Here is a 55,049-nt window from a genome sequence, read left to right on the forward strand (position 1 = left end):
AAGTGAAAGAAACTTAGGCGAGCGATCTGACCAAGCTGCCAAAGTGGCTTCTTTGTCAGACTGCCAAGTGCCTACTAGCCACTCATTCGGACGCGAAAGTTTTTCCATTGGCACCTAACACCTGAGTTAAGCCGCGCCGCGAAGCGGCGTCGGCTTGGACGAATTGTTAGACCGTACCACAACCAACAAGGAAACCAATCATGTACCAAGATGCGAAACAATCCACCTACAACACCACGACCGACCCCGTGCGCGAGCAGCCGTTGTGCGAATGCGCGTTGAATCAAATCGGAGGACAGCTTGACCGGCTATCTGCGGTTGTCGAGTCCTTCCACGCGCGCCTGCGTACCGTCACCCGGATCGCTCCCGAAAATCCGCAGGCGGAAACCACGCGCGAGCAAGGGCAATCGCCGCTGCACGACACGCTAATTTCCGTGCGGGAATCCGTTGCGCACCAAGCTGACAGGCTGGAACGGCTGCGCGAGCTTCTTACGGTCTAACACCAAGTAGACCCCAAAAGCGGGGCGTAGGGGGGATAGTCGCTTTTGTGTTGTCGGTGGTCAAGTGGAAATCCTACCCTAAATCAAGGCATTAGCTGCTGGTTGACGTGCCTTGTTTGGCTGAATGCTTGCGAATATGCATTCGAATGCGGGGTCGGTATGTTGGGAAATGACAAAAATGCGGGTGTAGTCAGTGATGTGTCGGACTCGCTCAAACCTGGGCTGATCGACGTAGTTCGGTCAAGGATACGGACCAAACGCTACAGTTTACGAACCGAGCAGGCATATACCGGTTGGATTCGTCGGTTCATCTCCAGCAACGGTTGGCGGCACCCTCGGGAGATGGGGGCGGTGGAGGTGGAGTCGTTCTTGAGCAGTTTAGCGGTGGAAGGAGCGGTGGCGGCAAGTACGCAAAATCAGGCGTTATCGGCGTTGCTGTTTTTGTATCGTGAGGTGTTGAAGATCGATTTGCCGTGGATGGACGCGGTCTTTCGTGCCAAGTCTCAGCGGAGGTTGCCAACCGTGTTGTCGGTAGAGGAGGTTCGCCGGTTGTTGGCGATGATGGAGGGCCGGCCATGGGTGTTGGCGAGTCTGTTGTATGGCAGCGGCATGCGTTTGATGGAGTGTCTGCGGTTGCGGGTGAAGGATCTTGATTTTGCTCGCAACGAAATTACGGTGCGTGATGGTAAGGGGGGCAAGGATCGACGCACGATGCTGCCGCGGTCAATTGAGGAGGAGTTGCGCAGGGAGGTTGCGCGTGCGCGGGTGCTGCATCATCAGGATTTGGAGTTGGGGTTTGGTGAAACCCTGTTGCCGCACGCACTTGCGCGAAAATATTCAAATGCCGGTAGGGATTTTGGATGGCAATTTGTATTTCCTGCTGCGCGGCGCTCAATTGATCCGCGCACTGGCGGTGAGCATCGCCATCATTTTGATGATGCCGTGCTGTCACGCGCGCTTAAGAGGGCGCGGGCCGCGAGTGGAATTACCAAATCACTCAGTGCGCACACCTTGCGGCATTCATTTGCCACGCATTTGCTGGAAGCAGGGTATGACATTCGCACCATTCAAGAATTGCTGGGCCATAAGGATGTGGCGACGACCCAGATTTACACCCATGTGTTGAATCGGGGGGGGCGTGGGGTGCGTAGTCCGTTGGATGTTTAGAGCAGCAACTGGGGTGGTTCGGGCGCTATTGGCGTGCGCGTCGCAGGCCGTGAGATGCGCTTGCGTCAGGCTGTTCATCCTTGCCTCGCCTGCTTTGGAGCTACTGCGATGATTCGTCAAGAACTGGATGCTTGCCTGCGCTTTTGCGTGGTGTCGGGGGCGTTGGCGGTGCTCTTGCTCCCCGCCGCACGTGGTCACAACGTCTATCTGGGTTGGTTGCCATTGTGGTTGCTGGGGATGCCGCTGGTGGCGTGGTGGAGTTTGCGTGGCTGGCCGCTACCCAAGCTGGCTTTGCGTTTGCCGCGTCGGCGGCGGGCGCAGGCGCGGCGTGTCTGACTTCTGATACATCACCGCAGCTTGGCCTGCATGGTAGCGTTGTGGTCTGTTTTCCACCGCACGGATGTCTCATGCCGCACATTTCCAACGCCGTTCTATTGGCCGGCCTCGCCATTGCCGGCGGTGCCGCCGCACAAACCCCGCCGCAAGACGATCCGTATGCGTGGCTGGAGGATGTCAGCGGTGCAAAGTCGCTGGATTGGGTCAAGGCGCGCAATGCCAAGGCGGAGGCGGACATCGCCAGCAGCGCGCCGTTCAAGACACTGGAAGCGCAGATCCGCGCCAGCCTGGATTCCACCGCCAAGATTCCGGGTGTCGAAAAAATCGGTGCGTATTACTACAACTTCTGGAAGGACGCGCAGCACCAGCGCGGCCTGTGGCGGCGCACCACGCTGGATGAATACCGCAAGCCGGAACCGGCATGGGAAACCGTGCTGGATCTGGACGCGCTCAATACTGCCGAAGGCACGCAATGGGTCTGGCACGGGGCCAATTGCCTGCGGCCGAAGTACCAGCGCTGTCTGATCGCGCTGTCGCCGGGCGGCTCCGACGCCGATGTCACCCGCGAGTTCGACCTCACCACCAAGCAGTTCGTGCAGGACGGTTTCTTTCGCCCGGAGGCCAAGGGTGGGCTGGGCTGGATCGACGAAAATACGGTGTACGTCTTCACTGATTTCGGCGCGGGCACACTCACCAGCTCGGGCTACCCGCGCATGGTCAAACAATGGACGCGCGGCACGCCGCTGGCATCGGCCAAGCTCGTGTACGCAGGCAAGCCCGATGACATGTACATTTCGGCGCTGCATGACGACACTCCCGGCTTCGAGCGTGATTTCATCAGCCGCACCCTGGCGTTCTACAACGATGAGCTGTACCTGCGCGGCGCGAACGGTCAGCTGACCAAGGTTGATGCCCCCAATTCCGCGCAAAAGGCTGTGCACAAGGATTGGCTGCTGCTGGAACTGCGGGAGCCGTATACCGCCGGCGGCAAGACCTACGCGGCGGGCGCGTTGATCGCGACCCATTTCGACGCGTTCATGGCCGGCAAGCGTGACTTCAGCGTGCTGTTTGCGCCCACCGATCACGCGGCATTGGCGAGCTATGCATGGACCAAAGATCACCTGATCCTGAACGTGATGGACCATGTCAAGAATCGCCTGTCGGTGTTCACCCCCGGCAAACAGGGATGGGGCAGCACAGCGTTCGTGGGTGCACCTGGTATCGGCACCGTTGGCGTGTCGCCGGTCGATCCTGATGACAGCAACGCGCTGTGGCTGACCAGCACGGATTTCCTGTCACCCACCACGCTGTCGATTGTCGACGTCGGCAATGCGCCCGAAGTGTTGAAATCCAACCCGGTGTTTTTTGATGGCAGCCTGGACGTGATCGAGCAACACTTCGCCACCTCGAAGGATGGCACCCAAGTGCCGTATTTTCTGGTGCGGCCAAAGGATCTGAAGTTCGACGGCAAAACGCCAACACTGTTGTACGGCTATGGTGGGTTTGAAATTTCGCTCACGCCCAGCTACTCCGGTGCGATTGGCAAGGGCTGGCTGGAAAAGGGCGGTGTGTACGTGCTGGCCAATATCCGTGGCGGTGGCGAATACGGCCCGCGCTGGCATCAGGCGGCGCTCAAGGCCAACCGCCACAAAGCCTATGAAGACTTTGCGGCAATCGCGGATGATCTGGTGGCGCGCAAGATCACCTCACCCAAGCACCTGGGCACCATGGGGGGCAGCAACGGCGGTCTGCTGATGGGCAATATGCTCACCCAATATCCGGAAAAATTTGGCGCAATTGTGGTGCAGGTGCCGCTGCTGGACATGAAGCGCTATAACCACCTGCTGGCCGGCGCGTCGTGGATGGCCGAATACGGCAACCCGGATACCAGCGATTGGGACTTCATTCAAACCTTCTCGCCGTATCACCTGTTTGATGCCAGCAAGGACTACCCGCCAACCTTGTTCACCACCTCCACCAAGGATGACCGCGTGCACCCGGCGCATGCACGCAAGATGATGGCGAAGATGGAAGCGGCCGGTAAAAACGTGCGCTATTACGAGAACATCGAGGGTGGCCACGGTGGTGCCGCCAACAACGCACAGGCCGCACACATGAGTGCGCTGGCGTACACCTTCCTGTGGCAGCAATTGACCAAGTGATGCGCTGACGATGACGCTTCCCATCCCGCCCCGCGCTGCCCGGCACCCGCACACCGTCACCGCCCCGCACGGCGCGCAGCGGCAAGACCCGTATTACTGGCTGCGCGATGACGAACGCAGCAGTCCCGACGTGCTGGCCTACTTGCACGCCGAAAACGCTTACGCAGACGCCATGTTGGCCGCCAGTAAGCCGGTGCAGGATGCGCTGTATTCGGAAATCGTGGCGCGCATCCAGCAAGACGACGCCAGCGTGCCGTTCCGCAAGCGCGGCTACTGGTACTACGCCCGCTTTGAAACCGGCAAGGACTATCCCATCCATGCACGCCGCCAGGATGCTGAAGGTGTCGATGCGGCGTCCATCCTGCACGCCAATGCCGCTGGTGATTTCAGCGGCGAACAGGTGCTGCTGGACGTCAATCTGCTGGCGGCCGGCAAGGATTACTACAGCGTGGGCGTGTATGAAGTCAGCCGCGACAACCGCATGCTGGCCTATGCCGATGATGGCAACGGCCGTCGCCAATACAGCATTCACTTCATCGATCTTGCGACCGGGCAACCCCTGCCCGATGTGATCGAAGGGGTGGCACCGGATTTGGTATGGGCCGACGATAACCGCACGCTGTTCTACATCGAAAACGACCCCGACACACTGCTCACCGTGCGTGTGAAAAAACACGTGCTGGGCAGCGATGCCAGCCATGACCCCATCGTCTATGAAGAGGCCGATGACAGCTTCTACATAGGCATCGAGCGCACCCGCGATGATCGCTATATCCTCATCGGCGTGAGCAGCACGGTGTCGGATGAGCTGCGTTATGCGCCGGCGTCCGATCCGCAGGAGTTCCGCATCCTGGCCCCACGCAGGCGCGAGGTGGAATACGACGCCGACCATTACGGCGGGCGTTGGGTGATCCGTACCAATGCCGGTGGTGCCACCAATTTCAAATTGGTGACGGCCAGTGATGACGCGACCACCCACTGGCAGGACTGGGTGGCGCATCGTGATGATGTGTTGATTGAAGGATTTGAATTGTTTGACAGTTTCACCGCGATTGCCGAACGCAGTGGCGGGCTGGAGCGTGTGTGCATCCTCAAGCACGATGACAGCCAGGCGCATGTGGAGGCCAACGAATCGGCCTATTCGATGGGGCTGGACGTCAACAGCGAAGCGGCCAGTGAATGGCTGCGCTACAGCTACACCTCGCTGACCACACCGCTTACCACCTATGCACACAATGTGCGCACCGGCGAGCGCCAATTGCTCAAGCGCCAGCCGGTGCCGGGTGGCTATGACCCCGCGCAGTACGTCACCGAACGCCTGTGGGCGACCGCCCGCGACGGCACGCAAATCCCGGTATCCATCGTCTATAAAACAGGCTTTCGGAAAAACGGCACCGCCGCGCTGTTGCAATATGCGTATGGCAGTTATGGCTTGTCGATGGATCCCGGTTTTTCACCCACGATTGTCAGCCTGCTCGACCGCGGCATGGCCTATGCGATTGCGCATGTTCGCGGCGGCCAGGAAATGGGCCGTGCGTGGTATGAAGCCGGCAAGCTGCTGCACAAGCAAAACACCTTCACCGACTTTATCGATGTGACCGATTTTCTGGTGCAACAAGGCTATGCCGCATCCGGTCGCGTGGCTGCGCATGGAGGCAGCGCCGGCGGCTTGCTGATGGGGGCAATCGCCAACATGGCACCCGAAAAATATCGGGTGATCCTCTCGCAAGTCCCCTTTGTGGATGTGGTGACCACCATGCTGGACCCCAGCATTCCGTTGACCACCAACGAATACGACGAATGGGGCAACCCGGAAGACAAGCCGTTCTACGCGTACATCCTTGCGTATTCGCCGTATGACAATTTGCACACGCAAGCCTATCCGGCAATGTTCATCGGCACCGGCCTGTGGGATTCGCAGGTGCAATATTGGGAGCCGGCCAAGTATGTGGCGCGCCTGCGCGATGTGAACACGTCCAGCCACCCGCTGGTGTTTCGCACCAATATGGAGGCCGGCCACGGCGGCAAATCCGGCCGTTTCCGCCGCTACCGCGAGCAGGCGGAGCTGTATGCCTTCATGTTGGAGCAGTTGGGGGTTGGCCCCGCCACATGACCCGTTTCCTCTGGGCACTGCTGGCGTGGGTCAGCCTGATCCTGGGCATCATTGGCGCAGTGCTGCCGGTGATGCCCACGGTGCCGTTCATCCTGCTGTCGGCATTTGCCGCCACCCGTGGCTCGGATCGTCTGCGCGGCTGGCTGGTGGCGCACCCCACCTTTGGCGGCGCCATCCTGGATTGGGAACAGAACGGGGCCGTTACCCGCAAAGCCAAATGGATCGCCAGCGCGATGATGTCGATCTCCTCACTGTCCATGGCCTACTTTGCACCACGCCCGTGGATGGCCGCCATCGGCATCGGCTGCATGGCTCTGGTGACCCTGTGGCTGTGGTGCAGACCGGAGCCGCGACAGCCGCCGGAGCCACCGTTACACTGCACGGATGACTAAGCGCATCGTACTTCTCGCCCTGTTGTTCACCGCCCTTACTGCCTGCGGCAATAAAGGCCCCTTGGTGATGCCCGATAAAAAACCGGCAGCCACGCCTGTCGCACCCCAAGACACCCCGCCCACAGACACGCGCCCAGCGGCACCGCAATCGGGTGCGCACACCGCGCAAGAGTGAGCGCAGCAGCCATGCGGTTCAGCAAAATGCACGGCGCTGGCAATGATTTTGTCGTGCTGGATTTGCGCAGTGGCTCGGCCGCGCCATCGGCTGCATTGTGCGCACGCATGGCGGACCGGCATATCGGTGTGGGTTGCGATCAAATTCTGACTATCGAATCCGCATCCCATCCCAATGTCATCGCCAACTATCGCATCTGGAATGCCGACGGCTCGGTCTCTGGCCAATGCGGCAATGGCGCGCGCTGCGTGGCAGCGTGGTTGGTGCGTGATGGCGCAGCCCCGGCACAGGGCAGCTTCATTATCGAAAGCCCTGCTGGCAGGCACACAGTCGAGCACGATGGCCACGGTGGGTTTGTGATCGACATGGGCCCGGCGCGGTTTGCGCCTGCGGAGATTCCGCTGAACGGGTTCGAAGCAAGCAGCCTCTACACGCTGCACCTTGGCGCCGAGATAGTACAGTTCGGTGCGGTGTCGATGGGCAACCCGCATGCGGTGATCGAAGTGGACGATGTGGCGAGCGCTGACGTGCTGCGTATCGGCCCACTGTTGCAAGCGAGCGCCGCATTTCCACAGTCGGCCAATATCGGGTTTGCGCAGGTGCTTTCGCCCACCCGGATACGCTTGCGCGTGTTCGAGCGCGGGGTGGGTGAAACCCTGGCCTGCGGCAGTGGTGCGTGTGCGGCGGTGGCGGTGCTGGCCCGGCGTGGACGTGTGCAGCACGATGCGCAAGTGGCCGTGCAGCTGCCGGGTGGATGTTTGCAAATCTGTTCCGATACACAAGCCGATACGATGCGCATGGCCGGCCCGGCCTCATTTGTGTTTGAAGGGGAATGGTTGTGACGATGGAATTTGACGGTATTACCGAGAAGCTGCGCGCGCACGAAGTGGCCACTTGGTTGCGTCGGCATCCGGCTTTTTTGCAGCAATTCCCGGATCTGGCACAAAGCTTGGTGGTGCCACGCGAAAGCGGGGCCACGGCGTCGCTGGCCAGCTATCAACTGGAAATCCTGCGCGAAAAAAATCGCGAGTTGAATCAGCGCCTGCATGAATTATTCGCCACCGCACAGGACAATGAACGGTTGGCGGTGCGCGCCCATCAACTGACCTTGGCGTTGATGAAGCAAACCAGCGCCGCCGATACCCTGCGGGCGATGGCGGCTGCACTGGTCGAAGATTTTCACGGTGACTTGGTGCGGTTTGTGCTGTTTCATCCGGTGGCAGCGATTGACGATGCCGACTGGTTGCAAGTAATTGCCGCCGACAGCCCGCGGCTGGCCAGCTTCCGCGACATCATGGGCAACCCCGAGCCGATTTGCGGTCGCCTGCATCCCGACAAGAACACGCTGTTGTACGGTATGCGCGCCGATGATGTGCAGAGCACTGCCTTGCTGGTATTGCCCGGGGTTGGTTTGGTGGCCGTCGGCAGCTGCGATGGCAATCGTTTTTACCCTGGCATGGGCACCCTGTTTTTACGCATGATGGGTGAAGCCTTGGCGGCGGCGTTGCAGCGGTTTCAGTGACCCGCTTGCCTGCGCAAGCGGAAGCAGGCAGCGAAGATGACGCTGACTCCGGACATCGGTGACTTCCTCGCCTTTCTTGCAGTTGAGCGGCAGAGCTCTGCGCACACACTTGATGCCTATCGCCGCGATTTGGCGGCATTGGTGGCGTGGGCGCAAGGCTGCGATCTGCTGAGCTTGCGTGGCGAGGATCTGCGTGCCTTTATCGCCAGCGAGCATCGGCGCAAACTATCGCCAAAATCCTTGCAGCGGCGGCTCTCGGCCTGCCGCAGCCTGTATCGCTGGCTACTCAAGCAAGGCCGCATTGCAGCGGATCCCTGCGCCGGCGTGCGTGCACCCAAAGCCGCGCGCGCATTGCCGCAAGTGTTGGATGTGGATGAAGCTGTGCAGTTGGTGGAACTGCCCACCGATGCGCCATTGGGTCTGCGTGATCGCGCCTTGTTGGAGTTGTTCTATTCCTCCGGACTGCGCCTGTCCGAAGTCTGCGGCCTGCGCTGGCGAGATCTGGATTTCGATCAGGGCTTGGTCAGTGTGCTGGGCAAGGGCAGCAAGCAGCGCATCGTGCCGGTGGGCTCGCATGCACGCAGCGCGTTGCAGGCATGGCAACAAGCATCCCGCGGTGAGTCTGCGTACTTCGTGTTCCCTGGGCGCGCCGGCAAGCAAATTTCAGCGCGTGCGATTCAATTGCGCATCAAGCAATTAGCCCTCCGGCAAGGCGTGTACAAGCGTATCCACCCGCACTTGTTGCGACACAGTTTTGCCAGCCATGTGCTGGAGTCATCGGGTGATCTGCGCGGCGTGCAAGAATTACTGGGGCATGCCGATATTTCCACCACCCAGATCTATACCCATCTGGATTTCCAGCATCTGGCCAAGGTGTATGACGCCGCGCATCCGCGTGCCAAGCGCAAGCGCTGATGCGACCTCAGGGCAGGCCACGGATGCCGCCGAATGGGCGATTGGATTGCAAGACATGCCAACTGTCGATTTCCAGCGCGCAGTCATAGCGCGCATCCAACCCTCGGTGGTGCGCATCGGCGACAAAGGCGCGATAGCGCTCCTCGACCTGTTCCGCCCAATTGCGTGTGGGTGATGCGGTGGCGGCATCGAAGGGTGGCGACTGGCGCAGGCACTGCTCGGTTTCCGGGTCGCCTGCGCCGAAGACGCTTGCCGTTTCGGGGGCCGCCGTTGCCGGCTTCGGCCGAAACTGGTGGCGCACGCGCAGGCCCAGCGAGAGCACATGGCTGCGATCCAGCCCGCGCCGCTGCAATGCGCGTTGCGCGGCGGCATAGCTGGCCTGCACCTGGCGCAGGCGGCTACTCTGTGAGATCGAACCATGCCGAATGCGGTAGCGATACAGCGGTTGCGGAAGATGCCCAATGCTGCAAGTTTCAGACAAGCGCAAGCACAGGTCGTAATCTTCCGCATAGGCGGCCATTGGATTGAAGCCGCCCACCGCCAGATAGGCATCGCGGCGGATCAGGCGGAACTGATAGGTCATGAAGTGCACCAGCAACTGGCGTGCGGAGTAGGGCGTGTTGCAGCGCGTGCCCGGCCCCAGCAAAGCGCCGTTCTCGTTGATTTCGACGTATTGCGAATACGCCATCCCAAGCTGTGGATGTGCGCGCAGGAACGCGTGCATTGAAGAAAGTGCGATCGGCTCCAGAATGTCGTCGCTGTCCAGCACACCCAGGAATCCACCACGCGCCTGCGTCAATGCTGCCGCAAGCGCTGCTGGGTTGCCGCGGTTGCAACCTTCGCCCAGCACTCGAAACCGCGCATCACGCGCGGCGTAGGCCGCAGCAATCTGGCCACTGCCATCGCTGGAGCCGTCATCCCACAGCAGCCCTTCCCAATGCGGATAGTCTTGCGCCAACAAGCTGTCCAGCGCCGCCGGCAGGTAGCGGGCGGTGTTGTAAATGGGTACGGCAATACTGATCAATGGCGCGTGCATGGCTGAATCTTCGGGCAATGAGGGCGCTTGAAGCCGGGATGGCCGTCCCCACATTGTCTTCTCAACGGAGAAAACGATGGACCCCAGCCAGAACCCCACGGTATTTCATGCCACCACGATTGTCTCGGTACGCCGAGGCGGGCAAGTGGTGATTGCCGGTGATGGTCAGGTGACGCTTGGCCACACAGTGATGAAGGCCAATGCGCGCAAGGTACGCCGGCTAGGCAAAGAGGGCCGCGTATTGGCTGGGTTTGCCGGTGCGGCAGCGGATGCGTTCACCTTGTTCGAATTGTTCGAGGCCAAGCTGGAAAAGCACGGCCAATTGACCCGTGCCGCGGTGGAAATGGCCAAGGATTGGCGCACCGAGCGTCGCTTTGGCAAGCTCGAAGCCTTGCTGGCGGTGGCCGATGCCGACACCTCGCTGATCATCAGCGGCACCGGCGATGTGATTGAACCGGAAGATGGGCTGATTGCGATTGGTTCGGGTGGCATGTACGCACTGTCTGCCGCACGCGCGCTGCTGGCGCATACCGAACTCGAGGCCAAGGCCATTGCCACTGAGGCGCTGAAGATTGCCGGCGATATTTGCATCTACACCAATCAGAACATCGTGGTCGAGCAGCTGTAAGCCCGCCCTGCGACGCATCGGGGCGACTCGATCAACCAAGCGAGTATCGGGGAGCGACTTGATCGGGTCGCCCCGATGCGTCGCTGCCAAGGACCCATCACCATGACTGACTCTTCCTCCATGACCCCACGCGAGATCGTTGCCGAACTCGACCGCCACATCGTCGGCCAGCATGCGGCCAAGCGCGCGGTGGCGATCGCCCTGCGCAACCGCTGGCGGCGGGCGCAGCTTGCGCCTGAACTGCGCAACGAAGTGATGCCGAAAAACATCTTGATGATCGGCCCCACCGGCGTGGGCAAAACCGAAATCGCACGTCGTTTGGCCACGCTGGCCAATGCGCCGTTTGTGAAGGTGGAAGCCACGCGGTTTACCGAAGTGGGTTATGTCGGCAAGGACGTCGAGCAAATCATCCGCGACCTTGCCGATACCGCCGTCAAGCTTTATCGCGCACAGGCCCGTGCCAAGGTGCGCACGCAGGCCGAAGAGCGCGCCGAAGACCGCATTCTGGACGCCCTGCTGCCCAAGCGGGAAACTGCGCCGGGCTTTGGCTTCAATGCTGCCACCACCACCACGGTGGATATTGGTGCAGAGCCGTCTTCGCAAGAATCGGCCACCCGCCAGAAACTGCGCAAGCAATTGCGCGCCGGTGAGCTGGATGAGCGTGAAGTGGAATTTGATATCGCGATGAATATCGGCGTGGACATCATGACCCCGCCGGGCATGGAAGACATGGGCCAGCAATTGCGGCAAATGTTTTCGCAGGTGTCGGGCAGCAAGACCCACAAGAAAGCCCTGACCATCAAAGCCGCACGGCCGATGTTGATCGAGGAAGAAGCCGGCAAATTGATCAACGAAGACGAGGTGCGTGAAGCTGCAATCGAAGCCTGCGAGCAGCACGGCATCGTGTTTATCGACGAGATCGACAAAGTGGCCAAGCGCAGCGAAGGCATGGGTGCCGATGTCTCACGCGAAGGCGTGCAGCGCGACCTGCTGCCGTTGGTGGAAGGCAGTACCGTGAGCACCAAGTACGGCGCGGTGAACACCGATCATATTTTGTTTATTGCCAGCGGTGCGTTTCATTTGGCCAAACCGTCGGATTTGATTCCGGAGATGCAGGGCCGTTTCCCGATCCGGGTGGAATTGGGCGCACTGGGCAAAGACGATTTTGTGCGCATCCTGACCGAGCCCAAGGCCGCATTGACCAAGCAATACGTGGAGTTGATGGGCACCGAAGGCGTCAGCCTTGTGTTCGCGCCGGAAGCGGTGGAGCGGTTGGCCGAAATTGCGGCACATGTGAACGAGCGCCAGGAAAATATCGGTGCCAGGCGCTTGCACACGGTGCTGGAACGCCTGCTGGAATCGCTGAGTTTTGATGCACCCGACAAGGGCGGCAACGTCCATATCGACCGCGCCTATGTGGATGCGCAACTGGGCGAGCTGGCGCAGGACCCGGATTTGAGCCGCTATATCTTGTGAGGCGGCGCAGGGAGGCGTGCTTGTCTTTTCCTTCTCCCCGCTAGGCGGGGAGAAGGTGCCAAAGGCGGATGCGGGAGTTCTTCAACTATTGAGGCTGTAAGTGGCGTAGATCGCCGCCTCGTCCAAGACATGCCCGCGCATGGCACGCAACACATCGGCGGCGGTAAATGCGGTCGGCAATGACAGCGCGGCCACATCCAGCGCAAAGATGCGGAAAAAATAGCGATGCGTACGCAGGTCGTGCGGCGGTGGATACGGGCCGTCGTAGCCAAAATACTGCCCAGCCATCGCCGCATCGCCGGCAAACCAGCCGGTGTAGTCGTTCAGGCCGGTGAGGCCGCCGGCGTCATGACCCTGTGGTTTGCCGTTGGCGGTCAGGCCGTGGCTGCAACTGCCCGCCGCGATTTCGTGCACGTCTGCGGGAATATTGGCCACCACCCAGTGCACAAAATCCCCGCGTGGATGCGCCACTGGAATGGGGGTGGCGCTATCGGCCACCAAGCCGCCATCGGTGGGTGCATCGGTGTCGATGCACAGCAAGGCAAACGATTGGGTGGCCGCCGGCGCAGCGTCCCACGCCAGATGCGGATTGCGATTGCCGCCAACGTTTTGCCCATGCTCGGCACCCAGGGCGAATTCGGCGGCGAGAGTGTGCCGGTGCTCAAAACTGTTGCTGTGGATGTGCATGCGCGTCTCCATGTGGACGATGCGTGCAGTGTGGGCGCGGTTGTTGCCGGCATCAAGCCAGCGCGGCCAGCAACGTTTGCGCCACCCAGCGTTCGGCGTAACCATCGAGGGATGCGCCTTCGATGAACCCGCAATGGCCGCCGTGGTGGGCCAGTTCCACGCTGACCATGGGCAAGGTCGCGATGCGATGAAACTGCGCCAGCGGAATCACCGGGTCATCTTCGGCCATCAGCACATGGGCCGGCAGTTGCAATGCCTGCAAGCGATCCCCGGCGATGCAATAGCCGTTGAAATATGCCTCCAAATCGGCGAAGTCGGTGTTGTTGTGCACCATCCACGCGGTCAACGCGCGCATCGGCAGCTGCAATACGTCGTTGCCGAAGGTGTGAACTTGCGGAAACAGCGCGCGTTTGCGGGCCAGTGATTGCCGCCATTTGCGTTCGAAATAGCGCAGATAGAATGCAGGCCCGGCCTCCATCTGATCCATCGCCCCGGCGGGATCCAGCAGTGGGCATACCGCTGCCACGCGCTGCAGCGGCAGGCCAGCCGCCGGTGCGCGCAGGGCGAGCCGGAGTGCGAAATTGCCGCCCAGCGAATAGCCGGCGGCGACCAATGGCAGGTCTGGCCACAGTTTGGCCACCGTGCCGGCGGCTGCCAGCACTTCATCGAGCCGATTGGAATGGAACACGCCTTCGTTGAGGTGATGGCTGTTACCGTGATCGCGGAAATTCAGCCGGAATACGGCCAACCCCGCGTGCAGCAATTGGGCGGCAGTCAGGCGCATATAGCTGGACTCGGCACTGCCTTCCCAGCCATGCAGCAACAGCGCCATCGCACGCGGCGGTTGTGCGGCAGGCAGGCTGGCAATGCCGTGCAGGCGCACGCCGCTACCCACTTCCAACACCATCGGTTGATGGGTAGCGGCGGCCTGCTGCAGACGCACGCGGCCGCGCGCGCTGCGCATGGGGCTGGAGGCCAGCAGTGATTGCGCGTGCCGATTACGCAGCCAACGAGGCGCCAGAAAGGGCGAGGCAGTCAGGCTCACGGGATGCTCAGGCTTGCGCCATCGCCTGTTCGATCTGGCTGCGCGCAGTCTGTGCAATCCCGCGGCGGCCGCTGTGTGCGTCGGGTTCAATCGGCGTCAGAAAGCACACCCGTACCTGACGTACCGGTTCACCCAACAGCCGCAACAGATTGCCGACGAAATGCTCACCCGGTGCGAATGCAATCACGGCTTGTGCATTACACTGCGGGCCATAACACAGCGCCACCGGTTGCACCGGTGCAGCCGCCTCCACTGCAGCGGCAAAGATGCGCGCATGAAACGGCCCCAGGGCTTCGCCGTCACGGGTGCCGCCTTCGGGAAAGGCCGCGACCGCTCGCCCATCGCGCAGGCGCTGGGCCATTTCGGTCATCACCAATCCCAGCGAATCGCCGTTGCCACGTTGCAGGAAGATGGTTTCCGCCTGCGCCACCACCCAGCCGAGCAGCGGCCATGCGCGGATTTCGGATTTGGCAATAAAGCCCATCATGTGCTGTGAATCCAGCAGCATGATGTCGATCCAGCTGACATGGTTGGCCACAAACAAGGTGCCACCTGCCAGTGGTGTGCCTACGCGTTGCAGGCGCATGCCGAAGATCCACAGCAAGTTGCGCGCGAACCAACGCACCGCCGCATGTGACAGCGGCCCGCCGCGGCCCAGCGCGATCAGCAGCATGACCACCGGCAGACCGATCAAGGCGTGCCACAGCAGCAGCGGTGTGCGCCAGACATAGCGCAGCACACGCAACGGGCGGGCGTCGGTGGGGGGGCGGGTGGTCATGCGGGGGGAGACATCCGAAGCTGCGACGGAAACCACGGGCGGCATTATCCGCCAGCGGCAGGCGGTTGCGGTAACACCGCCAAGGTAATCCGGCTGATGCACACCGGCTTGCCGTCTTGATCGTCGATCTCGATCGCCCATACCTGGGTGCTGCGGCCAATATGGATGGGGCGTGCAGTGCCAATCACCACACCATGGCGCACTGCACGCAAGTGGTTGGCGTTGATTTCCAGGCCCACCACGGCATTGCCGCCGGCCAGCAACATGCCGGCGCTGCTGCCCAGGGTTTCCGCCAGCGCCACCGATGCACCACCGTGCAACAAACCATAAGGCTGATGGGTGCGTGCATCCACCGGCATGCGCGCGCGCAGATAGCCATCGCCCAACTCGATGAACTCGATCCCCAGCGCCTCCATCAACGTGCCGCGGTTGCGGGCGTTGAGGAGGTTGAGGGTGATGCCTTCAGGCCATGCGTGGGGGGCAGTGGACAAGGCTTGGCTCAGCCAATCCGGAACGAGCTTGGACGCCAGCTGCGGATATAGGAATCGTTGCCACGGCCGCCGTAACCGCTGCTGCGGCCATAGCCAAAGCCGGCCTCACGCTCGCGGCGCACGTGCATGCGCTCCACCAATTCTTCACGACGGCCATCCAGCCAATCGGTACGGCCCAAGCTGGCCGGATCCACGCCGCGATGCTTGGCTTCGCGTGCACGGTAATCGCAAAAATCATCGTAGGCGTCGAGTTCGTGGGCCAGCTCACGCACCGACAATTCGATCATCACCGCATCGTCGAGGAAGCCCAGCACCGCAACGTTGTCGGGGATGATGTCATTCGGGTCGGCGAAATAAGCCAGTGCGCCCAGCACGCGCTGGCGGTCGGCTTCGTCCAGCGCCCACGCCTGATCGCGCACCATTGCAATCATGTCGTCCAGCCGCAGCAGGCGCTGACGAATGAAATCCGGTACTTCCGATTGTTGCGCACCGGCCAGCATGGCCACGGCGGCGTCGATGACCTCGTCCGCTGACTTGCCTTCGACCGCCTTGCGGGAGCGCTCTGCGGCCTCCTGGAATCGGGCAAGATCCTGGTCGTTGAGCTCGAAATTCAGGCTAAGGGGCATAACAGTGTCCACGGCGCGGAATGAAGACTCGCAGACTAGTGCGGCGCGGCGGTTGCCGTCAATCCGGAAATGCGATGACACGAAGGTTTTGCGATGGTGATGGCCTACAAAATGGGCGAAAGCCCCGAGCCGAAGGCGGTGAACACGCGTACACCCAGCCACTTCAGGCCCAGATCGACGTCCGGGAAGTCACCCACCGGCCGATTGCAGCGCCGAAAGTCGGGGGCAAACGGCGACACCGGCTGTGTCGTCTGCGGGCAGTCTGGGCCGGGCGTGTAGTCGTAGCTGGTGGCGTATTTGATCGGCCACAGGTCGAAGATCGGCATGCGCTCGGAAATGCGCGCCAAGGTGTGCTCTACACCCGGCAGGATCGGCGAGGAATCACGGCGGCCAATCGTCCACGCATTGGCCGGCTGCATGTCGCGCTGGATACTGGCGGCCAGTGCCTGGGCGAAGTGCGGGTCATCGATGACCACTGCATTTTCGGTGTTCCACGTGTCGCCACGGGGGTCGAAATTATGCGTGCCAACCACGCCGATGCGGTCATCGATCACCATCGACTTGGCGTGCAGGCCCATACGCAGGCCGGCGGTTTTCAAGCGCACCGGCAGACCGCCAGAGGATGCGAAGGGGGAGGGCCGCCCAGCCTCACTACTGGGCTCACTGCGCAGACCGCGCTTGGCCAGCCGCCGTGTCAGCCGGTTGGGCTTGATGGCGGGAATCGCCGCATCAATGTGGGGCTCGGCATCCACATCGGTTGTGGTATCCGGGCCGGCGTCCATGTCGGCATCGAGATCAGCATCGGCATCCAGCCACAAGCCGGCACCGGTTGCGCCCAGCTCAAAGGGTGCATCGGCCGGGAATGGTTTGAATTCGTGGATTTGAAAGCCGAAGTCGCGCAGGTAGCGGCGTTTGTATTTGTACGACACGGCATACGCCAGGAAGGCGTCGGTGGCGGCCAAACTATTGGTGGAAATCTGCACGCGCGGTGGCGAGGGTTGTTGGTGCAGGTTGCGGAACAGGTGTTGCGCGGGTTTGGATAACACCAGATACGGGGTTTGCAGCAGCACGTCGTGTTGCGCCCCTGCAATCAGTTGCATCAGGTTCTGACTGGCGAACCCGGCCGGGGTATCGGCATCGGCTTGCAGCAAATCCTTGCGATGCTTCACCGGCAGATCAGCCACAAAGCTGACATGCAGCACCGGCATGGCTGGGGCCACGAAGCGTGCTTGCACCACGGCGTCATCATCCACGCTGGCCAAAAGTGCGCGGACCCGCTTCGGGTTGCGGAATGGGTGGTGCGGTGCGGGTGGCGGGCCATGTTGCTGCAAGTAGCGGGCAACGTCGCCCAGGTGGGCCACCGCCACGCTGCGTGGCGACTGCCAGAAGGCATCGAAATTGGCGGTCATGTCATGCACGACCGGGCCGACCACCATGATGTCGCGGTCGCGGAAGTTGTAGTCCTCGCCCCAGTCGTAATAGTCGTTTTGGTAATTGCGGCCACCGGTGATGCCCACCTGGTCATCCACCACCAACAGCTTGTTGTGCATGCGTTGATTGAGTTGGTGCCAGCAGCATGCGGCTGCCACGGCATACATCGGCAGCGACAGCCGGGCGCGATCGAGCACCGGGTTGTACACCCGCAACTCCAGGTTGGCGTGCAGTGACGCCAGAGCGGCAAAGGTTTCCACCTTGCGCAGCGCCGCTAGTTGATCGACCAGCACGCGTACTTTCACCCCACGAAATGCGGCCGCCTGCAATTCATCCAGAATCAGCTGCGCGGCGTCGTCTTCGTCGAAGATGTAGGTCTGCAAGTCAATGCTGTGCTGCGCGCTGCGGATCAGATGCACCCGCAGCAGCAGCGCGTTGGGCGCATCATCCAGCAGCAGTGCGCGGTGCTGCGGCGCTTTGGGGGTTGAGGCGGCCAAGGTGGCCTGTGCCATCTGCAACACCGGTGAGGCCAGCGCGCAGGCATCGCTGCGGGTGCAGTCCACTTGCGTGCTGCGGGCTGCTTGCGCGATGTGTTCGGCGTGGCTGCGTTGTTGTGGCGATAGGCTGGCGCAACTGGCAAGCAGCAGCGCCAGCAGCCCGGTCAGGCATCGACCGAGGAGGTGCTCAGGCATCGCTTCACGGCCACCAGAACTGCGACAGGCGTGCGGCTCCGGGCTCGACTGCGGCATCGGCAGGAAACTCGAGTACCGCGACGCCGGAGGGAGGCATCCCGCGGTAGTCGCCGGTTTGCCCGCTGTGCAGCAGCGCCGCCAATTGTTCCAGCCCGGGGTTATGGCCGACGATCATCAGCCGCTCGGCATCCCGGTGCGCATCGGCCAGCGCCGCCAAGGTGCCGGGATCGGCTTCGTAGATACTGGGTTCTTCACGGACATCATCGCAGCCCAGCGCGCCCAGCGCAGCCAAGGTCTGGCTGGCACGCACCGCAGGCGAGCACAACACCCGGCCAGGTAACAGGCCGTGTTCGCGTAACCACTGCCCGGCTGCGGTGGCCTCGGCCAGGCCGACGGCAGACAACGGACGCTGGGCATCGGCCTGCCCCGGCGCGGGAGGTTCGGCGTGGGCGTGGCGGAGCAGGATCAAGTCGCGCATGAGACGTTCCTGTGACTGGGGCTTGCAGCGTACATGGCTGCGCGAATTTGCGCAGCTTGTGCTGTTTGATCCCATCAAGAACAAGCCCAGGCTGCTGGATTACACCACCACCCAGCAACGCACCACCTTGGTGTACGACACCGGCGGTTTCCTCAGCCAGCGCAAAGGCGAGCACGGGCAAGCCTTGACCTACCACTACAACGCCAATGGCGATGTGGATCAAATCAAGGATGCGTTGAATAACAGCACCACCTACAGCTACGACCGCCAGCGCCGTGTCACCAGCACCACCGATGCGGCGGGCACCACGCAGCTCACCTACAACGCCTTGGGCTTGACCACGCAGGTGCGCGATGCCCGCAACAACGCCACCAGCTACAGCTACGACGGCCTGGGCAATCTGCTGGCGCAAACCAGCCCGGACACCGGCAGCACCAGCTTCAGCTACAACGCCGTGGGCCAGCGCACCCAGCAGCAACGTGCCGATGGCAGCACCTTGGCCTATACCTATGACGCCCTGGGCCGCCTGAAAACCCAAGCCGGCGGCGGCCAAACCCGCACGCTCACCTACGACACCTGCACCAACGGCAAAGGCCAACTGTGCAGCGCCGCCAAGACCGGCGGCACAGCCACCACCGACAACTTCAGCTACACCGCGTGGGGCCAGTTGGCCACCCGGCAGGATGTGCTGGGTGCCGCCACCGACACCACCAGCTACAGCTACGACGGCATGGGTCGCTTGGCCGGCATCGGCTACCCCAGCGGCGTGAGTGCGGGCTACAGCTACACCCAAGGGCGCTTGGACAAGATCACCGCCACGGTGAACGGGGCCACCAGCACCGTGGCCAGCTTCGACGGCTACCGGGTGTTGTCGGCCTGCCGGCCTACCCCGCGTGCCGTGTGTACGCTTGCAGTTGTGCGACGGCGTCGTGCAGGCGGTCGGTCAGCGTGGCGACAGCGTCCCAGTGGCCGCTGCGACCGGCGGTTTCCAGTGCGGCGGCGGCTTCGCCCAAGTGGTGTGCGCCCACCAGCCGCGCTGCGCCTTTGATTTTGTGGGCCTGCCGGGTCAGTTCAGGCAAATTGTTGGCAGTGTGCAGCCGGTCGAGTTCGGCCAGGTCGGCATCGGTGCTGGCCAGAAAGTCGGTTAGTAGCGCGCCGGCTTCAGCGGGATCGCCACCGGTCAGTTCCGTCAATATGCTGCGATCCAGGATATTCGTATCTGCGATGTTGGATGCAGTGGAGGCTTGGGTGTTGTTTTCGGTTTGGATGCGCAGACTGTCGGCGTGACTGGCATCGGCATCGCCTCGCGTATGCGGTAGCCAGCGTTGCAAACAGACGCCCAGCGTGGCGATGCCCACCGGTTTGGCTAGGTAGTCGTCCATGCCGGCCTCCAGGCAGCGCTCGGCTTCACCTTTCAGGGCCGAGGCGGTGAGTGCAATCACCGGCGTGCGTGGCAACCCGCGTTGGGATTCCTCGCTGCGGATCTGGCGCGCCATTTGATAGCCATCCATGTGTGGCATGTGCACATCCGACAACACCAAGGCATAGCGGCCAGTCCGCCAGGCATCCAAGCCTTGAACACCATCTTCGGCTACTTCCGAGGCATAGCCGGCCAAGGCCAATTGCCGTTGGATGACTTGCCGGTTGGTGGCGTGGTCGTCCACCAGCAAAACCAAACTGCGTTCTTGCTCGGCAATGGACACACTGGGAAGTTTGCGCGGCGCAAAGCCGGCCACTTGTTTGCCGGGCAGTATCATGTCCGGTAATTCGTCGGCGGGCGCACGTTGCAAGCTGACCTGCAAGCGCATGCTGGTGCCCTTGCCGAGGGTCGACTCCATGGTAATGGTGCCGCCCATCAATTCGGCAATGCGGCGGCAAATCGCAAGTCCCAGGCCCGTGCCACCAAAGCGGCGTGTGGTGTCGGCTTCGGCCTGTGCGAATGGCTGAAACAAGCGGGCCTGTGCCTGTTGGCTGATGCCGATGCCGGTGTCGGTCACGCGGAACACGATGGCATCACTGCCCATTGCGCCCGCTTTGGGCTCATGCCCTGCGCATTCTGCGGCAATGGTAATCCGGCCGCGCTCGGTGAACTTGAGTGCGTTGGACAAAAAATTACTGAGCACCTGACGCAGCCGCACCGGGTCAACATAGTGCGCGGGTGCGATAGTGGGGTCGATCTCGCACAGCAGCAGCAAGCCCTTGCTGGAGGCTGTGCCTGAGTAGTTGGCGGCCACGCTGTTGAGTAAATCGGGCAGCGAAGTCGGCAACGGTTCCAGCTCCATCTTGCCGGCTTCGATTTTGGAAAAATCCAGAATGTCGCCAATGATGCGCAGCAGCGATTCAGCGGAGCTGGAAATGACCCTGAGCGAGCGCCGTTGTTCGGTATCCAGATGGGTATGGCCAAGCACTTCGATCATGCCGGTAATCCCGATCATCGGGGTGCGAATTTCATGGCTCATCGCCGCAAGGAAGGCACTCTTGGCGTGATTTGCATCGCGTGCGCGCATCTCGCTATCACGCAGGGCGCGTTCCAGACGTTTTTGCATGGTCAGGTCGGTGGCCACGGCCAACAAGCCCACCATGGTGCCGGTGTCGTCGCGCATTGCCGAGAGTGCCAACAATACCGGCAAGGTACGACCGCGTTGATGGCGCAGTGCAAATTCGCGTGGCGGTTCGCGGTGCCGGGCCAGCTCGTGCAGTGCCGTCCAATTGGCTGGAATCGTCTTGCCATAGGCTTCACTGAGCGAGCGTGCCAGCGCACCCAGGGCGTCCGGATCTAGCACCACATCCAGTGTTTCGCGGCCAAGCAAACTGCCCGCCGGCCAGCCCAGCAAGCGTTCCGCAAATGGATTGATCTGCGAAAATACGCCATCTTCATCGACCGCAAAAATTGCAGTAGGTGCAGCCTCCAGCAGCAGGCGTTGGAATTGCTCGCGGCGTTCCAGTGCAATCCGCACACGTTCGGTATTGCCCAATTGCTCGATGAGCTGGGCTTCGATCCTGCGCACGTGGTTGCGCATGCCCAGGAAACTGTCCATCACTTCACCCAGCTCGCCGCGCGGCATATAGCGAGGTTGCATGGTGTAGTCATTCAGGGTCATTGCGCGCGCCAGTTCAGTCAGGCTTTCCACCCCGCGATAGCCGTTGCGCAAAATGCGCCGGCCCAACACCGCGACCAAGCCAAGGCATAGCAACGACAGCCCCACCCGCACCCGCCCCAACCATTGCGCACGGGCCTGCTCGGCGGCGACCAGCGCGGCAGCGCGTGCTTGTACGAGACTATCGAGACGCTCCAGCCGTTGCACCAGTGGATCGGCGGCAGGAAACAAATCATGATCGGCAAATTGGCCCAGCGCCAAAATATCTTGCTGGTGCAAGATGGTTTGCAACTTCTCGAAGGCGGCATCGGCCTGTGGCCGCTCCAGTTGCGCCTGCGTCAGTAAAGCCGCCGCTTCGCTATCCAAGGGCATGGCTTGCAGTGCCTGCCATTGGGTTTCGGAATTGGCCTTGGCCTGATTGATCGCAGACTCCGCCTGCTGCCAGTTGATCAGATAATTGCGGGTGCGAAAGGTGGTGTCGATCAGGCCTTGCTCGTAGGCGTTGGAGAGCTTGCGGATGCGATGCATGCCGGTCAGCACATCGTCCTGCATCGCCGTCATCGAGCGCTGCATGAAGTACTGGCCGGATTGATCCAGCAGCAGCACCAATGCGCCGGTAATCAGGAACAGCCCGAACAAACCCAATAATTGGTGGCGAATTCCGGCCTTGGAAGGGTCAAGCAACATCAGGCGTTAGTTGCCAGGACGCCGCCAGCGTGCCACCGCTGCCTGCAGTTCGCTGCCTGGCACGGGCCTGCCAATCAGCCAACCTTGGGCGATATCACAACCCAGTTCGGCCAGCATCTGCCAGTCCTCAATGGTTTCCACGCCTTCGGCCACGGTGACCAAATTCAATTTGCGCGCCAAATCCAGGCTGGCTTCAACCATCGCGCGTTTGCGGGGTTGTGCATGCGAGCCGAACACGAATTCTTTGTCGATTTTCAGTTCGGTGAACGGCACCTGTGCCAATTGCGCCAAGGAGGAGTAGCCAGTACCGAAATCATCAATCGACAGTCCAAACCCCTTCAATCGCAGCCGTGCCAACAAGCCCAACCCGCGAGCGGCATCGGACATGACAGAGCTTTCGGTGATCTCGAGCACCACGTCTTCGGGCAGGATGCCGTAATTTTCGGCAATTGCCTGATAGCGATCGGCCGCCGTCGAGTCTGCTAGCGCCAACGGCGACACATTGACCGACAATTTCAAGCGCATGCCGCTTTGATGCCAACGCTGCAGCCATTGGCAGCCCTGTTCCAGCATGCAGTCAGTGAGCAGGTTGGCATAACCCTCACGTTCCAGTACCGGTACAAACAGCACCGGGCCGACCACGCTGCCATCGGGGCGTTCCCAGCGTGCCAAGGCTTCAACCCCCACCACCTTGCCGTTGCCGAACTCCACTTGCGGTTGGAACCACGGCACGATTTGGCCCTGCTGCAATGCAGCTACCAAATCCGGCACGCTGAAGTCGGCTTTGCTTTCGTCCTTGGCTTCGCCGACATGGTCGTCAAACCGCGCCAATAACACTTCCAGTTTTTCGCGGGTCAGCGGCTTTTCCACGCTGCCCAGCACGCGCAGTCCATAGGCGCGCGCCATGCTTTGCACGGTATGCAGGAGTGCAGGATCCAGTGCACTGACTACCGCCACCGAGCGCGCAAGGCGCTCATGTGCGATCAGCCCAATACATTCGACGCCATCCATGCCGGGCATATCCAAGTCCACCAGCACCACATCGGGCAGGGTGCTTTGCTGACGCAACACGTTCAGTGCATGCAGGCCATCGGCACCCTCCAGCGTGCGTTCAACTCCCAACTCATTGAGCAGGCGCAAGGCGATGCGGCGCTGAAAGCCGTGGTCTTCCACCACCATCACCTGCAGTTCCGACCAGCTCATGCAACCTCCCCGAAGCACGTGGCGAGCGGCAAGCCTACCCCAGCAGGGGGCAGGATGGGAGATTCGCAGTGGATTGGGTCATGTATGGGGCAGTACGGGCCGCTACACTCATGGCGCAATGGCCAGAGGAGCCGGTCTTGAACGCGTTGTTTGAGTTGTCTGCACCGTGCTGGCATTTTGTGCTGCGTGCCAGCGTGATCTACGTTCTGGTGATGGTATTGATGCGCGTGTCCGGCAAACGTGCGGTCGGGCAGTTCACTCCGTTCGATCTGATCTTGTTGATCCTGATCGGCAATGCCGTGCAAAACGGCATCAATGGCGGCGATAACTCACTGACCGGCGCCTTGATCATGGCCAGCACCTTGATCGTCCTGAATTACGCGGTGGCATGGGGGTCGGCGCGGCATGCCGGGTTTCGTCGCTTGGTGGAAGGTGCGCCGGTGATGTTGGCGCACGCCGGGCGGGTGGATCACGCCATGCTGCGCAAACAATTGGTGAGCACCGCCGATTTCGAAACCGCCATGCGGCAGGCCGGCTGCGCCGATGTGGCTGACATCCAGCGCGCCATACTTGAGACCAATGGCCACATCAGCATTGAGCTGCGCGACAAAAAGTCGGGTTAGCGCAACTCGCGCAGCCAATCGCGCGGGCGCAGGTAGTGGGCAAGGCGTGCTTCGGCACTGCCGGCCGCAGGCGTGTAGCCGTATTCCCAACGCACCAGTGGCGGCAGGCTCATCAGAATGCTTTCGCTGCGCCCACCCGATTGCAGGCCGAACAGCGTGCCGCGATCGAACACCAGATTGAACTCGACATAACGCCCGCGCCGGTACAGCTGGAACTGGCGTTCACGCTCGCCAAAGGGTGTGTGTTTGCGGCGTTCGACAATCGGCAGATACGCGTCCAGAAAGCCATCGCCCACTGCGCGCAAATAGGCAAAGTCGGTGTCGAAGTCAGTATGCAGATCATCGAAAAACAGGCCGCCCACGCCACGGGTTTCGTTGCGATGCTTGAGCAGGAAGTACTCGTCGCACCAGCGTTTGTGCGCGTCGTAGCGCTGGTCGCCGCCGAATGGTTCGCATAACGCGCGTGCGGCCCGGTGCCAATGCAGCACGTCCGCATCAAACGGATAGAACGGGGTCAAATCAAAGCCGCCACCAAACCACCACGCCACCGTGTCATCGCCGCGCATGGCGCGAAAATGGCGCACATTGGCGTGGGTGGTGGGCAGATACGGATTGCGTGGATGGAAGACCAGCGACACCCCCACCGCCCGCCACGAGGTGCCCGCCAGTTCCGGCCGCGCCACGCTCGCCGACGGCGGCAAGGTGTTGCCGGAGACATCGGAAAACCCGATCCCCGCCTGCTCGAATACTGCACCATCACGCAGGATCCGGGTGCGCCCACCACCACCTTCGGCGCGTTGCCAGTGGTCTTCGTGGAAGGTGGCACTGCCATCGGCCGCTGCAATGTCCGCGCAGATGCGGTCTTGCAGGCCGGTGAGGTAGGCGCGGATGGTGTCGATGGCAGGAATGGCCGGGTTCATGCCGACATTGTAGTGAGCATCGCCATCATCAGTGCCCGTGGCTGTGGGCTGCTGGCAATCACCACCTTGTTGAACCCCGCGTCGCGTGCGGTGATTGCCAAACGTTCACTGGCGGCAAGCACATGCATGCCTTGCAATCCAGGCAGCAAAGACGCTGGTATTTGGGCCAGCAGTGCGTGCAGCGCTTCGGCGCTCGTTAGCGCCAAGCCTATGCGTTGTGGCGTTTGCAACACAGCGGCCAGCAACCGCCAGCGACGCTCTGGAATCGACACGGTGCTGCGCGCATACACATCGACACGGATGACCTGCGCGCCACGTGCTTCCAGTGCTGGTTGCAAAACGCCGCGCCCACCTTGCCCGGTAATCAGACCGATGCGCTTGCCTTGCACTTGCGCCAGTGCCGGGAGTGCCAACAGTCCTTCGCTATCCATCCGCGCCGGTGCGATGGCGTCGATACCCGCACGCACCAATGCGCGCCGGGTGCCTGCGCCCACCGCAATCCAGCGTTGCTGGCGGCGCATGCCCGGTGATGTCAGTGTGATGGCGGTACGCGCTGCGTTGGGGCTGGTGAATAGCACCACATCGGCTTTCAGTGCCGTGGCCAATGCGCCGCGTGTTTGCGCATCATCCTGTGCGGTGATGGCGATCGGTGAAATGGCCAGCACGCGTGCGCCCAAGCGCGCTGCCGCGGCACGCAGGCTGGCGTGTTGTCTGCGCGGACGCAGCGACAATACGGTGCAGTCTTGAAGTGGAAGTGCTTGATCGATAAGGCGCGGCATGCGCCAAGCTTGGCACAGCAAGCACGGATGCGGCAGGCTAGTGGCATGGACGCACACGTGAACCCCGCAGCGCTGGATGCTCTGGCCGTACATTTCAATGGCATGCCGCCGGTGGCCTGCATGCAACCGCGGATTCTGGATTGGCACGCAGGCACGCTGCGCCTGCGGGCACCGCTGGCGGCCAATATCAACGACAAGGGCTGCGCATTTGGTGGCAGCCTGGTATCACTGATGACGATTGGCGCGTGGGGCTTGATTTCGCTGGAGGTGGAAAGCGCCGGCCTGCATGCCGATATTTTTGTCGCTGATTCACGGGTGCGCTACCTCAAGCCGGTGTTTGAAGACATCGTGGTGGAGGCGGTGTTCGATGATGCCAGCGAGCATGCGCAGTTGGTGGACAGGTTGCGCAAACAGGGGCGGGTGAGTATCCGGTTGCAGGCCAATACCCTGTTGCAGGATGGGGGAGTGGCGGCAACCTTTGTGGGTCGTTACGTCGCGATTGCCAAGGCATGAGGGCAGTACCTGCAAGGCCGCGCCATAAACCTGCGGCATAAACCAGCTAGGATGCGGGCTTCCCCCGCTGGAGAGTCTGCAATGTTCAAACTGGCACTGCGCTGTGTGTTGATCGCTTGCTTGGCGATGTTGGCGGGTTGCCCGAAGTCTGCCAGCAAGGGCACCGCACTGGATGAAATTCAGTACACCTGGTCGGCAGCGATTCGCTGGGGCGACTTCGAGGGCGCATGGGGTCTGGTCGATCCCAAGGTGCGCGAAGCCCACCCGATGACCGATCTGGATTTTTCCCGTTTCAAACAAGTCCAGATTTCGACCTATCGCGATACCGGCAGCAGCATCGTGGGGGGGGATGTGGTGCGCGACATCGAAATTGGCGTCATCAATCGCAACACCTTGGCCGAACGCAGCGTGCGCTACCGCGAGCGCTGGCGCTATGACGAGGCTGCCAAAACCTGGTGGCTGACCTCGGGAATGCCGGATTTGTGGCAGGGTGAGTAAGCTGCGCCCGCAAAGTTGGCGCGTGCAGACGGGGCGGCAGGTACAATTGCCGCCCCGTGATTCGTGGTAGTTGCCGTGACCTTTGCCGACCTGGCCGCCTTTGCTGGCCGTAATCCCGTGTTGTCGCTGGCTTTGGTGGGCCTGACGGTAGCCATCATCGTCAATGAAATCCTTGGCCTGCTGAGCGGCGTGCGGCGCATCGGCCCGGCGCAACTGACCGCCTTGGTCAATCGCGATAACGCCTTGGTCGTGGATTTGCGCGCGATCGGTGATTTCGAAAAAGGCCATATTGCCGGTGCCAAGAACGTGCAGATGAGCCAGTTCGATCCTGAAAACAAGGCACTGGCCCCCGCCAAATCACTGCCTGTCGTGTTGGTGTGCCAGGTTGGCCAGACTGCTACGACTGCAGCCAAACGCCTGCGCAAGGCGGGCTTCGCACAGGTGGCGGTATTGGAGGGTGGCATCCAGGCGTGGCAGTCGGCCGACTTGCCGCTGGTCAAGGGGCGCTAAGCCGCCTGCAAGCTTCGGCGGGGGATCGGTTGCCCTTGTGAATGGCGCGGGTCACCCCATGTCCTAGGTTATCGCCCGCCAACGGTGCGATAATTCCCTTTTACTTGTGCGCCTTGTGCACATTCATACGCATACCTTGGAGTTGTCCATGTCCGATGAAACCCTGAACGGTGCCGCTCCGGTTGCCGATGCCCAGCCGCAAGGCCCTCTCTTCACTGTCGAGAAGTTGTATGTGAAGGATCTGTCCTTCGAGGCGCCGAACGCACCGCAGGTGTTCAACGAACAAGGCCAGCCGGACTTGCAGATGAAGTTGAACCAGAAAGTGCAGCGTCTGGCCGACACCGCATTCGAAGTCAGCCTGGGCATCACCCTGACCTGCACCTTGAATGGCAAGACCGCTTATCTGGCCGAAGTGGAGCAGTGTGGCGTGTTTGGTTTGGGCGGCATGGAAGACCATATTCTGGACGCGATGCTGGGTATCCAGTGCCCGAACATCCTGTACCCCTACGCCAGTGCCGCCGTCGGCCAGCTGATCACCGCGGGTGGCTTCCCGCCGTTCCCGATGCAGCCGATCAACTTCGATGCACTGTACGGAGAAACCCTGCGCCAGCGTAGCGAACAGCAAGCTGGCGGCGAATTGGCCAACGCTGAAATTGCCGGCAACGCCTGAGCGACTCGGTTGCATGATGCCGTCCGCTAAACCGGCGGTTGCCGTACTTGGCGCGGGCTCTTGGGGCACCGCGCTGGCCGCCTTGATTGCCCGTCATGGTCACCCCACCGTGTTGTGGGGCCGCGATGTGGCCACCGTGGCGACAATCGATGGGGGCGGCGAAAATCCGCGTTATCTGCCGGGCATTGCGTTGCCCGGCAACCTGCGTGCCACCACCTCCTTGCACGAGGCGCTGGTCGATGCCGCTTTGGTGCTGGTGGTGGTGCCCTCGCATGCGTTCGCTGAAACCTTGCGCGCGCTCGCCCCATTGCGCCCGCCGCAGGCCGGGGTGGCGTGGGCGACCAAGGGCTTCGAGCCGGGCAGTGGCCGCTTTCTGCATGAAGTTGCTGCCGAAGTATTGGGTGATGACGTGCCGTTGGCGGTGGTGACTGGGCCGTCGTTTGCCAAGGAAGTGGCGCAAGGGTTGCCCACCGCACTGACCGTGCATTCGGACGATGCCGTGTTTTGCCGGCAGGTGGCCGATGTGCTGCACGGCCCGGCGTTTCGTGCCTATACCGGCAACGACATGCGCGGCGCCGAGCTGGGCGGGGCGATGAAAAACGTGCTGGCGGTGGCCACCGGCGTGGCCGATGGCATGGGGCTGGGGTTGAACGCCCGCGCCGGGCTGATTACCCGTGGCCTGAATGAAATGCTGCGGCTGAATATCGCCCTGGGCGGCCGTCCGGAAACCCTGATGGGCTTGGCCGGCTTGGGTGACTTGGTGCTGACCAGTACCGGCGATTTGTCACGCAACCGTCGGCTGGGCTTGGCGCTGGGGCGCGGCTCCTCGATCGAGGATGCGGTGCGCGAAATTGGTCAAGTAGTGGAATCGATCCAAACCGCCGATGAAGTGATGCGGCTGGCCACCCTGCACGGTATCGAACTGCCGATTGCAGAGGGCGTGCGCGACGTCCTGCATGGAAGTGTGACTCCCGCAGAAGGATTGGCGCGATTGATGGCGCGCGAACAGAAAGCCGAGTACCCGCAGGACTTGTTCGGTTGAGCGTCTGCGTTTGAGCACACCCAGGTAAGCCAACTGAAAACGCCCGGCATTGCCGGGCGTTCGGGTGTTGCACGGTGTTGCCCGGTTTACCAGCTGAAGCGCGGGCCCACGAACCACTGGGTATCGCCGCCGTTGACGACGCGCACGTCGGCATTGACGCCCCAGTTCTGATTGAACTTGGCAGTGGCGCCCAAGCGGCCATAGGCCTCGCCTTTGACGTGGTTGCCATCCATATACCCGAGCATGGCGTAGCCTTCGATGTTTGGCGTCAACGCACTGCGCACACCGCCTTCGATGCTGTAGCCATCGGCCGTGATGCCAGCGCCGGCGTCCAGCTTCTCATAGGCCACATTGGCCACGAAGTCGGTGTTCTTGCCAATCTGCGTGTTGTAGCCGCCACCCACGCGCCACTGGTCGAAATCAACGCTGGTGTGCTTGATCTTCTGGTTGGAATAGTCAGCGAACAGATGGAAATTCGGATGTACGGCAACCGAGCCGTTCAGGCCCCAGCCGTCGGCATCCGGGCCGTTGGTGTTGGTGGCGACATAGCCGCCCTGCACGTAGTTGTAGTTGATGCCGTCGGCCGCAGAGGCAGCAAAGGGCAGGGTGGCAATCAGGGCAAGGGCAATGGCATAACGCTTCATGAGGGAGACCTCCATGTTGTTGTTGTGGGTGCCTCACCAGGCGGCGGGCACGGGTGCAATTTCGATGATTGCGTCACAACACTGGCTGAATCCAAAACTGATTGGTACAGGAATTGTTCAATATGTAAGCAGTAGAAGCACGCACCTTACGCTTGGCCCTGAAAGCGGTACCTTTGGCCAGGTGTTGTCCGCTTTAGCGCCAGCCCGGCGTACAGATGTCTAAAAGCACCAAAGGAAAGCCAGCACGATGATGGGCACGCACCAATCCCTGCTCCGCCATTTAGTGTTCATTGCATGCGCAGCGCTGCTGGCCGCGTGTTCGCACATCGGCCGCCAAGTGCCGACGGTGTTCCAAGGCAAGTTCAGCCCCAGCGGCAAGTACTACGCGTACATCTACCAGAGCGTGTTCATCTTTTCCTATCAACGCACCGGCGGTCGTTCCGTCAGCAATGGGTCGCTCACCTATTACCTGCAAGTCGTCGATTCGAGCACCGGTCAGAAACTGCTGGCCAAACCGCTGAAGCCGCGGGAGTTCGATTGCACGTATCCGCAGCTCGGTGCTGTGAGTGAGGCGCATGTACTGATCGCATGTTCCAATAGCAAGGGTCAAGCGCAGGCTCCGTTCGTGTTCTCGATCGCTACACAGCAAGTCACCCTGACGGGCAAGGCCATTGCCGAGCGTAACCCGGCGCTGGGCGGCGTCCACGGTACCGATTTCTATCGTAGCCGCGAGCAGCTGAGTGCCTTCATCATGGAAGCCAGCGATGGGCGCAAATACCAGCTGAACCCGGACAGTGGCACCGCGCAGCCGGTCACTGGTGACTTCGAACGGCTGGATATCGACGATCCGCTTCGCGGTGAATTGCCCAAGAGTCTGCGCGAAGCCGGGGACGGGCGACGCTACATTGAGGTGGCAGCGCGCGGGCAGTCACGGCGGTCGACGGAAGATTTTCTCAGGCCCAAGTATTTGATGCTTGGCCATGACACCGAGGATCACTTCTCGCCGGCAACGCAAGTGGATGGTGGTTTTCTGGTGTTGTCCAACACCGTGAAAGACAGCGGCCAGCACAAGCTGCTGTCGCTGGTGGATGCCGCCACGTTGGCCACCCGCTGGAGCACGCCGCTGCCGCAGCAGCGCGGCGACTGGGCCAACGGGTTCGATAACGAGCAGTTTGTGCAGCAGGGCAATCAACTGTTGGTGGCGAACTCGTCGCAACTGCTGCGGATGGATCTGCTGACTGGCCAGATCACGCGCAATGTGGATTTGGTGGATTAAAGACGGATGCGGCGCGGCTTGGCGTCAGGCGCAGCCATCAAAACCCTGCTGTCGCCACGCTTCAAACACCATCACCGCCACCGTATTGGACAGGTTGAGGCTGCGGTTATTGGGCCGCATCGGCAGGCGCAGGCGTTGACTTGCCGGGATGTCGTCCAACACATCGGCGGGTAAGCCGGCGGTTTCGCTGCCGAACAAAAACACATCGCCAACGCGGTAGGTGGGGCTGTCGTAGCGCACCCGGCCACGGGTGGACAGTGCGAACACGCGCGGCGCGCTGCTTTGGCTGGCTGCAATGGCGGTCAGTGCGGCGGCCAAGTCGTCGTGCACCTGCATCGGAGCATATTCGTGGTAGTCCAGCCCGGCGCGGCGCAGCTGTTTGTCGTCGATGTCGAAGCCGAGCGGGCGCACCAGGTGCAGTTGCGCGCCGGTATTGGCGCACAGGCGGATCACATTGCCGGTATTGGGCGGGATTTCCGGGCGATGCAGGATGACGTGAATCATGCACGCATTGTAGGGCGTGGGCGCTGGCGTGACTTCTGTCTACTGCAGGCAATCAAGGATGGCAGCTATCATTACAGGTTAACGGCGTCGTTCGTGACGCCCATCACAGGAGTTGCCGATGTCCATGCTTCGTCCCGCCGCGCTGGCGTTTGCCCTTGCCACCGCGCTGTCAGCCGGAACCTATGCCCCCGCCGTACAAGCAGCCAACGCGCCGGCGGTGGATATCAAATACGAAAGTTTCACGCTTCCCAACGGCTTGCGCGTAGTGGTGCACACCGACCGCAAGGCCCCGATCGTGGCGGTCAACGTGTGGTACCACGTGGGCAGCAAAGACGAGCCGGCCGGCCGCACCGGCTTTGCCCATTTGTTCGAGCACCTGATGTTCAACGGCAGCGAAAACGCGCCCGGCGAGTTCTTTGCCCCGTTCAAGGACATCGGTGCCACCAACCAGAACGGCACCACCAATTCCGACCGCACCAACTATTTTGAAAACGTGCCGACCACCGCGCTGGATACTGCGCTGTGGATGGAGTCCGACCGCATGGGCCACCTGCTGGGTGCGATCGACCAGAAGACCTTGGACGAGCAGCGCGGCGTGGTGCAAAACGAGAAGCGTCAGGGCGAAAACCAACCCTACGGGCAAGTGTGGGACGAGCTGGGCAAGATCATGTACCCGGCTGGTCACCCTTACCACCACAGCACCATTGGCTCGATGAACGACCTCAACGCGGCCTCGCTGGAGGATGTGAAGACTTGGTTCAAGACCTGGTACGGCCCGAATAACGCGGTGCTGGTGCTGGCCGGTGACATCGATCTGGCCACCGCCAAGGAAAAGGTGAGCAAGTTCTTTGGTGATATTCCCGCAACACCCACTATGACCCAGCCGAAGGTGGATGTGGCCGCGCACACCAGCAATTCGCGCAGTGAAATGACCGACACGGTGCCGCAGTCGCGCATCTACCGGGTATGGAATGTGGCGCAGTACGGCACCCCGGATCTGGACCGCTTGCAATTGCTGGCGCAAATTCTGGGCGGCGGCAAATCGTCGCGCTTGGAGAGGCGTCTGGTACATCAAGACAAACTGGTGGACAGCGTCAGCGCCGGTGCCTACGGCTCGCAGTTGAGCAGCACCTTCATGATCACTGCTGCCGTCAAGCAGGGCGTGGACGTGGCCAAGGTCGAGGCGGTCATCGACGAAGAATTGAATAAATTGTTGAAAGACGGTCCCAGTGCCGACGAAGTGACGCGCAATCGCACCGCCACCGAAGCCGGTTGGATCCGTGGCGTGGAGCGCATTGGCGGGTTTGGCGGCAAGGCCGATGCGCTGGCCGAATGCGCGGTGTTCATGGGCAATCCTGGCTGCTTCCGCGACAGTCTGAAAACGCTGGCCGAAGCCACCCCGGAAAACCTGCGTGCCAGCGGCAATGCCTGGTTGGGCGCGGGCAAGGGTAGCCACACCTTGGTGGTGAACCCGGGCAAGCGCGTGGCGATTACCGAGGAGGCCACGGTCAAGCCGACCCCGTTCAATACGCCCAAAGTGGATGCCAAGTACAAGACCACTGCATCCACGGTGAACCGCAGCAAGGGCGTGCCGATGCCGACCAGCTTCCCGAAGTTGGTGTTCCCGGCGCAGCAGCACGCTACCTTGCGCAACGGCACCAAGGTCATTTTGGCCGAGCGCCATGACATCCCGGTGGTGCAGATGAGCTATGACTTCCGTGGGGGCGCTGCAGTGGATCCGGCCGACAAGCCGGGCATGGCCAATTTCAGCATTGGCCTGCTGGATGAAGGCGCTGGTGATTTGGATGCACTGGCATTTGCCGATCGCGCGCAGGCGCTGGGTGCCACGGTGGGGGCCAGCGCTGGCCTTGACAGCAGCAGTATCTATTTGTCAGCGTTGAAGCAGAATCTGGAGCCGTCGATGGCGCTGTATGCCGATATGCTGCGCAAGCCGCGTTTCGAGCAGGCCGACATCGACCGCGTGCGCGGCCAATGGATTGCCGGCATCAAGCAAGAAAAAGCCAATCCCAATGGTTTGGTGCGGCGCGTCCTGCCGGGCTTGGTGTATGGCGCGGGACATCCGTATGCCAACCCAAGCAATGGCACCGAGGCGGCGATTGCAGGGCTGACTCGCGCCGACATCCAAACCTGGCATGACACCGCCCTGCGCCCGCAGGACGCCACCTTGGTGGTGGTGGGTGACACCACGTTGAAGGAAATCCTGCCATTGCTGGAAAAGCAGTTTGGCGATTGGCAAGCGGCCGGCAAACGCAGTGCTGCAGCAGCGATCCCGATGGCGGCGGCACAGCCCAAGGCACGTGTCTTCATGATCGACCAGCCCGGCGCCGTGCAGGCCAATATCGTGGCCGCAGAAACCCTGCCGTCCAGCAACGATGCCAAGTCGGTGCAGTACGACATGGCCAATATGGTGATCGGTGGCGACTTCACCGCACGTTTGAACATGAATCTGCGTGAAGACAAGCACTGGTCATACGGTGCCGGTAGTGGTGCCGGTAGTGCGGTGGGGCAGCGCTTGTGGCGGGCCAGCGCACCGGTGCAAATCGACAAGACCGGTGAGGCGATGGCGGAAATGCAGCGCGAACTCGGCGATTACACCAGTGGCAAGCGTCCGGCCAGTGCCGAGGAAGTGGCCGGCATGAAGAAGGTGCTGACCTTGACGTTGCCGGGTGCCTACGAAACGGCTTCGGCGGTGATGAATACCATTTCCAGTAATGCCCTGTATGGCCGTCCGGATGATTACGTGTTCAAGCGCAGCGCCGAGATCGAGGCCATGACCCCGGAACAGGTGAACGCTGCGGCCAAGGTGTTGGCCAGCCAAGCACTGACGTGGCTGGTGGTCGGTGACTTGTCCAAGACCCAAGGCCCGGTGGAGGCACTGAAGCTGGGTGAAGTCACCGTGCTGGATGCCGATGGCAAACCGGTGGTGAAGAAGTAAGCATGCCTTGAAGTAGACATGCCGTTCATCCTGTTGCACCGAAAGCCCGCCACACTTGGCGGGCTTTCTTTTGCCGATGCCGAGACAATCCGATGCCCGTGATGCGAGTGATCCTGCTGTCCTGTGCCGTACTGGCGTTGCCCGCATGTACCTTCGTCAAACTAGCGCCGGGGGCCAAGCAGGTACAGGTGTTGAGCCGTGCCCCCAGTGCGTGCGAAAGCCGTGGCGAGGTCGCGGTATCGATCACTCATAAAGTTGGTTTCTACGAGCGCAATGACACCCAGGTGCGTGATGAATTGGAAACCTTGGCTCGCAACGAGGCCCCCGGGTTGGCGGCCAACCGCATCAGCCCGCTCGGTCCGCCACGGGATGGTGAGCAGCGCTGGGCGATGTGGCGCTGCAGCTGAGGCAGCCGGGGCCAACGTTGATGGGCCGCACAAAATTTCAATACGTAAGCGTATGGTCGTGAAACGCGCTATCCTGTGCGGTTCCGGCACCGCGTTGGTGCCTGTGCGAGTGTCTGCCCATGCTGTTTCAACGTGTTGCCATTGCCGGTTTGGCCCATATCGACGCCCCGCGTCGCTTGAGTTCGGATGAGATCAACCTGCGCCTGAAGCCCACGCTGGATCGGCTGGGGATCAAGATCGACGTGCTCGGTGATATTGCCGGCATCCACGCCCGTCGCCTATGGGATGGGGAAGTGCTGGCCTCGGATGCAGCCACCTTGGCCGGTGTGAAGGCGCTGGGTGATGCCGGTATCGACCCGGACAAAGTAGGGCTGCTGGTCAATACCTCGGTCAGCCGTGATTATCTGGAGCCATCAACGGCATCCATTGTCAGCGGCAACCTCGGTCTGCCCGACACCTGCCAGAATTTCGATGTCGCCAATGCGTGCCTGGCCTTCATCAATGGCATGGATATTGCCAGCCGCATGATCGAGCGTGGCGAAATTGACTACGCACTGATCGTGGATGGTGAAACCGCCAATCTTGCCTATGAAAAAACGCTGGAGCGCATGATGCGCGACGACGTCACCGAAGATGATTTCCGCAACGAGCTGGCCACCCTCACCCTGGGTTCCGGTGCTGCCGCCATGGTCTTGGCACGCGCCGAATTGGCTCCCGGCGCACCCCGCTACAAGGGCGGCGTGACGCGCGCGGCCACCGAGTGGAACAAGCTCTGCCGTGGCAATCTCGACGGCATGATCACCGATACCCGCATGCTGTTGATCGAAGGCGTGAAGCTGGCCACCAAAACGTTTGATGTGGCCAAGCAGAAGCTGGGCTGGGTGGCCTCCGAGCTGGACGAATACGTCATCCATCAGGTCAGCAAAGTGCACACCGCCGCGTTTACCAAGGCAATGGGCATTGACCCCAAGAAAGTCATGACGATCTTTGGTGAACACGGCAACATCGGCCCGGCCAGCGTGCCGATTGTGCTGAGCAAGTTGCGTGAAATGGGCCGCCTGAAAAAAGGCAGCCGCATTGCCCTGCTGGGAATTGGCTCCGGCCTGAACTGTTCGATGGCGGAAGTGGAGTGGTGAGGGGGCGCTAGATCTGCACAACACACTGCGGGGCAAAATGAATTCGGGGATCAGTTTCAACGACAGCCAAGTGCAGGAGCACAAACATTCCGGGCTGGGGGTGGCGGCATTTGTCATCAGCCTGTGTGTGGGTTTGTTGCAATTCATTTTGATCGTCACGGCGGGTGTGATAGAGGCCGCGTCCGAAAGCGGGATGGATGAGAATTCGCCCGAGGCACTGGTATTAGGGGCCGGGATCATCGGTTTACTGCTGGTGGATGTATTGGCCATCGGGCTGGGTATTGGTGGCGTGGTGCAGTCCAACCGCAAAAAAATCTTCGCGGTGCTGGGTATTGTGTTTGCGGCAATCACTATCGTGCTGACGGTCGTGTTGATGGTCATTGGCAATTTGATGTAGGGCCGGCATTGCCCGCGGCAGCCATTTTTTCACGGTGTGGTACGCAGATACATCTGTTTTGCGGGGATCGGGCGCGGCGCTATTTTGCGTGACCACACTGCGGCCTGACTTGTTTGATGCAGCGCCACGTTGCGCATGGTGCGGCCTGATCGCAACAGCCCAGTACAATATGCGCATGCAATTTCCAGATTATCCATTTACGCCGCAGCGCTTTGCCGCGCGCCCCGGCATCAGCATGTCCTTCCTTGATGAGGGGCCGCGGGATGGCGAGGTTATCGTCATGCTGCACGGCAATCCGTCGTGGAGTTATTACTGGCGGCATCTGGTGTTGGGGCTGCGCGACAGCTACCGCTGCATCGTGCCCGACCACGTCGGCATGGGCCTGAGTGACAAGCCCGATGACGCACCTTCAGCATCGCCGCAGTACGACTACACCTTGCAGTCGCGGATTGAGGATGTGGATGCATTGCTCGCGCATCTGGGCATCACCGGGCCGGTGACGCTTGCGGTGCACGACTGGGGCGGGATGATCGGGTTTGGCTGGGCGCTGCGTGACCCGATGCGGATCAAGCGGCTGGTGATCACCAATACCGCTGCCTTCCCGTTGCCCGGCAGCAAGCGGTTTCCGCTGCGGCTGGCGATGGGGCGCGACTCGCGTTTGGGCGGCTGGCTGATTCGCCGCTTCAACTTGTTTGCACGCGGCGCGGCGCGCTTCGGCACGGTGCGGGCGCTGCCCAAGGACGTGCGTGCAGCGTATGCCGATGTGTACAACGGCTGGGACAAGGCGATTTCCACCCTGCGCTTCATGCAAGACATTCCCCTGCACGCGGGGGATCGCGCCATGCCTGTGGTGCAGGCCAGCGCGCAGGCGCTGGCAAGCTATGCCGATCGCCCGGTATTCATCGGTTGGGGGCTGCGGGATTTTGTGTTCGACAAACATTTTTTGGCCGGCTTCCGGCGTGCGCTACCGCGTGCACTGGTGCGTGAGTTCGACGATGCCGGTCATTATGTGATGGAGGACAAACACGAAGTCCTGGTGCCAGCGATTCGGCGCTTTTTGGACGCCAATCCATTGTGAATGAAGCACGCTGAGTCAAGGCTGCGGCAGCGGATTTTTATCGGCCTCACTCACATCAATCCAGTCGTCTGCTGCCAACACCGGCAAACCATGTGCCACGCGTGCTTTGTCGCACTGCGCACTGCTGGCACCAAACTCCCAGCTGGCTGGCACCAAGGCGCAAACCGATGGTCGCCGGTCGTGGATCGTGCAGCGGCTATAGCGGCCGATGTCGGCATCCAGTGCGATGCAGCGCGGTTGCACTTGCGAAGTACCACGCATCACGCGCTCGTGGGTACGCAGAGTCTCGGTCAGCTCCGGCGGCACTACCCCCCCCAGGGCAGGGTCGGCTTCGGACCAATGAAAGCTGACCCGGAAATAGGCACAACAAGCGCCACAGCTGAGGCAGGGATGCATGGAAAGCCGAGCCTTGTACGGCCAGTGACGGGAACAGGGTGCGATTTTTTGCCGAACACGCGTCGCATGCAAGTGTTTTCGACGTAATTGGGCGACAATCTGCAGCGATCATGCAACCATGCTGCCAATGCAGTCCTCCGTCACACGTAATATCGCCGCTGCGCTGCCGCGCTTGGCATTGGCCACGCCAGAGCAAGCGGCAATGCGCACGCCGGGGCGTTTGGGGCGCTATTCCAAAGCTCTGAGTTACGCCCAGCTGGATGCACGCAGCGATGCCATTGCCGCAGGGCTGGGCAAGCGCGGCATCGCGCGCGGCAGCCGGGTGGTGGTGATGGTGCGGCCCACCCCGGAGTTTTTCCTGCTGATGTTTGCGCTATTCAAGCGCGGCGCAGTACCGGTGTTGGTGGATCCGGGGATTGCCAAGCGCGCGTTGAAGCAATGTTTGGATGAAGCACAGCCGCAGGCATTTATCGGCATTCCCTTGGCGATGTTGGCCAAAAAATTATTGGGCTGGGCCAGCTCTGCGCATGTGCGAATTACCACCGGGCGCAATGCATGGTGGGCCGATGCCACCTTGGCGCAGGTGGAGGCCGAAGGTGCGGGTGCAGGCCCGCAGTTGGCCGCCACTGGCGGCGATGAGGTGGCGGCGATCCTGTTCACCAGCGGCAGCACCGGTGTGCCCAAGGGCGTGGTGTATCGGCATCGGCATTTCATCGCACAAATTGAAATGCTGGGGAGGGCATTCGGGATTGAGGCCGGTGGTATTGATCTGCCCACCTTCCCTCCATTTGCCTTGTTCGATCCCGCACTGGGCCTGACCAGCATCATTCCCGACATGGATCCCACGCGTCCTGCCAAAGCCAACCCACGCAAGCTGCACAAGGCGATCACCCGGTTTGGTGTCACCCAGTTGTTTGGCTCGCCGGCCTTGATGCGGGTGCTGGCCGAATATGGCGAATCCCTGCCCAGTATCCGGCGTGTCACCAGTGCCGGCGCGCCGGTGCCGCCGCAGGTGGTGCAGCGCATGTTGGAGCTGTTGCCGAAGGATGCCCAATTCTGGACACCCTACGGTGCCACCGAATGCCTGCCGGTCGCGGTGATCGAAGGCCGTGAATTGCTGGCCCTGCGCAGCCGCACCGAAACCGGTGCCGGCACCTGCGTGGGACGACCGGTAGCACCCAATGAGGTGCGCATCATCCGCATCAGCGATACCGCGATTGCACATTGGGACAACAGCTTGCAAGTGGGCGCCGGCCAAGTGGGCGAAATTACAGTGGCCGGGCCCAGTGCGACCGACAGTTATTACAATCGTGATGCGCAGACAGCGTTGGCCAAAATCCAGGAGACCTTGAGCGATGGCAGCACCCGTATCGTGCATCGCATGGGGGACTTGGGTTGGTTCGATGCAGACGGCCGGCTCTGGTTCTGCGGGCGTAAATCACAACGCGTGGTGATGGACGAGGTGACCACCCTGTGCACGGAACAGGTCGAACCGTATTTCAACACCCGCCCGGATGTTGCGCGCACCGCACTGGTGGGCGTAGGCGAAGCCGGCAAGCAGACACCCGTGCTGTTGTTCGAGCTCAACACGGGTAGCCGTGCAAATCCCGTCGAAGTGGCCGATGAACTGCGCTATATCGCCAATGGCTTGGTGCACACCGCCAAGATCAGCCACTTCCTGCATTACCCCAAACCGTTCCCGGTGGATATCCGTCACAACGCCAAAATCAGCCGCGAGAAATTGGCGGTGTGGGCGGCGAAAAAATTGCGAATCAAACAAGCACAATGAAGGTACTTGTTACTGGTGGCGGTGGATTTCTTGGCCAAGCCCTGTGCCGCGGCTTGCTGGCGCAAGGTCACGCTGTGGCCAGTTTCAGCCGCAGCCGGCATGCAGGGTTGGATGTGCTGGGGGTGCGCCAGTTGCAGGGCGATTTGGCAGACCCTGACGCCGTGCAGCAGGCCTTTGCCGAAGGTTTCGATGCCGTGCTGCATAACGCTGCCAAGGCCGGGACCTGGGGCAGTTATGCCAGCTATTTCAGCGCCAATGTGCTGGGCACGCGGCATGTGATTGCCGCGTGCCGCACGCATGGCATCGGCAAGTTGGTACACACCTCCACGCCTAGCGTGGTGCATCGCGCCACCCATCCGGTGGAAGGCTTGGGTGCCGATGCGGTGCCCTATGGCGAAGGCGTGAAGGCGCATTACGCCGCCAGCAAAATCATTGCCGAGCGCGAAGTACTGGCCGCCAACGATGCGCAACTGGCCACGATTGCACTGCGTCCGCGCTTGATCTGGGGGCCGGGTGACACCCAGATTCTGCCGAAGCTGGTGGCGCGCGCACGCAGTGGGCGGCTGCGCTTGGTGGGCGATGGCAATAATTTGGTGGATACCACCTACATCGACAACGCGGCGCAGGCGCATCTGGATGCGCTGGCGGCCTTGCAGCCGGGTGCGGCTTGCGCCGGCAACGCCTACTTCATCAGCAATGGCGAACCATGGCCGTTGCGTGAGGTCTTGAATGGCTTGCTGCGCGCCGCCGATGCGCCGCAAGTGCATGCCACGCTGCCATTTCGCTTGGCGTATGCACTGGGTGCGTTTTGCGAAGGGGCGTGGACGTTGCTGCCCCTGCGCGGTGAACCGCCGATGACGCGCTTTCTGGCCGAACAACTGAGTACCGCACATTGGTATGCCATGGCGCCGGCCACCCGCGATTTTGGCTATGTGCCGCAGGTGAGCATGAATGAAGGCTTGGCGCGGCTGCGGGCCGCCTTGGTCGCGGGCAAGGCGTAGCGCGTTCCCACCGCTACAATGCCGGCATGACTGGATTGCCCTTCAATTGGAAACAGCCAGCCGGCAAAGCGCTGGAAATCGCGCTGAATCACACGCTGGCGTTGGATACGGATACCTGCGCAGGCCTTGCGGCACTGGATGGGCAGCGGGTGGCACTGACGCTGACCGCGCCTCCGCTTGCGCTGCAAATCACGGTGGCCGGTGATGCTCTGCGCGTAGGCCCGGTGGATGCCGATGCCGAGCCGGATCTGGGCGTGCGCAGCAGCTTGGGCGGCCTGCTCCGGCAATTGCCGATGTTGCGCAGCAATCACGCGCCGCCGGTGGGCAAACTGCGTATCGAAGGGGATGCTGAACTGGCGCGCCGCCTGCAGAAGTTGGCGCAAGGGTTTGACCCCGATTGGCAATTGCCCTTCGTCAATCTGTTTGGCGAGGTGCTGGGCGTGCAAATTGCCAAGGCGGTGCGCGCTGCGCTCAAGCAGGCACAGGTGGCGGGCCGCAATCTGGCAGAAACCACGGCTGAGTATTTGACCGAAGAAAGCCGCGACGTGGTGCCACGCGCTGAACTGGATGCGTTCCATGATGATGTGGACGCACTGCGCGATGACGCAGAACGGATTGCCGCAAAAATCGCACGCCTGCGCCGCGAGCGAGGATTGCCCGCATGAAGGCTGCGCTGCGGGCCTGGCGCATTGGTCGCGTGTTGTTGCGCTATCGGTTGGATGATTTGCTGGATGACACGCCCGCAGAGCGTTGGCTGAAGTTGATGCGGCCGTTTGTACCGCGTGCATCGCGTGAGGTGGCGGCGATGTCGCGGGGCGCTCGCTTGCGCTTGGCCTTGCAGGAATTGGGGCCGATCTTCGTCAAGTTCGGGCAGATTCTTTCCACACGCCGGGATTTGGTGCCGCCCGATATCGCCGATGAATTGACCCAATTGCAAGACCGGGTGGCACCGTTCGATGGTAGGCAAGCGCGGATCTTGGTGGAAGCCGCATTGGGCCGCAGCATTACCGATGCGTATGCCAGCTTCGACACCACCCCGCTGGCCTCGGCCAGCATCGCGCAGGTGCATGCCGCCACCCTGCACGAGGGGCGCGAGGTGGTGGTCAAGGTGCTGCGCCCTGGCATCGAAAAACAAATCGCGGCGGATATCGCTCTGCTGAACAACGTTGCCGCAGTGGTGGAGCGCGCCCACCCCAGCGCCGACAAAATCCGCCCGCGTGAAATCGTGGCCGAGATACAGAACACGCTGGCCGCTGAACTCGACCTGCAACGCGAAGCCGGCAACGCCAGCCTGCTGCGCCGCAATTGGCAAGACTCGGCGGACTTGTACGTACCGGAAATCATCTGGTCGCATACGGCCGAGCGCGCAATGACGATGGAGCGCGTGCGCGGCATCCCATCCGATGACGTGAAGGCGCTGGACGCCGCCGGCATCGACCGCAAAGCCTTGGCGGCCAAAGGCGTGCGGGTGTTTTATCAACAAGTGTTCCGCGATAATTTTTTCCATGCCGATGCGCACGCCGGCAACATCTGGGTGGATGCCACGCGCAAAAGCGATCCGCGTTTCATCGCGCTGGATTTCGGCATCATGGGCCAGCTCTCCAGCGAGGATCAGTACTACCTTGCGGAAAATTTCATGGCGATCTTCAATCGCGACTATCGCCGCATCGCCGAGTTGCATGTGCAGGCCGGCTGGATGCCGGCACATATCCGCATTGATGAGCTGGAGGCCGCCGCGCGTGCGGTGTGCGAGCCGTACTTCACCCGGCCGCTGAGTGAAATTTCATTGGCCGAAGTGCTGGTGAAATTGTTCCGCACTGCGCAGCGCTACGAATTGACGCTGCAACCGCAGCTGATCCTGTTGCAAAAAACCTTGCTCAATATCGAAGGCGTGGGCCGCCAGTTGGACCCGAACATCGACATTTGGGCGGTGGCAAAACCCGTTCTGGAAACCATCCTGCGCGAGCGCTACAGCCGCAAGCGCCTGCTGGGTGAATTGCGCAAGCGGATGCCGGAGTTGATCACCCGCGCCCCCGACATGCCGCGCCTGTTGCATGCGTGGTTGCAGCAGCAAGTGGATGGCAGTCATCGGCTGGGCATGCACTCGGCCGATGTGCGTGAAATCGCACAGGTGTTGAAGGCGATGCAACGCCGCATCGTGTCCTCGATCCTCGGGATGGGCCTGCTGATCGTGGCGGTGGTGTTGTACGCGATGGATGCCGGCGGGCCGAAGGTGCTGGCGCTGCCGGTATCGACGTGGATTGCGGGCCTGGGTGGGCTGTGGGCGCTGTTGGCGGCGTGGCCACGGCGATGAAATTGTGTACGGCCTGCGGCATCGTTAAGGTGCCGCAGCCAGCCACCACGAATCATCCCCATGGGCACCGCGCATTCGCACCGCCACAACAATCACGACGACCGCGCTGCGTCTCACGGCCACGCGCACGCGCATGATCACGGCGCGCCTGGGCACAGCCATGTGCCGGCGGTGATCAAGCATGAAAAACCCTTGTGGATTGCCTTCGGGCTGACCTTCCTCGTCTTGCTGGTGGAGGTCGCCGGTGGCCTGCTGGCCAACAGTCTGGCGCTGCTCTCGGATGCGGCGCACATGATGACCGACGTGGCCGCGCTGGGGGTGTCGTTGTTTGCCGTGCGCATGAGCCGGCGACCGGCCGATGCGCGTCGCAGTTATGGCTATGCGCGGATGGAGGCGATTGGTGCGTTGATCAATTCCAGCCTGTTGTTTTTGGTCGCCGGCTACATTTTGTGGGAGGCGATCGGGCGCTTTCGCAATCCGCAAGAGGTGGCCTCCGCCAGCATGTTGATCGTGGCGGTGGTGGGGTTGCTGGCGAACCTTATGTCGATGAAATTGCTGGCCGCCGGAGCCGGCGAAAACCTGAATATGCAAGGCGCGTACCTGGAAGTGTGGAGCGACATGCTGGGCTCATTGGGTGTGATCGCCGGTGCCGTGGTGATCCATTTCACCGGTTGGACCGTGGTGGACCCGATCGTGGCGGTGTTGCTGGGGTTATGGGTATTGCCGCGCACCTGGGTACTGTTGAAGCAAGCCGCGCATGTGTTGATGCAGGGTGTGCCTGCGGGGTTGGACATTGATGTGTTGCGTGATGCCATGCAGGCGGTGCCGGGCGTGGCGACGGTGCATGATTTGCATGTGTGGGCGTTGGGCTCGAAAGAACCCATCCTGACTGCGCATGTGTTGCTGCAAGATGGCAGTGTCGATGCCGATGGCGTGCGTGCAAACGTGGCTGACGTCTTGCAGGAAGCGTTCAATATCGAACACGCCACCTTGCAGATGGAAGTCAGCCATTGCGGCGGCGGGAAATTGCACAACTGAGGGCCCCAGGCACCGCTGCAAATGGCAGTTAACCGGCGTATCGTGCGGATTCCTTTCTTTGCCTTGCGGTGATGCCATGACCACCCACGCATTCGGGGCCCATGCGGCCGACCAACCCATCGTTGCGATTGATATCGAGCGCCGCGCACCGGGGCCGCAGGATGTGCAGATCGACATCGCCTATTGCGGCGTTTGCCATTCCGATTTGCACACGGTGCGCAGCGAATGGCCGGGCACCGTGTACCCGTGCGTGCCGGGGCACGAAATCGTGGGGCATGTCAGCGCGGTGGGCGCGGACGTCACTGCGTTCAAGGCGGGCGATACGGTGGGCGTGGGCTGCCTGGTGGACAGCTGCCGCACCTGTGCTTCCTGCGAGGAGGGACTGGAGCAGTATTGCAGCAAAGGCATTATCGGCACCTACAACAGCCCCACCGCCGATGCGCCCGGCCACACGCTGGGTGGCTATTCGCAGCGGATCGTGGTGGATCAGCGTTTCGTATTGCATGTGCGTCACCCAGGCGAACAACTCGCCGCGGTCGCGCCGCTGCTTTGTGCGGGCATCACCACCTACTCGCCCTTGCGGCACTGGGGTGCGGGGCCGGGCAAGAAGGTCGGTATCGTGGGTATCGGCGGGTTGGGACATATGGGCGTCAAGATCGCGCATGCGATGGGCGCACAGGTGGTGGCGTTTACCACCAGCGAATCCAAGCGTGCCGAGGCGCATCGCTTGGGCGCCGATGCCGTGGTGAACTCGCGTGATGAGGCGCAGATGCAAGCGCACGCCGGCAGTTTCGATTTCATTCTCAATACCGTGGCCGCGCCGCATGTGCTGGATGGCTTTATCCATCTGCTCAAGCGCGACGGCACGATGTGCCTGGTCGGTGCACCGGCCTCGCCGCACCCCAGCCCGAATGTGATGGGTCTGGTATTTGGCCGCAAAGCCATTGCCGGGTCGTTGATTGGCGGCTTGCCGGAAACCCAGGAGATGCTGGATTTCTGCGCCCGGCACGGCATCGTGGCCGATATCGAAATAATCGACGCGCAAGCCATCGACGTCGCGTACGAGCGTATGCTCAAGAGCGATGTGAAATACCGCTTCGTGATCGACTGCGCCACGATGGGCGCATGAGTGAAGCAGCCCTGTTCACGCCAGCCGCCGCGGCACACGCACTGCCGCTGGACGTGTTGTATGCCGATGCGTTTTTGGCAGTGGTGAACAAGCCGGCTGGCTTGATGGTGCATGACAGTGCGTTGGCGCGCGGCGAAACCGACTTCGCCGCGGATCGTTTGCGCAAGCAATTCGGCAAGCCTGTTTTTTTGGTGCACCGGCTGGACCGCGCAACCAGCGGTTGCCTGCTGCTGGCGTTTGATCGCGACACCGCCTCTGCGCTGGGCAAGACGCTGATGGCGCATGATGTGGAAAAAGACTATTGGGCGATCTGCCGGGGCTGGCCGGCCGAATCTGCATTCACGGTGGATTACCCGTTGGATGGCGGTCCCGGCAAGCCGCACAAGAAACCTGCGGTTACCCGGTTCTCGGTGTTGGCACGCTGCGAGCTACCGCTGCCTTCGGCGGGCTTTACGACTTCGCGCTATGCGTGGCTGCGGGCCGCGCCGCAGACCGGACGCTTTCGGCAAATTCGCCGTCACCTCAAACACATGTTCCATCACCTGATTGGCGATTCCAGCCACGGCGATGGCCGCCACAATCGCAATTTCCGCATGCAGGGGATGCACCGCATGTTGTTGCATGCGCAGCGCTTGGCGTTTACCCATCCCCACACGGGTGCGTACGTGGAAGTATTTGCGCCGGTGGACGCCGAATTTGGCAAGGCGCTGGCGCTGTTTGCGGCCGCGCCCGCGGCGTGAGCTTGCCCCTACAATGGCCGCATGCAGATTGGCCGCATCACCATCGTTGATGACGAATTGAGCGAACGCTTCGTGCGGGCGTCGGGGCCGGGTGGGCAGAACGTCAACAAGGTGGCCACCGCGGTGGAATTGCGTTTCGACGTGGCCGGCTCGCCGTCGTTGCCGGAACCGGTGCGCATGCGGCTGTTGGCCAAGCGCGACCGCCGGGTCACCAGCGAGGGCGTGTTGGTGATTGCCGCGCAACGTTTCCGCACGCAAGAACGCAACCGTGAAGATGCGCGCACGCGCCTGGCGGCATTCATCGAAAGCGGTCTGCACGCGCCCACGCCGCGTATCGCCACCAAGCCCAGCCGTGCCTCCAAAGAGCGCCGCTTGGGTGACAAGCGCGGACGTGCGAGCATCAAGCAGGGGCGGACCGGGCGGAGTTGGGATTGAGCGAGATAGACAAGCAGCAGGTGGTGCTGTCACTGCCGCCAAACGTGCCCAAAATGCCGCGCTACCGGCTTGCCCAGTGGCTGGGGCGCAGCGTGTTGCGGCTGGGCGGCTGGCGCATGCAGGGCGCGCTGCCGGACATCGCCAAGGCGGTGTTGATTGCCGCGCCGCATTCGTCCAACTGGGATGGCGTGTGGGGCATTGCCGCCAAATTGGCGATGGGCATCCGGCTGTCGATCCTCGGCAAGCACAGCTTGTTCAAGATTCCACTGATGGGGCCGTTGCTGCGTTGGCAGGGCGTGATTCCGGTCAACCGCAGCGCACCACAGGGCGTGGTCGAACAAGCCGTGGCCGCGATGCAGGCCAGGGATCAGATTTGGTATGCCATCGCGCCGGAGGGTACCCGCAAACCAGTGCAGCGGTGGAAGCCGGGCTTCTGGCACATCGCGCACGCGGCGGGTGTGCCGGTGGTGGTGGCCGCGTTTGATTACCCAAATCGCTGCATCGTGATCGGCCCCGCCTTCGAGTTGAGCGATGACATGCCCACCGATATCGCCCGCCTGCAGCGCTGGTATGCGCCGTTCAAGGGGCGCAAGCATGATGTGGTGCAGGCCCGGCAATCGGGCGATGGCGAGTGCTGAACTGCAGTCATCCCGGCCAGCGGGCGTGGTCGATTGGTCCGCCGCAGGCACTCAACTTTCGCGCGGAAGCACCGTTAGTACGCGCTGCACAAAGAGCGCATATTCCTGCATGTACTTGCGCAGGAAATCAGCAGTGCCGGGGTTGCTGATATTGCCGTCATCGTCGATCAAGTCTGGCGTGGTTTGCAGATAGACCTCCATCGTATTCATCAGTGGTGAGTTGCAAAAACACAGCACGCTGCGTAGATGCTGCTGTGCCACCGCAGTGCCGATCGAGCCGGGGGAGGTGCCCACCACGCCCGAGGGTTTGCGGCTGAAGGCGTTCTGGCCCCACGGCCGACTGGCCCAGTCGATGGCGTTTTTCAGCGCACCAGGAATGGAACGGTTGTATTCGGGGGTAACAAACAGCACTGCATCGACATCGGCAATCGCCTGTTTGAACAGGCGCGCAACGTCGGGGTAGTCGGCGTCGTAGTCGTAGCTGTACAGCGGCAGTTCGCCAATCCGGATTTCATGCAGTTGCAGCTCTGGTGGTGCCAGCTTGGTCAGCGCCTTGGCCAGCTTGCGGTTGATCGATGATTTGGCCAGGCTGCCCACCAAATAACCCACTTTGTACGTGTGCATTGTGCTGCCCCTGCAGGATGGGGGCACACCATGGCATGGATCGAGTTACGTTTGCGAGAATGCGCAGTGCTCGCTTTGTCAGCGGGTGAAGAAGTCAGCGAACGCCGCCACGGTGCGTTCGATACCGGCATCGTCCACGTCCAGATGGGTCACCAGCCGCAGGGTCGGCAGGTAGCCGATGCTGATGCGGATGCCGGCGGCGCGCAGGTGCGTGTCGAGTGCGCGCAGGTGTTCTGCCGACACATCGATGAACACCATATTGGTGTGCTGACCCAGCAAGATAAGGCCGTCGATCTTGCCCAGTCCGTCGGCCAGTTGTGCGGCGCGTGCGTGGTCGTCGGCGAGACGTGCAACATGGTGATCCAGCGCGTGCAAGCAGCCCGCCGCCAGCATCCCGGCTTGTCGCCAGCCACCACCGCAGACCTTGCGCCAGCGGCGTGCTTTCCCGATCAAGGCGGCACTTCCCACCAGCACCGATCCCACCGGTGCGCCGAGGCCCTTGGAGAGACAAATGGAAACCGTATCGAACTGCTGCGCAATCTCGCGGGCGGGCACATTGCAGGCAATCGCCGCATTGAACAAGCGCGCACCGTCCAGATGCAGGCCCAGTCCGTGCGTGCGTGAAAACGCGCGCGCCTGGCGCAGATAGTCCAGCGGCAGCACACGGCCATGCCAGGTGTTTTCCAGGGCCAGCAAGCGCGTACGTGCAAAGTGCGGATCCACCGGTTTGATGGCGGCCGCCACACGCTCAAGCGGCAGCGAGCCGTCGTCGGCTTGCACGATCGGTTGCGGTTGGATCGAGCCCAATACGGCCGCGCCACCGCCTTCGAATTTGTAGGTATGCGCGTCCATGCCCACGATGTATTCATCGCCACGCTCGCAGTGGGCCAGCAACGCCAGCAAGTTGGACTGCGTGCCGCTGGGGACAAACAGGCCGGCCTCGAAACCCAGATCATCGGCCAGCCGTTGTTGCAGGCGGTTGACCGTGGGGTCTTCGCCATACACATCGTCGCCGACTGCGGCCGTGTGCATCGCCGCACGCATTGCCGCGGTGGGTTGGGTGACGGTGTCACTGCGCAGGTCGATCCAGTCCATCGTCATGTCTTCATCCGCAAACGGGTTTGGGGTGCCAAGGTTAGGCCGAAATCGGGCAAGCGAGTAAAATGACAGATCCCCACACGCCACCGGCTACCTCATGACCACGCTGCCACCTTGCCCGCAATGCAATTGCGAATACACCTACGAAGACGGCGCGCAATGGGTCTGCCCGGAATGCGCGCATGAGTGGATGCCCGCTGATGCGGGCGCCGATGACGCTGCCAACATCATCAAGGATGCGGTGGGCAATGTGTTGGCCGATGGCGATACCGTCACCGTGATCAAGGATCTGAAGGTGAAGGGCTCATCGCTGGTGGTGAAGGTGGGCACCAAGGTGCGCAATATTCGCTTGGTCGATGGTGATCACGACATCGACTGCAAGATTGATGGCATTGGCCAGATGGGGCTGAAGTCGGAGTTCGTGAAGAAGGCTTGAGGCGTTCGGCATTCACCATTCGCCATGCCCGCTTAGCGTGATGTCGCCAACCGCATCGCATACAGCGCCGCGCCCATCTCGGGGCTGTGCAGCGGTGGGCGCAGATCAAACCGTGTGCATGCACGATGCAGGGCTGCGCGTAGCGGGGCAAGCAATAATTCGCCGGCATGAAACGCGCCGCCGGAGTACGACACCGACACGGGTTCCGATGGGGTAAACCCGAGTGCTGCGCACAGTGCGATCGCAATTTGCGCGAGCTCGTGGCCGGCGTCCTGGTAGATGCGTTGCGCGTGGGCATCGCCCGCCTGCGCAGCGTGCGCAACCAGTGGCGACAGGCATGCGATCTCGGTGCGCGACCCCACGCCTTCGCCATACACCTGCGCGCACAAGTCCAAGTCGCGGGTCAGTTTCAGGTAGTCATTCACGATGGTGTGCAGCGGACCTTTCGGCAGTCGGCCATCACTCATTTTCGAGTACACATTCAGGCCGCGCACGGCGATCCAGTAGGCGCTGCCTTCATCGCCCAGCAGATCGCCCCAGCCGCCGGCGCGTGCGCCATTGCCGAGGCGTTGGCCATAGCCCATCGAGCCGGTGCCGGCGATCAGGTTGATGCCATCTGCGCAGGCCAGTGAGCCGGCCCAGCCGCAAATCATGTCGTTGTCGCAGTGGTAGCGGGCATGCCCAAGGATGCAGGCGGGCAAGGCTTCCAGCTGGCTGGCGATAGCCGCATTCTCGCCATACGCGGGGAGTCCAAAAAAAGCCCAGCTGATGTCGCTGGCGGCCACCCCGGCACGGGTCAAGACCTGTGCGATACCTGCTTCCAGCACATTGGCAGCGCCGTCCAGCCCCACTTGCGGGAAATAGGTGGTGCCCAGTTCGGCCCGCGCCAGCGGCACGGCGTTGGCATCCACCAGCAAGAAGCGGGTCTTGGTGCCGCCGCCATCGATGCCAAGGAAGCAGGCCATGCGCTTACGTCTCCAAGGAATACAGCCGCACGCCTTGCACCACCCGGTTCACCATCCCCTGCGGGTTGGGGTTGTCGGGCGATAGCCCCAGCGCACGCGACACCAGGAAGGCATACAGCTGGGCAATGGCGATGCAGGGAAACACCAGATCAATATCGGCGGTGTTTGCCGAGGCGGGAATCAGCAGGCTGTCTTGCGCGTGCGCATCACGCAGGTGTGTGCTGATTTCGATGACGCGTGCGGCCAGCCCATCGCGGCGCAATTCGTCGATCAGATCCAGATCGTATTGGCGGGTATAAGCCGCGTTGGAAACGAATACAAACACCAGTGTATTGGTGGTAATGAAGGTTTTGGGGCCATGCCGAAACCCCAGCGGCGTGTCGTAGCAGGTGGCCACCGCGCCGTTGCTGAGTTCGCCCAATTTCAGTGCGGCCTCGCGTGCCAGCCCTTGCAGCACGCCGCTGCCCAAATACACCACGCGGTCGCAGGCCAATGCCACCAAGGCTTGCAGCGGGGCACGCGTACTGATCAGCGTGCCCGCGGTGGCCTCGGCCAAAGCGGTGTTGCGGGCATCCGATATCGGTGTGGGGCTGAGCGCGGCCAAGGTGGCAGACAACATGCAGCTGAAGCTGGATGTCATCGCAAAGCTGGCGTCGTGGGTGGCTTCGGGCAGCTGCAAGGTCATGGCCTGGCGTAGCTGGAGTTTGCCGAGTTTGCCTTCTGGATTGCAGGTGACAATCAGATGCCGCGCCACGTCTACCTGTTGTTCCACCAGCGTCACCGCAGCCAAGCTTTCCGGGCTGTTGCCCGAGCGCCCAAACGAGACCAGCAGTAGCGGTTGTGTCGCATCCAGATGGAGCTGCGGTGCGCTGACCAAATCGGTGGTGGCCACTGCGTCCACGCGGGCGGCCAATTGCCGGTCCAGCAGCGGTGCCAGTATCTGCCCGATATAGGCCGACGTACCGGCACCGGCCAATATCACCCGTGCATCGGGGTTGTGGGTGATCGGCGCGCAGAAGGCATCCAGTTGCGCTTTCAGCGCCGCCACCAGCGCGTGGGTGGCTTCCAGCATGCGCGGCTGCTGGGCGATTTCGCGTGCCGTATGCAGCGCGCCGCTGGCCGCCAGCGTGGTGCGGTCGATGCCGAAGAAGTCATTGGCAGGCATGCAGGTAATCATCCAATACGGTGTCGATATGCGCCATCACCAGCGCGTCCGGGGTGTTGCTGATGCGGCCCTCGCGCAGGGCGAGCAGGGCATGTGGCAGGTATTGCCCAATCAGTGCCAACGGCGGCGGGTTGCTGCGCAGCGTATCGAAGAGTTGCAAGCGGGCGCGCTCAATCGCCGTGTCTGGCCAGTAATAGCGGATGCGGTCACTGAGACTGTATTGCAGGTCGATGTGCAATTGCTCGCCTTGTGCGTGGTAGTAGCGCTGCCAGTACTTGGGTTCGGCGTGCAGGCGGGTGAGTGTGGTGGCACGCAGATGGGCGCGCTGTGTATCGGCAATCCACTCGCGCTCAATCGCATCCAGTGCCCACAAGGCTTCGCGCAAGGCAAAGGTCAGCCCGGGGCCTACTTTGAGAATGGCGAAGTGGTCACGCACCAGTGCCTGGAGCGCGGTGCGGGTTTGGTAGTCGGTGGAATGCGCTTCAAACACCATGCCCGGCTGGCGGGCAATCGCCGCGCTCAATGCCTGCGCGTTGGCGGGGGCATAGGCGATCACGTTGTGATGATCGAATTCCACGCCCGGCTGCACCACCGAGGCAATCACCCGCATCCACGCAGCCTCCAGCCCGGCGGCAAGGAAGGCGGCGCGATGGGCTTGGATCGTCGCTAGTGCTGCGTCTGGCGTGGTGACGGCCAGCCCATCGATGGCTTCGGTGGCGCCACCAGGGACCGGCACTTCGGTGCCGATCACATACACCGGTGCCGGCCCACCCGCCTGCGGATAGGCCGCTTCTGCCGCCCGGCACAGGCGTACGGCGCGCTGCACGATGATGGCTTCGGGCAGTGGCGCGGGGTCGTCGGCGCAGGCCATCGAGCAATCCAGATGCAGCTTGCTGAACCCGGCGCGGGCATACCCCGCGATCATGGTCTCGGCCTTGGTCATCGCGACTTCGGCAGGCAGCGCTGTCCACGGGTTGGGGCCAAGGTGGTCGCCACCCAGCAGGATGCGTGCGGGATCAAACCCCACCTTGCGCGCAATGCCATGCACAAAGCGCACGAAATCAGCCGGGGTCATGCCGGTGTAGCCGCCGTCCTGGTTGACCTGGTTGCAGGTGGCTTCAAACAGCACAAACGGCAGGTCATGGCACCGGGCATGGCGCAACGCAGCCTCGATCACCAGTGGATGTGCCGAGCAGATTGACGTCACACCACAGGTGATGCCTTGTTGGTGGCGTGCAATCAGTGATTGCAAGGGGTGCATGACCGCCCTCCGGGAAAGTGGGCAGTGTGCCGTAGGAGACCGCGAAACGCAATATAAAATGTTTCGTTTTATTTCGAAAACATTTCGAATTGTTGAGCTAACCCTGAGATCTTATTGGCTTTGCCCGCCAATCGGAAACAGCGTGCGGCTACACCACCAGTGCTGCCCGCAACGGGGGGCCGTTCCAGCGGCTGCGGCCGTTGAGGAAGGCTAATTCCATAAGCACGCTCGCACCGACAATCTCGGCGCCCAACCGCTGCGCCAGCACTTGCGCGGCCAACAGGGTGCCACCGGTGGCCAGCACATCATCCACCAGCAATACACGCGTGCCGGGGGCGACCGCATCGGCTTGCACCTGCAGAACATCGTTGCCATATTCCAGCGCATAGCGGGCTTCCAGCACCGGACCCGGCAATTTGCCGGGTTTGCGCAGCGGGACGAGGCCGGCCCCCAGCGTGCGCGCCAGCGGCGCACCAAACAGAAAGCCGCGTGATTCAATCGCCAAAACGGCATCGATGCGGGCATCGCGCCACGGCGCGGCCAGCGTATCAATTGCCGCCGCGAATGCCTCGGCATCGGCCAGCATCGGCATGATGTCCTTGAACGCGATCCCGGGCTTGGGGAAATCGGGGATGGTGCGGATCCGTGCGGTCCAGTCGGTCATGGGCGAGGGATGGGTGAGGGATGGAAGAAAACGCCATCATGCCGCGTTCTACGGGTGTGGGTGAATGTGCAAAAAAAAAGGGGATGGCAAGGCCATCCCCGAAAGTGGGGGAAGAATGCATGACTGCTGCTTCACCCAGGGGTTGGTGATGCCTTACAGGCCCAGTACGCTTTCCGCGCTGGTGTAGGTCAGGCCGTGCACTTGGGCCACCGGCGCGCAGGTGAGTTTGCCGGCGCACACGTTCAAGCCGTTGCGTAAGTGCGTATCGTCGATCAGTGCCTGTTTCCAGCCCTTGTTGGCCAGCGCCAGGGTGAACGGCAAGGTGGCATTGTTGAGCGCGAAGGTCGATGTGCGCGCCACGGCGCCGGGCATGTTGGCCACGCAGTAATGCACGATGCCATCCACCACATAGGTGGGGTCGGCATGGGTGGTGGCGTGCGAGGTTTCGGTGCAGCCGCCTTGGTCGATCGCCACGTCCACAATCACCGCGCCCGGTTTCATCAGCTTGAGCATGTCGCGGGTAATGAGTTTGGGCGCGGCAGCGCCCGGGATCAGCACGGTGCCGATCACCAGATCCGCACGGCGCAGCAACTCTTCAATCGCGGCGCGGGTGGAATAGACCGTGGTAATCGCCGGCCCAAACTGGCTGGACAAACGTTTCAGCGCATCGTTGGAGCGATCGACCACGGTTACTTGCGCGCCCATGCCCACGGCAATGGTGGCGGCGTGGGTGCCGGACACGCCGCCACCCAGAATCACCACTTCGGCCGCAGGCACACCGGGCACACCGCCCAGCAGCACGCCACGCCCGCCTTGTGCTTTCTCCAGCGCATGCGCGCCCACTTGCGGGGCCAGCCGGCCGGCCACTTCCGACATCGGGGTGAGCAGGGGCAGCGAGCCATTGACGGCGGTGACGGTTTCATAGGCAATGCAGACTGCGCCGGAGTCGATCAGGTCCTTGGTTTGCGGCGCATCGGGAGCCAGATGCAAATAGGTGAACAGGATCTGGCCGGGACGCAGCTTCTTGCGCTCGTCGGCCTGCGGCTCCTTGACCTTCACGATCATGTCGGCGCTGGCAAAGATTTCATCCGCAGTGTTCAGCAAAGTGGCGCCGGCGGCGATGTAGTCCTCGTCGGACAAGCCCGCGCCCAGACCGGCACCCGTTTGCACCACCACCTCATGGCCGTGGTGAATCAGCTCATGCACCGACGTGGGGATCAGGCCTACGCGATATTCGTGGTTCTTGATTTCCTTGGGGACGCCGATACGCATGCGGGTATTCCTTGGCTGGGCGATGCCAGCTGTCCCGGCACCGGAAGGGACGCAGTATGCGCTTCGAAACGCGCATTCTGTCGCCAATTTCGCCATGATTAACGGCTAATATTGGAGTGATATTTCAATAATCAAACAAGTAAATGAATAAAATTCGACCCATTGGCATCGTCTTGGATGAGCGTGACCGTGCCATCCTGCGGTTGCTGCAAGACGACGGCCGGCTGAGCAATCTGGAGCTGGCCCAACGCATCAATCTGTCGCCCTCGGCCTGCCTGCGCCGGGTCAAGTTGCTGGAAGACTCGGGGCTGGTGGCGCGCTATGTGATGTTGCTGGACGAAGATCAGGCCGGCTTGCCCGGCACCGCCTTCGTCCTGGTGACGCTGGACCAGCAGGGGCGCGGCGCGCTGGATGCATTCGAAAGCGCCATCCACGACCATCCGGAAGTGACCGAATGCTGCCTGCTGGCCGGCACTGCCGACTACATGGTGCG

At 61.9% G+C, this 55,049-nt stretch carries 57 protein-coding genes and 1 pseudogene (1 of these 58 running past the window's edge); 36 read left to right on the forward strand and 22 right to left on the reverse strand.

The genetic code is table 11. The features are described 5' to 3' along the window. The first annotated feature begins 200 nt into the window (after window positions 1–200). From K7B09_RS10135 to xerC, 10 genes are all read left to right on the forward strand, one after another. A complete protein-coding gene (locus K7B09_RS10135; RefSeq protein WP_223629350.1) occupies window positions 201–500 on the forward strand; it encodes a hypothetical protein in 300 nt (99 codons plus the stop codon). Between the two features lie 159 nt (window positions 501–659). Further along, window positions 660–1,667, forward strand: coding sequence for an integron integrase (locus tag K7B09_RS10140; RefSeq protein ID WP_223629448.1), 1,008 nt, complete (start codon window positions 660–662; stop codon window positions 1,665–1,667). Between the two features lie 108 nt (window positions 1,668–1,775). Continuing rightward, a complete protein-coding gene (locus tag K7B09_RS10145; RefSeq protein WP_223629351.1) occupies window positions 1,776–2,003 on the forward strand; it encodes a hypothetical protein in 228 nt (75 codons plus the stop codon). Between the two features lie 71 nt (window positions 2,004–2,074). Further along, entirely contained in the window at window positions 2,075–4,165 is a 2,091-nt protein-coding gene (locus K7B09_RS10150) for a prolyl oligopeptidase family serine peptidase (protein WP_223629352.1), read from the forward strand. Window positions 4,166–4,175: 10 nt separating this feature from the next. Beyond that, window positions 4,176–6,278 (forward strand): S9 family peptidase, encoded by a 2,103-nt coding sequence (locus tag K7B09_RS10155; RefSeq protein WP_223629353.1) that lies wholly within the window; start codon window positions 4,176–4,178, stop codon window positions 6,276–6,278. Continuing rightward, entirely contained in the window at window positions 6,275–6,670 is a 396-nt protein-coding gene (locus tag K7B09_RS10160) for a YbaN family protein (protein ID WP_223629354.1), read from the forward strand. The genes K7B09_RS10155 and K7B09_RS10160 overlap by 4 nt, the downstream gene beginning before the upstream one ends. Next, the gene (lptM, locus tag K7B09_RS10165) at window positions 6,663–6,845 is read left to right on the forward strand and encodes an LPS translocon maturation chaperone LptM (protein ID WP_223629355.1); all 183 of its coding nucleotides are present in this window, start codon (window positions 6,663–6,665) and stop codon (window positions 6,843–6,845) included. The genes K7B09_RS10160 and lptM overlap by 8 nt, the downstream gene beginning before the upstream one ends. A gap of 11 nt (window positions 6,846–6,856) precedes the next feature. After that, a complete protein-coding gene (gene dapF / locus K7B09_RS10170; protein WP_223629356.1) occupies window positions 6,857–7,687 on the forward strand; it encodes a diaminopimelate epimerase in 831 nt (276 codons plus the stop codon). 2 nt (window positions 7,688–7,689) lie between these two features. Further along, complete coding sequence (locus tag K7B09_RS10175) at window positions 7,690–8,367, forward strand: DUF484 family protein (RefSeq protein WP_223629357.1); 678 nt, start codon at window positions 7,690–7,692, stop codon at window positions 8,365–8,367. A 36-nt stretch (window positions 8,368–8,403) separates the two neighbouring features. After that, entirely contained in the window at window positions 8,404–9,282 is an 879-nt protein-coding gene (gene xerC, locus K7B09_RS10180; protein WP_223629358.1) for a tyrosine recombinase XerC, read from the forward strand. Window positions 9,283–9,289: 7 nt separating this feature from the next. Here the strand turns inward: xerC and K7B09_RS10185 are convergent, their stop codons facing one another. Then, on the reverse strand, window positions 9,290–10,318 hold the full coding sequence (locus K7B09_RS10185; protein WP_223629359.1) for a glycosyltransferase: 1,029 nt from the start codon (window positions 10,316–10,318) through the stop codon (window positions 9,290–9,292). Between the two features lie 76 nt (window positions 10,319–10,394). Here K7B09_RS10185 and hslV point away from each other — a divergent pair, with 76 nt between their 5' ends. Together hslV and hslU are read left to right on the forward strand one after the other, a co-directional pair. Beyond that, window positions 10,395–10,946, forward strand: coding sequence for an ATP-dependent protease subunit HslV (gene hslV / locus K7B09_RS10190; protein ID WP_223629360.1), 552 nt, complete (start codon window positions 10,395–10,397; stop codon window positions 10,944–10,946). Between the two features lie 102 nt (window positions 10,947–11,048). Continuing rightward, a complete protein-coding gene (hslU, locus tag K7B09_RS10195) occupies window positions 11,049–12,422 on the forward strand; it encodes an ATP-dependent protease ATPase subunit HslU (protein WP_263296809.1) in 1,374 nt (457 codons plus the stop codon). Window positions 12,423–12,503: 81 nt separating this feature from the next. On the opposite strand, the gene K7B09_RS10200 is transcribed toward hslU, so the two are convergent. From K7B09_RS10200 to K7B09_RS10230, 7 genes are all read right to left on the reverse strand, one after another. After that, window positions 12,504–13,109 carry a YbhB/YbcL family Raf kinase inhibitor-like protein gene (locus tag K7B09_RS10200; protein WP_223629361.1) on the reverse strand — a complete coding sequence of 202 codons (606 nt, stop codon included), beginning with the start codon at window positions 13,107–13,109 and terminating at the stop codon, window positions 12,504–12,506. 52 nt (window positions 13,110–13,161) lie between these two features. Further along, window positions 13,162–14,148 (reverse strand): YheT family hydrolase, encoded by a 987-nt coding sequence (locus tag K7B09_RS10205; protein WP_223629450.1) that lies wholly within the window; start codon window positions 14,146–14,148, stop codon window positions 13,162–13,164. Between the two features lie 13 nt (window positions 14,149–14,161). Further along, window positions 14,162–15,073 (reverse strand): lysophospholipid acyltransferase family protein, encoded by a 912-nt coding sequence (locus tag K7B09_RS10210; protein ID WP_374349226.1) that lies wholly within the window; start codon window positions 15,071–15,073, stop codon window positions 14,162–14,164. Next, complete coding sequence (locus tag K7B09_RS10215; protein WP_223629451.1) at window positions 14,977–15,348, reverse strand: hotdog fold thioesterase; 372 nt, start codon at window positions 15,346–15,348, stop codon at window positions 14,977–14,979. The genes K7B09_RS10210 and K7B09_RS10215 overlap by 97 nt, the downstream gene beginning before the upstream one ends. 83 nt (window positions 15,349–15,431) lie before the next feature. Next, window positions 15,432–16,049 carry a YkvA family protein gene (locus K7B09_RS10220; protein WP_223629363.1) on the reverse strand — a complete coding sequence of 206 codons (618 nt, stop codon included), beginning with the start codon at window positions 16,047–16,049 and terminating at the stop codon, window positions 15,432–15,434. Window positions 16,050–16,153: 104 nt separating this feature from the next. Continuing rightward, window positions 16,154–18,172, reverse strand: coding sequence for a phospholipase D-like domain-containing protein (locus K7B09_RS10225; RefSeq protein WP_223629364.1), 2,019 nt, complete (start codon window positions 18,170–18,172; stop codon window positions 16,154–16,156). A 4-nt stretch (window positions 18,173–18,176) separates the two neighbouring features. Beyond that, window positions 18,177–18,650 carry a SixA phosphatase family protein gene (locus K7B09_RS10230; protein ID WP_223629365.1) on the reverse strand — a complete coding sequence of 158 codons (474 nt, stop codon included), beginning with the start codon at window positions 18,648–18,650 and terminating at the stop codon, window positions 18,177–18,179. Here K7B09_RS10230 and K7B09_RS13355 point away from each other — a divergent pair. Continuing rightward, a pseudogene (locus tag K7B09_RS13355) lies at window positions 18,649–19,179 on the forward strand (hypothetical protein); the annotation flags it as partial. The gene K7B09_RS10230 and the pseudogene K7B09_RS13355 sit on opposite strands and share 2 nt — an antisense overlap. 355 nt (window positions 19,180–19,534) lie before the next feature. Here K7B09_RS13355 and K7B09_RS10240 read toward each other — a convergent pair. Then, a complete protein-coding gene (locus K7B09_RS10240) occupies window positions 19,535–22,435 on the reverse strand; it encodes a hybrid sensor histidine kinase/response regulator (protein ID WP_223629366.1) in 2,901 nt (966 codons plus the stop codon). 6 nt (window positions 22,436–22,441) lie between these two features. Then, window positions 22,442–23,638: an EAL domain-containing response regulator gene (locus tag K7B09_RS10245; RefSeq protein ID WP_223629367.1), complete on the reverse strand. Its 1,197-nt coding sequence runs from the start codon at window positions 23,636–23,638 to the stop codon at window positions 22,442–22,444. 137 nt (window positions 23,639–23,775) lie between these two features. Here K7B09_RS10245 and K7B09_RS10250 point away from each other — a divergent pair, with 137 nt between their 5' ends. Then, window positions 23,776–24,261 carry a DUF421 domain-containing protein gene (locus K7B09_RS10250; protein WP_223629368.1) on the forward strand — a complete coding sequence of 162 codons (486 nt, stop codon included), beginning with the start codon at window positions 23,776–23,778 and terminating at the stop codon, window positions 24,259–24,261. Here K7B09_RS10250 and hemF read toward each other — a convergent pair. Both hemF and K7B09_RS10260 read right to left on the reverse strand, forming a co-directional pair. After that, on the reverse strand, window positions 24,258–25,181 hold the full coding sequence (hemF, locus tag K7B09_RS10255) for an oxygen-dependent coproporphyrinogen oxidase (protein ID WP_263296811.1): 924 nt from the start codon (window positions 25,179–25,181) through the stop codon (window positions 24,258–24,260). The two genes, K7B09_RS10250 and hemF, sit on opposite strands and share 4 nt — an antisense overlap. Next, window positions 25,178–25,960, reverse strand: a complete 783-nt coding sequence (locus tag K7B09_RS10260; RefSeq protein WP_223629369.1) for a uroporphyrinogen-III synthase — start codon at window positions 25,958–25,960, stop codon at window positions 25,178–25,180. The genes hemF and K7B09_RS10260 overlap by 4 nt, the downstream gene beginning before the upstream one ends. 45 nt (window positions 25,961–26,005) lie before the next feature. Here K7B09_RS10260 and K7B09_RS10265 point away from each other — a divergent pair, with 45 nt between their 5' ends. The 5 genes from K7B09_RS10265 (at window position 26,006) to K7B09_RS10285 (ending at window position 29,193) form a co-directional block, all read left to right on the forward strand. Beyond that, window positions 26,006–26,473: a YiiD C-terminal domain-containing protein gene (locus tag K7B09_RS10265; protein WP_223629370.1), complete on the forward strand. Its 468-nt coding sequence runs from the start codon at window positions 26,006–26,008 to the stop codon at window positions 26,471–26,473. An 81-nt stretch (window positions 26,474–26,554) separates the two neighbouring features. Beyond that, window positions 26,555–26,971: a hypothetical protein gene (locus K7B09_RS10270; RefSeq protein ID WP_223629371.1), complete on the forward strand. Its 417-nt coding sequence runs from the start codon at window positions 26,555–26,557 to the stop codon at window positions 26,969–26,971. A gap of 75 nt (window positions 26,972–27,046) precedes the next feature. After that, a complete protein-coding gene (locus K7B09_RS10275) occupies window positions 27,047–27,481 on the forward strand; it encodes a rhodanese-like domain-containing protein (RefSeq protein ID WP_223629372.1) in 435 nt (144 codons plus the stop codon). 148 nt (window positions 27,482–27,629) lie between these two features. Continuing rightward, window positions 27,630–28,151, forward strand: a complete 522-nt coding sequence (secB, locus tag K7B09_RS10280) for a protein-export chaperone SecB (protein WP_223629373.1) — start codon at window positions 27,630–27,632, stop codon at window positions 28,149–28,151. 16 nt (window positions 28,152–28,167) lie between these two features. After that, window positions 28,168–29,193, forward strand: a complete 1,026-nt coding sequence (locus K7B09_RS10285) for an NAD(P)H-dependent glycerol-3-phosphate dehydrogenase (RefSeq protein WP_223629453.1) — start codon at window positions 28,168–28,170, stop codon at window positions 29,191–29,193. A gap of 86 nt (window positions 29,194–29,279) precedes the next feature. Here K7B09_RS10285 and K7B09_RS10290 read toward each other — a convergent pair whose 3' ends face one another. Next, a complete protein-coding gene (locus tag K7B09_RS10290) occupies window positions 29,280–29,837 on the reverse strand; it encodes an OmpO family porin (protein WP_223629374.1) in 558 nt (185 codons plus the stop codon). 247 nt (window positions 29,838–30,084) lie between these two features. Here K7B09_RS10290 and K7B09_RS10295 point away from each other — a divergent pair, with 247 nt between their 5' ends. Beyond that, on the forward strand, window positions 30,085–31,113 hold the full coding sequence (locus tag K7B09_RS10295) for a PA2928 family protein (protein WP_223629375.1): 1,029 nt from the start codon (window positions 30,085–30,087) through the stop codon (window positions 31,111–31,113). 24 nt (window positions 31,114–31,137) lie between these two features. Here the strand turns inward: K7B09_RS10295 and K7B09_RS10300 are convergent, their stop codons facing one another. After that, on the reverse strand, window positions 31,138–31,617 hold the full coding sequence (locus K7B09_RS10300; RefSeq protein ID WP_223629376.1) for a tRNA (cytidine(34)-2'-O)-methyltransferase: 480 nt from the start codon (window positions 31,615–31,617) through the stop codon (window positions 31,138–31,140). Window positions 31,618–31,735: 118 nt separating this feature from the next. On the opposite strand from K7B09_RS10300, the gene K7B09_RS10305 reads away from it, so the two are divergent. The 5 genes from K7B09_RS10305 to K7B09_RS10325 all read left to right on the forward strand — a co-directional run bounded on the left by K7B09_RS10305 (window position 31,736) and on the right by K7B09_RS10325 (window position 37,591). Then, a complete protein-coding gene (locus K7B09_RS10305; RefSeq protein ID WP_223629377.1) occupies window positions 31,736–34,573 on the forward strand; it encodes a M16 family metallopeptidase in 2,838 nt (945 codons plus the stop codon). A 101-nt stretch (window positions 34,574–34,674) separates the two neighbouring features. Then, window positions 34,675–34,980, forward strand: a complete 306-nt coding sequence (locus K7B09_RS10310; RefSeq protein WP_223629378.1) for a DUF4156 domain-containing protein — start codon at window positions 34,675–34,677, stop codon at window positions 34,978–34,980. A 119-nt stretch (window positions 34,981–35,099) separates the two neighbouring features. Beyond that, window positions 35,100–36,116 carry a 3-oxoacyl-ACP synthase III gene (locus K7B09_RS10315; protein ID WP_223629379.1) on the forward strand — a complete coding sequence of 339 codons (1,017 nt, stop codon included), beginning with the start codon at window positions 35,100–35,102 and terminating at the stop codon, window positions 36,114–36,116. A gap of 37 nt (window positions 36,117–36,153) precedes the next feature. Then, on the forward strand, window positions 36,154–36,513 hold the full coding sequence (locus K7B09_RS10320) for a hypothetical protein (RefSeq protein ID WP_223629380.1): 360 nt from the start codon (window positions 36,154–36,156) through the stop codon (window positions 36,511–36,513). Window positions 36,514–36,688: 175 nt separating this feature from the next. Continuing rightward, window positions 36,689–37,591, forward strand: a complete 903-nt coding sequence (locus K7B09_RS10325; protein ID WP_223629381.1) for an alpha/beta fold hydrolase — start codon at window positions 36,689–36,691, stop codon at window positions 37,589–37,591. Window positions 37,592–37,606: 15 nt separating this feature from the next. On the opposite strand, the gene K7B09_RS10330 is transcribed toward K7B09_RS10325, so the two are convergent. Beyond that, window positions 37,607–37,987 (reverse strand): YkgJ family cysteine cluster protein, encoded by a 381-nt coding sequence (locus K7B09_RS10330; protein ID WP_223629382.1) that lies wholly within the window; start codon window positions 37,985–37,987, stop codon window positions 37,607–37,609. Window positions 37,988–38,114: 127 nt separating this feature from the next. Here K7B09_RS10330 and oleC point away from each other — a divergent pair, with 127 nt between their 5' ends. From oleC to K7B09_RS10375, 9 genes are all read left to right on the forward strand, one after another. Further along, window positions 38,115–39,776, forward strand: a complete 1,662-nt coding sequence (gene oleC, locus K7B09_RS10335; protein WP_223629454.1) for an olefin beta-lactone synthetase — start codon at window positions 38,115–38,117, stop codon at window positions 39,774–39,776. Beyond that, window positions 39,773–40,777, forward strand: a complete 1,005-nt coding sequence (gene oleD, locus K7B09_RS10340; protein ID WP_223629383.1) for a 2-alkyl-3-oxoalkanoate reductase — start codon at window positions 39,773–39,775, stop codon at window positions 40,775–40,777. Before oleC ends, oleD begins: the two co-directional genes overlap by 4 nt. A gap of 26 nt (window positions 40,778–40,803) precedes the next feature. Beyond that, window positions 40,804–41,442, forward strand: coding sequence for a ubiquinone biosynthesis accessory factor UbiJ (locus K7B09_RS10345; protein ID WP_223629384.1), 639 nt, complete (start codon window positions 40,804–40,806; stop codon window positions 41,440–41,442). Beyond that, entirely contained in the window at window positions 41,439–43,091 is a 1,653-nt protein-coding gene (gene ubiB, locus K7B09_RS10350; protein WP_223629385.1) for a ubiquinone biosynthesis regulatory protein kinase UbiB, read from the forward strand. Before K7B09_RS10345 ends, ubiB begins: the two co-directional genes overlap by 4 nt. 60 nt (window positions 43,092–43,151) lie before the next feature. Next, window positions 43,152–44,129 (forward strand): cation diffusion facilitator family transporter, encoded by a 978-nt coding sequence (locus tag K7B09_RS10355; protein ID WP_223629386.1) that lies wholly within the window; start codon window positions 43,152–43,154, stop codon window positions 44,127–44,129. A gap of 76 nt (window positions 44,130–44,205) precedes the next feature. Then, entirely contained in the window at window positions 44,206–45,258 is a 1,053-nt protein-coding gene (locus K7B09_RS10360) for an NAD(P)-dependent alcohol dehydrogenase (protein WP_223629387.1), read from the forward strand. Further along, complete coding sequence (locus K7B09_RS10365) at window positions 45,255–45,998, forward strand: pseudouridine synthase (protein ID WP_223629388.1); 744 nt, start codon at window positions 45,255–45,257, stop codon at window positions 45,996–45,998. The genes K7B09_RS10360 and K7B09_RS10365 overlap by 4 nt, the downstream gene beginning before the upstream one ends. 21 nt (window positions 45,999–46,019) lie before the next feature. Then, window positions 46,020–46,433, forward strand: a complete 414-nt coding sequence (gene arfB / locus K7B09_RS10370) for an alternative ribosome rescue aminoacyl-tRNA hydrolase ArfB (protein ID WP_223629389.1) — start codon at window positions 46,020–46,022, stop codon at window positions 46,431–46,433. A 53-nt stretch (window positions 46,434–46,486) separates the two neighbouring features. Next, window positions 46,487–47,071: a 1-acyl-sn-glycerol-3-phosphate acyltransferase gene (locus tag K7B09_RS10375; RefSeq protein ID WP_223629455.1), complete on the forward strand. Its 585-nt coding sequence runs from the start codon at window positions 46,487–46,489 to the stop codon at window positions 47,069–47,071. A gap of 51 nt (window positions 47,072–47,122) precedes the next feature. Here K7B09_RS10375 and K7B09_RS10380 read toward each other — a convergent pair whose 3' ends face one another. After that, window positions 47,123–47,695 carry an NADPH-dependent FMN reductase gene (locus K7B09_RS10380; protein ID WP_223629390.1) on the reverse strand — a complete coding sequence of 191 codons (573 nt, stop codon included), beginning with the start codon at window positions 47,693–47,695 and terminating at the stop codon, window positions 47,123–47,125. Between the two features lie 78 nt (window positions 47,696–47,773). Then, window positions 47,774–48,790 (reverse strand): low-specificity L-threonine aldolase, encoded by a 1,017-nt coding sequence (gene ltaE / locus K7B09_RS10385; RefSeq protein WP_223629456.1) that lies wholly within the window; start codon window positions 48,788–48,790, stop codon window positions 47,774–47,776. A 100-nt stretch (window positions 48,791–48,890) separates the two neighbouring features. Here ltaE and K7B09_RS10390 point away from each other — a divergent pair, with 100 nt between their 5' ends. Further along, complete coding sequence (locus K7B09_RS10390; RefSeq protein ID WP_223629391.1) at window positions 48,891–49,229, forward strand: zinc ribbon domain-containing protein YjdM; 339 nt, start codon at window positions 48,891–48,893, stop codon at window positions 49,227–49,229. 32 nt (window positions 49,230–49,261) lie between these two features. Here K7B09_RS10390 and K7B09_RS10395 read toward each other — a convergent pair whose 3' ends face one another. The 5 genes from K7B09_RS10395 to ald form a co-directional block, all read right to left on the reverse strand. Next, entirely contained in the window at window positions 49,262–50,194 is a 933-nt protein-coding gene (locus K7B09_RS10395; RefSeq protein ID WP_223629392.1) for an N-acetylglucosamine kinase, read from the reverse strand. Window positions 50,195–50,198: 4 nt separating this feature from the next. Continuing rightward, the gene (locus tag K7B09_RS10400; RefSeq protein ID WP_223629393.1) at window positions 50,199–51,359 is read right to left on the reverse strand and encodes an SIS domain-containing protein; all 1,161 of its coding nucleotides are present in this window, start codon (window positions 51,357–51,359) and stop codon (window positions 50,199–50,201) included. Continuing rightward, entirely contained in the window at window positions 51,346–52,620 is a 1,275-nt protein-coding gene (locus K7B09_RS10405; protein ID WP_223629394.1) for a D-tagatose-bisphosphate aldolase, class II, non-catalytic subunit, read from the reverse strand. The genes K7B09_RS10400 and K7B09_RS10405 overlap by 14 nt, the downstream gene beginning before the upstream one ends. A 148-nt stretch (window positions 52,621–52,768) precedes the next feature. After that, complete coding sequence (locus K7B09_RS10410) at window positions 52,769–53,284, reverse strand: adenine phosphoribosyltransferase (RefSeq protein WP_223629395.1); 516 nt, start codon at window positions 53,282–53,284, stop codon at window positions 52,769–52,771. Window positions 53,285–53,437: 153 nt separating this feature from the next. Next, a complete protein-coding gene (ald, locus tag K7B09_RS10415) occupies window positions 53,438–54,556 on the reverse strand; it encodes an alanine dehydrogenase (RefSeq protein WP_223629396.1) in 1,119 nt (372 codons plus the stop codon). Window positions 54,557–54,699: 143 nt separating this feature from the next. On the opposite strand from ald, the gene K7B09_RS10420 reads away from it, so the two are divergent. Continuing rightward, window positions 54,700–55,049, forward strand: partial view of an Lrp/AsnC family transcriptional regulator gene (locus K7B09_RS10420; RefSeq protein WP_223629397.1) — the 5' portion only. The gene runs 133 nt beyond the window's last position; 350 of the gene's 483 nt are visible here — the first part of the coding sequence; it begins with the start codon at window positions 54,700–54,702; its stop codon lies beyond the right edge, outside the window.

It is taken from the genome of Thermomonas beijingensis (genome assembly GCF_020034655.1).
GTDB lineage: Bacteria > Pseudomonadota > Gammaproteobacteria > Xanthomonadales > Xanthomonadaceae > Thermomonas > Thermomonas beijingensis.

What these genes read in the sequence shown, in the direction of transcription:
- hslV (WP_223629360.1), top strand. Translation starts at nt 10,395, where the DNA reads ATGGACCCCAGCCAGAACCCCACGGTATTTCATGCCACCACGATTGTC.
- xerC (WP_223629358.1), top strand. Translation starts at nt 8,404, where the DNA reads ATGACGCTGACTCCGGACATCGGTGACTTCCTCGCCTTTCTTGCAGTT.
- K7B09_RS10285 (WP_223629453.1), top strand. Translation starts at nt 28,168, where the DNA reads ATGCCGTCCGCTAAACCGGCGGTTGCCGTACTTGGCGCGGGCTCTTGG.
- K7B09_RS10155 (WP_223629353.1), top strand. Translation starts at nt 4,176, where the DNA reads ATGACGCTTCCCATCCCGCCCCGCGCTGCCCGGCACCCGCACACCGTC.
- K7B09_RS10320 (WP_223629380.1), top strand. Translation starts at nt 36,154, where the DNA reads ATGAATTCGGGGATCAGTTTCAACGACAGCCAAGTGCAGGAGCACAAA.
- K7B09_RS10225 (WP_223629364.1), bottom strand. Translation starts at nt 18,172, where the DNA reads ATGCCTGAGCACCTCCTCGGTCGATGCCTGACCGGGCTGCTGGCGCTG.
- K7B09_RS10390 (WP_223629391.1), top strand. Translation starts at nt 48,891, where the DNA reads ATGACCACGCTGCCACCTTGCCCGCAATGCAATTGCGAATACACCTAC.
- K7B09_RS10360 (WP_223629387.1), top strand. Translation starts at nt 44,206, where the DNA reads ATGACCACCCACGCATTCGGGGCCCATGCGGCCGACCAACCCATCGTT.
- arfB (WP_223629389.1), top strand. Translation starts at nt 46,020, where the DNA reads ATGCAGATTGGCCGCATCACCATCGTTGATGACGAATTGAGCGAACGC.
- K7B09_RS10200 (WP_223629361.1), bottom strand. Translation starts at nt 13,109, where the DNA reads ATGCACATCCACAGCAACAGTTTTGAGCACCGGCACACTCTCGCCGCC.
- K7B09_RS10345 (WP_223629384.1), top strand. Translation starts at nt 40,804, where the DNA reads ATGACTGGATTGCCCTTCAATTGGAAACAGCCAGCCGGCAAAGCGCTG.
- K7B09_RS10410 (WP_223629395.1), bottom strand. Translation starts at nt 53,284, where the DNA reads ATGACCGACTGGACCGCACGGATCCGCACCATCCCCGATTTCCCCAAG.
- K7B09_RS10295 (WP_223629375.1), top strand. Translation starts at nt 30,085, where the DNA reads ATGATGGGCACGCACCAATCCCTGCTCCGCCATTTAGTGTTCATTGCA.
- oleD (WP_223629383.1), top strand. Translation starts at nt 39,773, where the DNA reads ATGAAGGTACTTGTTACTGGTGGCGGTGGATTTCTTGGCCAAGCCCTG.
- K7B09_RS10150 (WP_223629352.1), top strand. Translation starts at nt 2,075, where the DNA reads ATGCCGCACATTTCCAACGCCGTTCTATTGGCCGGCCTCGCCATTGCC.
- hslU (WP_263296809.1), top strand. Translation starts at nt 11,049, where the DNA reads ATGACTGACTCTTCCTCCATGACCCCACGCGAGATCGTTGCCGAACTC.
- K7B09_RS10135 (WP_223629350.1), top strand. Translation starts at nt 201, where the DNA reads ATGTACCAAGATGCGAAACAATCCACCTACAACACCACGACCGACCCC.
- K7B09_RS10145 (WP_223629351.1), top strand. Translation starts at nt 1,776, where the DNA reads ATGATTCGTCAAGAACTGGATGCTTGCCTGCGCTTTTGCGTGGTGTCG.
- K7B09_RS10380 (WP_223629390.1), bottom strand. Translation starts at nt 47,695, where the DNA reads ATGCACACGTACAAAGTGGGTTATTTGGTGGGCAGCCTGGCCAAATCA.
- K7B09_RS10240 (WP_223629366.1), bottom strand. Translation starts at nt 22,435, where the DNA reads ATGTTGCTTGACCCTTCCAAGGCCGGAATTCGCCACCAATTATTGGGT.
- K7B09_RS10400 (WP_223629393.1), bottom strand. Translation starts at nt 51,359, where the DNA reads ATGCCTGCCAATGACTTCTTCGGCATCGACCGCACCACGCTGGCGGCC.
- K7B09_RS10355 (WP_223629386.1), top strand. Translation starts at nt 43,152, where the DNA reads ATGGGCACCGCGCATTCGCACCGCCACAACAATCACGACGACCGCGCT.
- ubiB (WP_223629385.1), top strand. Translation starts at nt 41,439, where the DNA reads ATGAAGGCTGCGCTGCGGGCCTGGCGCATTGGTCGCGTGTTGTTGCGC.
- K7B09_RS10290 (WP_223629374.1), bottom strand. Translation starts at nt 29,837, where the DNA reads ATGAAGCGTTATGCCATTGCCCTTGCCCTGATTGCCACCCTGCCCTTT.
- K7B09_RS10220 (WP_223629363.1), bottom strand. Translation starts at nt 16,049, where the DNA reads ATGCCCCTTAGCCTGAATTTCGAGCTCAACGACCAGGATCTTGCCCGA.
- K7B09_RS10300 (WP_223629376.1), bottom strand. Translation starts at nt 31,617, where the DNA reads ATGATTCACGTCATCCTGCATCGCCCGGAAATCCCGCCCAATACCGGC.
- K7B09_RS10260 (WP_223629369.1), bottom strand. Translation starts at nt 25,960, where the DNA reads ATGCCGCGCCTTATCGATCAAGCACTTCCACTTCAAGACTGCACCGTA.
- K7B09_RS10365 (WP_223629388.1), top strand. Translation starts at nt 45,255, where the DNA reads ATGAGTGAAGCAGCCCTGTTCACGCCAGCCGCCGCGGCACACGCACTG.
- K7B09_RS10265 (WP_223629370.1), top strand. Translation starts at nt 26,006, where the DNA reads ATGGACGCACACGTGAACCCCGCAGCGCTGGATGCTCTGGCCGTACAT.
- K7B09_RS10375 (WP_223629455.1), top strand. Translation starts at nt 46,487, where the DNA reads ATGCCGCGCTACCGGCTTGCCCAGTGGCTGGGGCGCAGCGTGTTGCGG.
- K7B09_RS10325 (WP_223629381.1), top strand. Translation starts at nt 36,689, where the DNA reads ATGCAATTTCCAGATTATCCATTTACGCCGCAGCGCTTTGCCGCGCGC.
- K7B09_RS10210 (WP_374349226.1), bottom strand. Translation starts at nt 15,073, where the DNA reads ATGGGCGATCGAGATCGACGATCAAGACGGCAAGCCGGTGTGCATCAG.
- hemF (WP_263296811.1), bottom strand. Translation starts at nt 25,181, where the DNA reads ATGAACCCGGCCATTCCTGCCATCGACACCATCCGCGCCTACCTCACC.
- K7B09_RS10305 (WP_223629377.1), top strand. Translation starts at nt 31,736, where the DNA reads ATGTCCATGCTTCGTCCCGCCGCGCTGGCGTTTGCCCTTGCCACCGCG.
- K7B09_RS10405 (WP_223629394.1), bottom strand. Translation starts at nt 52,620, where the DNA reads ATGCACCCCTTGCAATCACTGATTGCACGCCACCAACAAGGCATCACC.
- K7B09_RS10245 (WP_223629367.1), bottom strand. Translation starts at nt 23,638, where the DNA reads ATGAGCTGGTCGGAACTGCAGGTGATGGTGGTGGAAGACCACGGCTTT.
- K7B09_RS10310 (WP_223629378.1), top strand. Translation starts at nt 34,675, where the DNA reads ATGCGAGTGATCCTGCTGTCCTGTGCCGTACTGGCGTTGCCCGCATGT.
- oleC (WP_223629454.1), top strand. Translation starts at nt 38,115, where the DNA reads ATGCAGTCCTCCGTCACACGTAATATCGCCGCTGCGCTGCCGCGCTTG.
- lptM (WP_223629355.1), top strand. Translation starts at nt 6,663, where the DNA reads ATGACTAAGCGCATCGTACTTCTCGCCCTGTTGTTCACCGCCCTTACT.
- K7B09_RS10395 (WP_223629392.1), bottom strand. Translation starts at nt 50,194, where the DNA reads ATGGCCTGCTTCCTTGGCATCGATGGCGGCGGCACCAAGACCCGCTTC.
- secB (WP_223629373.1), top strand. Translation starts at nt 27,630, where the DNA reads ATGTCCGATGAAACCCTGAACGGTGCCGCTCCGGTTGCCGATGCCCAG.
- K7B09_RS10185 (WP_223629359.1), bottom strand. Translation starts at nt 10,318, where the DNA reads ATGCACGCGCCATTGATCAGTATTGCCGTACCCATTTACAACACCGCC.
- K7B09_RS10230 (WP_223629365.1), bottom strand. Translation starts at nt 18,650, where the DNA reads ATGCGCGACTTGATCCTGCTCCGCCACGCCCACGCCGAACCTCCCGCG.
- K7B09_RS10315 (WP_223629379.1), top strand. Translation starts at nt 35,100, where the DNA reads ATGCTGTTTCAACGTGTTGCCATTGCCGGTTTGGCCCATATCGACGCC.
- K7B09_RS10270 (WP_223629371.1), top strand. Translation starts at nt 26,555, where the DNA reads ATGTTCAAACTGGCACTGCGCTGTGTGTTGATCGCTTGCTTGGCGATG.
- dapF (WP_223629356.1), top strand. Translation starts at nt 6,857, where the DNA reads ATGCGGTTCAGCAAAATGCACGGCGCTGGCAATGATTTTGTCGTGCTG.
- K7B09_RS10160 (WP_223629354.1), top strand. Translation starts at nt 6,275, where the DNA reads ATGACCCGTTTCCTCTGGGCACTGCTGGCGTGGGTCAGCCTGATCCTG.
- K7B09_RS10330 (WP_223629382.1), bottom strand. Translation starts at nt 37,987, where the DNA reads ATGCATCCCTGCCTCAGCTGTGGCGCTTGTTGTGCCTATTTCCGGGTC.
- ltaE (WP_223629456.1), bottom strand. Translation starts at nt 48,790, where the DNA reads ATGGACTGGATCGACCTGCGCAGTGACACCGTCACCCAACCCACCGCG.
- K7B09_RS10140 (WP_223629448.1), top strand. Translation starts at nt 660, where the DNA reads ATGTTGGGAAATGACAAAAATGCGGGTGTAGTCAGTGATGTGTCGGAC.
- K7B09_RS10175 (WP_223629357.1), top strand. Translation starts at nt 7,690, where the DNA reads ATGGAATTTGACGGTATTACCGAGAAGCTGCGCGCGCACGAAGTGGCC.
- ald (WP_223629396.1), bottom strand. Translation starts at nt 54,556, where the DNA reads ATGCGTATCGGCGTCCCCAAGGAAATCAAGAACCACGAATATCGCGTA.
- K7B09_RS10215 (WP_223629451.1), bottom strand. Translation starts at nt 15,348, where the DNA reads ATGGAGGCGCTGGGGATCGAGTTCATCGAGTTGGGCGATGGCTATCTG.